Source organism: Bacillus halotolerans (assembly GCF_001517105.1).
GTDB classification, from domain to species: Bacteria; Bacillota; Bacilli; order Bacillales; family Bacillaceae; genus Bacillus; species Bacillus halotolerans.
Map to the genome: position 1 here is coordinate 288,358 of NZ_LPVF01000008.1, position 57,671 is coordinate 346,028.

The 57,671-nt window shown below is 45.8% G+C and carries 52 protein-coding genes, 1 tRNA gene, 3 pseudogenes and 1 other annotated feature (2 of these 57 only partly in view); of the genes and pseudogenes, 12 read left to right on the plus strand and 44 right to left on the minus strand.

Features of this window, described 5'->3' with window-relative positions; all coding sequences use genetic code 11:
• From opuCD to opuCA, 4 genes are all read right to left on the minus strand, one after another.
• A protein-coding gene (gene opuCD / locus AU387_RS04005; protein WP_044159134.1) for a glycine betaine/carnitine/choline/choline sulfate ABC transporter permease OpuCD crosses the window boundary here: on the minus strand, positions 1-560 show its 5' portion. The gene continues 112 nt to the left of window position 1, outside the view; only the first 560 of its 672 coding nucleotides appear in the window; its start codon is at positions 558-560; its stop codon lies beyond the left edge, outside the window.
• 17 nt (positions 561-577) lie between these two features.
• Entirely contained in the window at positions 578-1,444 is an 867-nt protein-coding gene (gene opuCC, locus AU387_RS04010; RefSeq protein WP_082687852.1) for an osmoprotectant ABC transporter substrate-binding lipoprotein OpuCC, read from the minus strand.
• Positions 1,445-1,508: 64 nt separating this feature from the next.
• Positions 1,509-2,162 carry a glycine betaine/carnitine/choline/choline sulfate ABC transporter permease OpuCB gene (opuCB, locus tag AU387_RS04015; RefSeq protein ID WP_059292536.1) on the minus strand — a complete coding sequence of 218 codons (654 nt, stop codon included), beginning with the start codon at positions 2,160-2,162 and terminating at the stop codon, positions 1,509-1,511.
• A 21-nt stretch (positions 2,163-2,183) separates the two neighbouring features.
• Positions 2,184-3,323 (minus strand): osmoprotectant ABC transporter ATP-binding protein OpuCA, encoded by a 1,140-nt coding sequence (gene opuCA, locus AU387_RS04020; protein ID WP_059334920.1) that lies wholly within the window; start codon positions 3,321-3,323, stop codon positions 2,184-2,186.
• Between the two features lie 263 nt (positions 3,324-3,586).
• Here opuCA and opcR point away from each other — a divergent pair, with 263 nt between their 5' ends.
• The 3 genes from opcR to AU387_RS04035 all read left to right on the plus strand — a co-directional run bounded on the left by opcR (position 3,587) and on the right by AU387_RS04035 (position 5,786).
• Positions 3,587-4,144, plus strand: coding sequence for an opuC operon transcriptional regulator OpcR (gene opcR, locus AU387_RS04025; protein ID WP_059334922.1), 558 nt, complete (start codon positions 3,587-3,589; stop codon positions 4,142-4,144).
• Between the two features lie 164 nt (positions 4,145-4,308).
• Positions 4,309-4,923, plus strand: coding sequence for a PH domain-containing protein (locus AU387_RS04030; protein ID WP_024122878.1), 615 nt, complete (start codon positions 4,309-4,311; stop codon positions 4,921-4,923).
• 161 nt (positions 4,924-5,084) lie between these two features.
• Complete coding sequence (locus AU387_RS04035) at positions 5,085-5,786, plus strand: zinc ribbon domain-containing protein (RefSeq protein ID WP_059334923.1); 702 nt, start codon at positions 5,085-5,087, stop codon at positions 5,784-5,786.
• Positions 5,787-5,825: 39 nt separating this feature from the next.
• Here the strand turns inward: AU387_RS04035 and AU387_RS04040 are convergent, their stop codons facing one another.
• Positions 5,826-7,643 (minus strand): zinc ribbon domain-containing protein, encoded by a 1,818-nt coding sequence (locus tag AU387_RS04040; RefSeq protein ID WP_059334925.1) that lies wholly within the window; start codon positions 7,641-7,643, stop codon positions 5,826-5,828.
• Positions 7,644-7,769: 126 nt separating this feature from the next.
• Here AU387_RS04040 and AU387_RS04045 point away from each other — a divergent pair, with 126 nt between their 5' ends.
• Complete coding sequence (locus tag AU387_RS04045; RefSeq protein ID WP_082687831.1) at positions 7,770-8,237, plus strand: GNAT family N-acetyltransferase; 468 nt, start codon at positions 7,770-7,772, stop codon at positions 8,235-8,237.
• 43 nt (positions 8,238-8,280) lie between these two features.
• Here the strand turns inward: AU387_RS04045 and eno are convergent, their stop codons facing one another.
• The 4 genes from eno to AU387_RS04065 are packed head-to-tail and all read right to left on the minus strand — an operon-like array spanning position 8,281 to position 13,105.
• Positions 8,281-9,573, minus strand: a complete 1,293-nt coding sequence (gene eno, locus AU387_RS21465) for a phosphopyruvate hydratase (protein ID WP_003151625.1) — start codon at positions 9,571-9,573, stop codon at positions 8,281-8,283.
• A gap of 27 nt (positions 9,574-9,600) precedes the next feature.
• Positions 9,601-11,136, minus strand: a complete 1,536-nt coding sequence (gpmI, locus tag AU387_RS21470; RefSeq protein WP_059334929.1) for a 2,3-bisphosphoglycerate-independent phosphoglycerate mutase — start codon at positions 11,134-11,136, stop codon at positions 9,601-9,603.
• Positions 11,129-11,890, minus strand: a complete 762-nt coding sequence (gene tpiA, locus AU387_RS04060; RefSeq protein WP_010331914.1) for a triose-phosphate isomerase — start codon at positions 11,888-11,890, stop codon at positions 11,129-11,131. Before tpiA ends, gpmI begins: the two co-directional genes overlap by 8 nt.
• A gap of 30 nt (positions 11,891-11,920) precedes the next feature.
• The gene (locus tag AU387_RS04065; RefSeq protein ID WP_044159156.1) at positions 11,921-13,105 is read right to left on the minus strand and encodes a phosphoglycerate kinase; all 1,185 of its coding nucleotides are present in this window, start codon (positions 13,103-13,105) and stop codon (positions 11,921-11,923) included.
• Positions 13,106-13,153: 48 nt separating this feature from the next.
• Between AU387_RS04065 and AU387_RS21545 the strand changes: the two genes are divergently transcribed.
• The gene (locus tag AU387_RS21545) at positions 13,154-13,306 is read left to right on the plus strand and encodes a hypothetical protein (RefSeq protein WP_157722679.1); all 153 of its coding nucleotides are present in this window, start codon (positions 13,154-13,156) and stop codon (positions 13,304-13,306) included.
• Positions 13,307-13,418: 112 nt separating this feature from the next.
• Here AU387_RS21545 and gap read toward each other — a convergent pair whose 3' ends face one another.
• The 3 genes from gap to araE all read right to left on the minus strand — a co-directional run bounded on the left by gap (position 13,419) and on the right by araE (position 17,188).
• A complete protein-coding gene (gene gap, locus AU387_RS04070) occupies positions 13,419-14,426 on the minus strand; it encodes a type I glyceraldehyde-3-phosphate dehydrogenase (RefSeq protein WP_010331916.1) in 1,008 nt (335 codons plus the stop codon).
• Positions 14,427-14,472: 46 nt separating this feature from the next.
• Complete coding sequence (gene cggR, locus AU387_RS04075; RefSeq protein ID WP_059334930.1) at positions 14,473-15,495, minus strand: gapA transcriptional regulator CggR; 1,023 nt, start codon at positions 15,493-15,495, stop codon at positions 14,473-14,475.
• Positions 15,496-15,793: 298 nt separating this feature from the next.
• Positions 15,794-17,188: an arabinose-proton symporter AraE gene (araE, locus tag AU387_RS04080; RefSeq protein WP_059334932.1), complete on the minus strand. Its 1,395-nt coding sequence runs from the start codon at positions 17,186-17,188 to the stop codon at positions 15,794-15,796.
• Between the two features lie 203 nt (positions 17,189-17,391).
• Here araE and araR point away from each other — a divergent pair, with 203 nt between their 5' ends.
• Positions 17,392-18,480 (plus strand): arabinose utilization transcriptional regulator AraR, encoded by a 1,089-nt coding sequence (gene araR / locus AU387_RS04085; RefSeq protein ID WP_044159159.1) that lies wholly within the window; start codon positions 17,392-17,394, stop codon positions 18,478-18,480.
• 48 nt (positions 18,481-18,528) lie between these two features.
• Here the strand turns inward: araR and AU387_RS04090 are convergent, their stop codons facing one another.
• Together AU387_RS04090 and AU387_RS04095 are read right to left on the minus strand one after the other, a co-directional pair.
• Positions 18,529-19,539: an LLM class flavin-dependent oxidoreductase gene (locus tag AU387_RS04090; RefSeq protein ID WP_059292524.1), complete on the minus strand. Its 1,011-nt coding sequence runs from the start codon at positions 19,537-19,539 to the stop codon at positions 18,529-18,531.
• Positions 19,540-19,700: 161 nt separating this feature from the next.
• Positions 19,701-20,573 (minus strand): LysR family transcriptional regulator, encoded by an 873-nt coding sequence (locus tag AU387_RS04095; protein WP_059292523.1) that lies wholly within the window; start codon positions 20,571-20,573, stop codon positions 19,701-19,703.
• Between the two features lie 98 nt (positions 20,574-20,671).
• On the opposite strand from AU387_RS04095, the gene AU387_RS04100 reads away from it, so the two are divergent.
• Entirely contained in the window at positions 20,672-21,589 is a 918-nt protein-coding gene (locus AU387_RS04100; protein ID WP_059334934.1) for a DMT family transporter, read from the plus strand.
• 34 nt (positions 21,590-21,623) lie between these two features.
• On the opposite strand, the gene AU387_RS04105 is transcribed toward AU387_RS04100, so the two are convergent.
• The 9 genes from AU387_RS04105 to AU387_RS04150 all read right to left on the minus strand — a co-directional run bounded on the left by AU387_RS04105 (position 21,624) and on the right by AU387_RS04150 (position 31,201).
• A complete protein-coding gene (locus tag AU387_RS04105) occupies positions 21,624-22,967 on the minus strand; it encodes an amino acid permease (RefSeq protein ID WP_059334936.1) in 1,344 nt (447 codons plus the stop codon).
• 69 nt (positions 22,968-23,036) lie between these two features.
• Positions 23,037-23,275, minus strand: a binding site (T-box leader).
• A gap of 97 nt (positions 23,276-23,372) precedes the next feature.
• Positions 23,373-24,407 carry a glycosyl hydrolase family 18 protein gene (locus AU387_RS04110; RefSeq protein ID WP_059334938.1) on the minus strand — a complete coding sequence of 345 codons (1,035 nt, stop codon included), beginning with the start codon at positions 24,405-24,407 and terminating at the stop codon, positions 23,373-23,375.
• Between the two features lie 105 nt (positions 24,408-24,512).
• Positions 24,513-25,235 (minus strand): lactate utilization protein LutC, encoded by a 723-nt coding sequence (gene lutC, locus AU387_RS04115; RefSeq protein ID WP_059334939.1) that lies wholly within the window; start codon positions 25,233-25,235, stop codon positions 24,513-24,515.
• Positions 25,235-26,674, minus strand: a complete 1,440-nt coding sequence (gene lutB, locus AU387_RS04120) for a lactate utilization iron-sulfur protein LutB (RefSeq protein WP_044159168.1) — start codon at positions 26,672-26,674, stop codon at positions 25,235-25,237. The genes lutC and lutB overlap by 1 nt, the downstream gene beginning before the upstream one ends.
• A 27-nt stretch (positions 26,675-26,701) precedes the next feature.
• A complete protein-coding gene (lutA, locus tag AU387_RS04125) occupies positions 26,702-27,418 on the minus strand; it encodes a lactate utilization iron-sulfur protein LutA (protein WP_024122905.1) in 717 nt (238 codons plus the stop codon).
• A 403-nt stretch (positions 27,419-27,821) separates the two neighbouring features.
• Positions 27,822-28,424 (minus strand): two-component system response regulator YvfU, encoded by a 603-nt coding sequence (gene yvfU / locus AU387_RS04135; RefSeq protein WP_059334943.1) that lies wholly within the window; start codon positions 28,422-28,424, stop codon positions 27,822-27,824.
• The gene (locus tag AU387_RS04140; protein WP_059334944.1) at positions 28,425-29,555 is read right to left on the minus strand and encodes a sensor histidine kinase; all 1,131 of its coding nucleotides are present in this window, start codon (positions 29,553-29,555) and stop codon (positions 28,425-28,427) included. It lies immediately after the preceding gene.
• 3 nt (positions 29,556-29,558) lie between these two features.
• Positions 29,559-30,296 (minus strand): ABC transporter permease, encoded by a 738-nt coding sequence (locus AU387_RS04145; RefSeq protein WP_059334946.1) that lies wholly within the window; start codon positions 30,294-30,296, stop codon positions 29,559-29,561.
• Positions 30,293-31,201, minus strand: a complete 909-nt coding sequence (locus AU387_RS04150; protein WP_059334948.1) for an ABC transporter ATP-binding protein — start codon at positions 31,199-31,201, stop codon at positions 30,293-30,295. Before AU387_RS04150 ends, AU387_RS04145 begins: the two co-directional genes overlap by 4 nt.
• Before the next feature lie 307 nt (positions 31,202-31,508).
• Here AU387_RS04150 and AU387_RS04155 point away from each other — a divergent pair, with 307 nt between their 5' ends.
• Entirely contained in the window at positions 31,509-32,321 is an 813-nt protein-coding gene (locus AU387_RS04155) for an alpha/beta fold hydrolase (RefSeq protein ID WP_059334950.1), read from the plus strand.
• A 29-nt stretch (positions 32,322-32,350) separates the two neighbouring features.
• Positions 32,351-33,550, plus strand: a complete 1,200-nt coding sequence (gene rsbP / locus AU387_RS04160) for a phosphoserine phosphatase RsbP (protein WP_059334952.1) — start codon at positions 32,351-32,353, stop codon at positions 33,548-33,550.
• A gap of 49 nt (positions 33,551-33,599) precedes the next feature.
• On the opposite strand, the gene ganB is transcribed toward rsbP, so the two are convergent.
• From ganB to lutR, 7 genes are all read right to left on the minus strand, one after another.
• Positions 33,600-34,886, minus strand: a complete 1,287-nt coding sequence (ganB, locus tag AU387_RS04165; RefSeq protein ID WP_059334953.1) for an arabinogalactan endo-beta-1,4-galactanase — start codon at positions 34,884-34,886, stop codon at positions 33,600-33,602.
• A gap of 64 nt (positions 34,887-34,950) precedes the next feature.
• Positions 34,951-37,014, minus strand: a complete 2,064-nt coding sequence (ganA, locus tag AU387_RS04170) for a beta-galactosidase GanA (RefSeq protein ID WP_082687832.1) — start codon at positions 37,012-37,014, stop codon at positions 34,951-34,953.
• A gap of 18 nt (positions 37,015-37,032) precedes the next feature.
• Positions 37,033-37,884 carry a galactooligosaccharide ABC transporter permease GanQ gene (gene ganQ / locus AU387_RS04175; protein ID WP_044159177.1) on the minus strand — a complete coding sequence of 284 codons (852 nt, stop codon included), beginning with the start codon at positions 37,882-37,884 and terminating at the stop codon, positions 37,033-37,035.
• 3 nt (positions 37,885-37,887) lie between these two features.
• On the minus strand, positions 37,888-39,144 hold the full coding sequence (gene ganP, locus AU387_RS04180) for a galactooligosaccharide ABC transporter permease GanP (RefSeq protein WP_044159180.1): 1,257 nt from the start codon (positions 39,142-39,144) through the stop codon (positions 37,888-37,890).
• 39 nt (positions 39,145-39,183) lie between these two features.
• Positions 39,184-40,449 (minus strand): arabinogalactan oligomer ABC transporter substrate-binding protein GanS, encoded by a 1,266-nt coding sequence (gene ganS / locus AU387_RS04185; RefSeq protein ID WP_059334957.1) that lies wholly within the window; start codon positions 40,447-40,449, stop codon positions 39,184-39,186.
• Positions 40,450-40,599: 150 nt separating this feature from the next.
• Positions 40,600-41,592, minus strand: a complete 993-nt coding sequence (gene ganR, locus AU387_RS04190; RefSeq protein WP_024122918.1) for a galactan degradation operon transcriptional regulator GanR — start codon at positions 41,590-41,592, stop codon at positions 40,600-40,602.
• Positions 41,593-41,764: 172 nt separating this feature from the next.
• Positions 41,765-42,487: an L-lactate utilization/bacilysin biosynthesis transcriptional regulator LutR gene (lutR, locus tag AU387_RS04195; RefSeq protein ID WP_059334958.1), complete on the minus strand. Its 723-nt coding sequence runs from the start codon at positions 42,485-42,487 to the stop codon at positions 41,765-41,767.
• A 224-nt stretch (positions 42,488-42,711) separates the two neighbouring features.
• On the opposite strand from lutR, the gene lutP reads away from it, so the two are divergent.
• Positions 42,712-44,403, plus strand: coding sequence for an L-lactate permease LutP (lutP, locus tag AU387_RS04200; RefSeq protein ID WP_044159190.1), 1,692 nt, complete (start codon positions 42,712-42,714; stop codon positions 44,401-44,403).
• A gap of 26 nt (positions 44,404-44,429) precedes the next feature.
• On the opposite strand, the gene rpoN is transcribed toward lutP, so the two are convergent.
• On the minus strand, positions 44,430-45,740 hold the full coding sequence (gene rpoN, locus AU387_RS04205) for an RNA polymerase factor sigma-54 (RefSeq protein WP_044159192.1): 1,311 nt from the start codon (positions 45,738-45,740) through the stop codon (positions 44,430-44,432).
• Between the two features lie 78 nt (positions 45,741-45,818).
• Between rpoN and yvfG the strand changes: the two genes are divergently transcribed.
• A complete protein-coding gene (gene yvfG, locus AU387_RS04210; protein ID WP_024122922.1) occupies positions 45,819-46,037 on the plus strand; it encodes a protein YvfG in 219 nt (72 codons plus the stop codon).
• Positions 46,038-46,046: 9 nt separating this feature from the next.
• Here yvfG and AU387_RS04215 read toward each other — a convergent pair whose 3' ends face one another.
• The 11 genes and pseudogenes from AU387_RS04215 to AU387_RS04260 form a co-directional block, all read right to left on the minus strand.
• Complete coding sequence (locus tag AU387_RS04215) at positions 46,047-47,015, minus strand: polysaccharide pyruvyl transferase family protein (protein ID WP_059334960.1); 969 nt, start codon at positions 47,013-47,015, stop codon at positions 46,047-46,049.
• Complete coding sequence (locus AU387_RS04220) at positions 46,994-48,160, minus strand: DegT/DnrJ/EryC1/StrS family aminotransferase (RefSeq protein WP_059334962.1); 1,167 nt, start codon at positions 48,158-48,160, stop codon at positions 46,994-46,996. The genes AU387_RS04215 and AU387_RS04220 overlap by 22 nt, the downstream gene beginning before the upstream one ends.
• A gap of 16 nt (positions 48,161-48,176) precedes the next feature.
• Positions 48,177-48,815, minus strand: a complete 639-nt coding sequence (locus tag AU387_RS04225; protein ID WP_059334963.1) for an acetyltransferase — start codon at positions 48,813-48,815, stop codon at positions 48,177-48,179.
• Positions 48,812-49,420 (minus strand): sugar transferase, encoded by a 609-nt coding sequence (locus AU387_RS04230; protein ID WP_059334965.1) that lies wholly within the window; start codon positions 49,418-49,420, stop codon positions 48,812-48,814. The genes AU387_RS04225 and AU387_RS04230 overlap by 4 nt, the downstream gene beginning before the upstream one ends.
• A pseudogene (locus AU387_RS04235) lies at positions 49,417-50,935 on the minus strand (MATE family efflux transporter). Before AU387_RS04235 ends, AU387_RS04230 begins: the two are co-directional and overlap by 4 nt.
• On the minus strand, positions 50,932-51,966 hold the full coding sequence (locus AU387_RS04240) for a glycosyltransferase (protein WP_059334967.1): 1,035 nt from the start codon (positions 51,964-51,966) through the stop codon (positions 50,932-50,934). Before AU387_RS04240 ends, AU387_RS04235 begins: the two are co-directional and overlap by 4 nt.
• On the minus strand, positions 51,963-53,039 hold the full coding sequence (locus AU387_RS04245) for a polysaccharide pyruvyl transferase family protein (RefSeq protein WP_059334968.1): 1,077 nt from the start codon (positions 53,037-53,039) through the stop codon (positions 51,963-51,965). Before AU387_RS04245 ends, AU387_RS04240 begins: the two co-directional genes overlap by 4 nt.
• Before the next feature lie 4 nt (positions 53,040-53,043).
• Positions 53,044-54,078 carry a glycosyltransferase family 2 protein gene (locus tag AU387_RS04250; protein WP_059334970.1) on the minus strand — a complete coding sequence of 345 codons (1,035 nt, stop codon included), beginning with the start codon at positions 54,076-54,078 and terminating at the stop codon, positions 53,044-53,046.
• A 24-nt stretch (positions 54,079-54,102) separates the two neighbouring features.
• Positions 54,103-54,372 (minus strand): annotated as a pseudogene (locus tag AU387_RS20995) (EpsG family protein); the annotation flags it as partial.
• Positions 54,359-54,673: pseudogene (locus AU387_RS04255) on the minus strand (DUF3231 family protein); the annotation flags it as partial. The pseudogenes AU387_RS20995 and AU387_RS04255, both read right to left, overlap by 14 nt.
• Before the next feature lie 149 nt (positions 54,674-54,822).
• Positions 54,823-54,898, minus strand: a tRNA-Arg gene (locus AU387_RS04260).
• A gap of 280 nt (positions 54,899-55,178) precedes the next feature.
• Here AU387_RS04260 and clpP point away from each other — a divergent pair.
• Complete coding sequence (clpP, locus tag AU387_RS04265) at positions 55,179-55,775, plus strand: ATP-dependent Clp endopeptidase proteolytic subunit ClpP (RefSeq protein WP_044159265.1); 597 nt, start codon at positions 55,179-55,181, stop codon at positions 55,773-55,775.
• Between the two features lie 117 nt (positions 55,776-55,892).
• Here clpP and pgmB read toward each other — a convergent pair whose 3' ends face one another.
• Both pgmB and AU387_RS04275 read right to left on the minus strand, forming a co-directional pair.
• Complete coding sequence (gene pgmB / locus AU387_RS04270; RefSeq protein WP_059292489.1) at positions 55,893-56,573, minus strand: beta-phosphoglucomutase; 681 nt, start codon at positions 56,571-56,573, stop codon at positions 55,893-55,895.
• Positions 56,570-57,671, minus strand: the 3' portion of a protein-coding gene (locus AU387_RS04275) for a glycoside hydrolase family 13 protein (RefSeq protein WP_059334972.1). The gene runs 584 nt beyond the window's last position; 1,102 of the gene's 1,686 nt are visible here — the last part of the coding sequence; its start codon lies off the right edge, out of view; its stop codon occupies positions 56,570-56,572. Before AU387_RS04275 ends, pgmB begins: the two co-directional genes overlap by 4 nt.

Here is a 57,671-nt window from a genome sequence, read left to right on the forward strand (position 1 = left end):
CCAGCTAATATAATCGCGGTCCCGTTTGTTGCGTTTGACCCCCTGACGATGATGTCTCCAAGGCCTCCGGCGCCGACAAATGTCCCGATGGCAGTAATGCCGATGGCAATGACGAGCGCGGTGCGGAGGCCGGCCATAATGACAGAAAGCGCCAGCGGAAGCTCGACCATCCGCAGCACTTGAAACTTTGTCATACCCATCGCTTTTCCGGATTCAAGATAGGCATGTTCAATGCTGACAATGCCTGTGTACGTATTTCTGATGATCGGCAGCAGTGAATAAAGAAATAACGATAGAATGACCGTATTCGCGCCAAGCCCCATCACTAGCATCAGCACGGCCAGCATGGCGAGCGCCGGCACCGTCTGGATCACGTTCGTGACGGCGAAAACCCAGCCGCTTAATGTTCTGTACCTGGCAATCAGGATGCCAAGCGGAATGCCGACGATGGCCGCAAACAAAACGCCGTACACCGACATCAGAAAATGGCGGGAAAACTCTTGCAGCACATAACTGCCGTTTTGCGAATAGTAAGAGCCAAGCTGCTGTAATACTTCCATTTGGTCTGCCTCTTTTCTTAGTCAAAATAATGATGTTTCTCTAAAAATTCCTTTGCCACAACAGACGGCTCCTTCAGTTTGCCGTCCACTTCGTAGTTGAGCTCCTGCATGGTTTCCGTGTCAATCTTCCCGATCAGTTTATCAATAATGCCTTCAAGCTCCGGATGTTCCTTAAGCACCTTTTCCGGAATCACCGGCGAACAGTCATACGGCGGGAAAAACTGTTTATCGTCTTCTAGGATTTTGAGATCATACGCCTTAATCCGGCCGTCTGTGGAATAAGCAAGAACGGCGTCCATTTTCTCGTTTTTGACTGCGTCATAAACAAGTCCGATCTGCATCGGATAGGTTGTTCCGAACTCGAATCCATACGTGCTGACAAAACCTTTATATCCGTCGCCCTTCCGTTTCAGCCAGGCATTGTCGACCCCCAGCTTATATTCAGAAGTGTTTTTCTTCAGATCAGACACGGTGTTTACATGCTCCTTTTCCGCAAACTTTTTTGTTACGGTAAAGGCATATGTGTTATCAAACCCGTAAGAATCAAACCGTTTATATTTAAAACGTTTGTCAAACTCTTTCTGCACGATATTCAGCGCTTTTTCCGGATCCTTCTCCGCCTCCATTCCGAGGGTGCTCGTTAAATCCGTGCCAGAATAGCGTGTGGCGGATATGTCAATGTCACCGCCGAGCATCGCCTGGTGCTGAACATAGTTTGATCCGAGATTTTTGACTAAAGCCGTATTTAAATCCGTATCGTGTTCAATGAGCTGCGCAATCATATTCGCTAAAATTTCTGATTCTGTTATGCTTTGCGCCCCGACCTTGATCGTATCTTGTGAGGCGCCGCCAAGTCCCGGCAGAGAACAGCCGCTCAGCAGCATGACAAAGGCGAAAGCGAGCGCGCCAATCCATCTGATTTTTTTCGTTTTCAATACAGCCAACTCCTTAAGAAACTTCCTTCATCCCTTGCAATCCCTTCGGTGTCACTTTTCGTTCCGTCACGGCTAGCAAATAATCAATGATAATGGCTAAGATTGTAACCGGCACAGCACCGCCAATGATGTATTCAGGCTGATACAGGTTCAGCCCGATAAAAATGTAATCACCGAGTCCGCCGCCGCCAATAAATGAGGCAAGGGTCGCCCAGCCGATTAAATAGATCGTGGATGTGCGGATGCCTGCCATAATAATCGGAATCGCCAGCGGAATCTCGACGAGCCGGATCTGCTCCCAGCCGGTCATTCCAATCCCTTTTCCTGACTCAAGCAGATTTTTGTTTACACCTTTAATGCCTGTATACGTATTGCGCAGAATCGGAAGCACCGAATAGAAAAATAAAGCGACGATCGCAGGCACTTTTCCCACACCGAGAAGCGGGATAAAAAATGCCAGAATCGCCAGACTCGGCAAGGTTTGCACAATGTTGACGGCACCTATAACCGCGCCTGCGCCTTTTTTCATTCTGGTCAGCAGAACGCCGAGCGGCACCGCAACGATAATGCCCAATACAACAGCAATGAGAGAAATGTATAAATGTTCACCTGTTTTATACAGCAGCTCTCCGCCGTTCGTCTGTAAAAAAGTCATTATTTGATTCATGTGTAAGAGCTCCTCCCCTGATCAGATCGTCATTAGCTGGTTTTCCTCGCCCCATATGGAATCGTATACGATGTCCACAAGGCTCGCTCTTGTCACAATCCCTGCTAAATGGTGCTCTTCATCGACGACAGGAACATACTTGATCCCTTGCTTCAAAATTTTTCGGACTGTATCGCGAAGAAGCGCTCCTTTTTGCACGGTATACATATCCGAGCGGTACACATCACCAACAACGCTCGCTTTTTTGCGATTTTGATCAATGATTTCAACATCTACATATCCCTTCAGCACATTTTGCTCATCTACAACAAGCAGCGAGTCGACGCGTTTTTCTCTCATCAGCTGAATGGCCTGGGAAAGCGTTTTGTCCGCTGACACCGTCACTGGCGTTCTGTTCATCATCTGCTCAACCCGCTCAATTTCAGGCCTTGTCTGGATCAGGCGCTCTTTCCCGATAAATTCTTCTACAAATTCATTTGCCGGATTTCTGAGAATCTCATCAGGTGTGCCGACCTGAACGATTTCACCCGCTTTTAAAATCACAATCCGGTCAGCTAGCTTAATGGCTTCGTCCATGTCATGTGTCACAAACACGATGGTTTTGTTTAACGTTCTCTGCAGTTTTTTAAATTCTTCCTGAAGGGAATCCCGCGTGATCGGGTCAAGCGCTCCGAACGGTTCATCCATTAAAATGAGAGGGGGTTCCGCAGCCAGTGCGCGCAGCACGCCGATTCTTTGCTGCTGTCCGCCGCTGAGCTCGTGGGGATAACGGTCTAAATATTCAGGGCCCATATCAACAAGCTTTAACAGCTCTCTCGCCCGTTCTTTCCGTTTTTCTTCAGGCCATTTCAGCAGTTTCGGAACGAGTGAAATGTTCTGCTGAATGGTCATGTGGGGAAACAAACCGATCTGCTGAATCACATAGCCGATTTTTCTCCGCAGTTCAACCGGGTCCTGTTCCATTATGTTATCTCCGTCGATATAGATCTTTCCTGACGACGGTTCAATCAGTCGATTAATCATCTTCATCGTCGTCGTTTTTCCGCAGCCGCTCGGGCCGATAAAACAGATAAATTCGCCCTTGGCAATATCTAAATCAATGCTGTTCACAGCTTTTTTGCCGCCTTTATATACTTTTGACACTTGTTCTAATTTCAGCAATCCGTGCACCTCCGCAGGTTTCCGTTAATTTTTCTGAAAAGTATAATCTTTATTATAATTTGAACTTTGTAAAATAAAAAGTTTACAATGTGTTGAAATTATATGTTATTTACAGATTATTTATTGTTATGACTCAGGCAGAGAGGGTGTTCTTACAATTACGCCGGATACCTCTCGCTTCCTCCGCATACAGCTGTTTTCAACAACTGGCAGAAATATGATATATTGACACCATCAATTGCCATTTGAAGGGATGATCAGCTGTGGAAAAAACTGCTCTCGACATCATTGAACATGCTGAAGAGCATCTCATCGAGAAGATTGCCGAAAACATGCATACGTTTGGAATGCCTTCTACTGTCGGGCGTGTGCTCGGGATTATTTATATGAATCGAAAACCGATGACGTTAAGCGAGCTGTCAGAAGCAACAGGCATGAGCAAAACACGGATGAGCCAGGTCGTCCGTGAAATGATTGATGCCAACATTGCCGAAAAGGTGTTTGAAAAAGGCTTAAGAAAAGATCTTTACGACGTAGAGCAGGATTATTATCAAACCTTCATATCTTTATTTGCGGCGAACTGGACAAAGGTCGTGAGCAAAAACAAAGTGCTGTACAAAAAATTAAACCGAGAACTGACGGATCTTTTACAAAGGGACGAGCTTCCCCGAGAAGCCGAAGAGAAAGTCAATCAGCTGCTGAATGAATTAAGAGAATGGCTTCATTACTATGATTGGCTGAGCCGCTTAATTGAGTTTTTTGAGAGTGAAGAAGTATTTGAATACGTGCCGAAAACAGATCAAAGCAGCTCCCTGAAGTAAGGGAACTGCTTTTCTGCATGATGAGATGAATATTGGCAACAGTATACTTCCTCCATGTGACATTGGCCTTACCAAGAGGCTGATTCTTCGCAAACGTTTATAGCCGTTCGGAAACGCCGCATGCTACAATGAAGTGACTATGTAAATAGGAAGGATGTATCTATATGTTTAAGAAAATTGCAGCAGATGCACTCGGATTATCAGATATCGGAAAAATTATCGAACCTCAGGATTATGACAAAACAGATGCTGATGACTATGTCATGCATGAAGACAACGAAAAAATTTATTTCCTGATTAAAACAAAAGCCGATGAATATTGCTTCACGAATCTGGCGCTGATCCATGTTGACGGCGAACGTGCCACTTCCTCTAAACGAACGCTGAAACGCTATCCTTATTCCCAATATAAAATCTCTGATGTTTTTCTGGAAACCGCCGGGAAGGTCGATTTGGATGTTGAAATCAAGTTCAAGCTGGGCTCTGAACAATTTGACATCGATGTGCATAAAGAGCAAATTGAAAAGCTGAAAGATTTGTATAAAGCCCTTCTCCGTATCTCTGAAACGATCTATGAAAATGACATTTTGATCAATCAGGCTGAACAAAGTCTGGAACGAGCAGTCACCATCCTTCAGCATACCCGCCCTGAGCACGTCAATATTGAAACACAATACAAAGAGCTGACCGAATTCGGGTTTACATGGGTCACTTCCGTCCGCTCGCAGTACCATATTAAAGATTTTGGTGACGTATTTGAAAAATATATGAATAACTAGAAACAAGACACGAGTTCGCATCTGGCAGCTCGTGTCTTGTTTCTGATCCATAATCTTGGAGAAAATTTTTTGGCTGGATATTGGTTACTTTTCTACTTTTTTCTTTTATAATGACATTATTAGTCTATTTTTCCTATATTACATGTAAAAGGAGTCATCATATGTTTTGTCCTCAATGCGGCCATCAAGCAGATGGCGGAAAGTTTTGTGAGAAATGCGGATCGCCTCTTCCACGCCAAGCCGGCGAAAATCAAGGAGCACAAGCGGGAGCTGAAGCTGCAAAACAAGCAGCAAAGCAGTTTGGTTCATTTGTTCTGGCTGTTCTGAAACGCCCTTATCAGGAGTGCAAAACAACAGGCGGCGAACAGCTGATCAGCGGAATCATTACAATGGTGCTTTTCAGTTTACTAACTCCGCTGATGTTTTATATTCTTTTTTCAGATGGTCCCGGCAGTGCGAGCTTTACAGAAATCTTTTTAAAGCCAACCATTTACTTTGCCCTTTTTATTTTCGGGTTGCATGCATTGATCTTTTTTTCCTTAAAAATCGCGGGAAACCAAGTCTCATTTAAAGATTCACTCTCCAGATTTGGTGCGTTTCTTATTCCATTTACAGCTATTTTGATTCTTGCACTTCTATTGTTTTTATTACATACAGATCTTTGTTTCACCGTGTTAGCGATTGGTTTAATCGGCGCATTCTTCGCTATTCCCCCTGCGATGCTGAGCAGTTACCAGCATTCGTATAAAGGAAAGGCTGATATCATTTACTCAACCATTGTGATTTATCTCATCACGTGCGTTGCGTTTCGGTTCATCATCGAACATTATATTAAAGAAATTTTCCGTTATATCTTTTTTTAAAAAACACCCCCATCGCCTGCTGGTGATGGGGGTTTGTTTTTATTGAATAGATGTTAAATAGATTCTTCCGTCTTTCACTACGCCGGTGTAGGTCCAGTTGTATGTTCTGCGCTTTGTACTGCCGCCTGATTTTGTAATATCAAATTCTTCATATGTTTTAATTGTGATAGTCGAGCCGCTTTGATTAAAGCTTTTTACCTCTACATCAATAAATACTTCAGTCGTTCCCTCGCTGTACAGCTTCTTAACCAATTTCTGCTGATCATTATATAATGAACTTCCTTTTTCCAGATTGCCTTCCATGACCGCAAACTCATTTAAATTCACTGCGGTTGATTGATTTGTCAGATAACTAACCATAAATGATGTCACTTGTTCATCCGTGACATCGCCGGTCGATGGGCTTACGCTTGCTTTCTTGCCTTTTGCGTCCGCCCAGGCTGACGTGTACGTCTCTGCATGATCATTTTTTATTTTCTTTATGTTTGTTCCGGCAGAATCAAAAGTTGATTCCGCATCTTCGAACATCCACTTTTTCTGTTTTTTATCATATGAAAGCAGATATTCATAGCTCGGGCTTTCATCCGACATTTCAGGTTTCGTATAGTCATTATAATTAGCCGACTGGTGAAGTTCTTTTCCTTTTACCGTCGCCTGCCATGTACCGTCATTCTTCTGGGATAGAGCAAATGTATCCAAATCAAAGTCTGTTTCCAGATATTTATCTTTTAAGTAAGAATCCGTGTTTTTCATCGAGTCCACGTTCTCTTTTACTTCGGCTTTCCAACTGGCACTTGCCTCTGTCATCTGAGCTGTATTTCCATCAGAAAGCGCTTTGGAATATTGCTTCGTCGTTTTGACAATCGTGTTCATGATTGTTTCTTGTGTGTCTTGGTCAGGAATTAACGTTAACTCCATTTCTTTGCTATCAATCGGCACACCCGCTGTTTTTGTCTTTCCCCACGGAAACTCCGCTTCGACCGCAGCTGTCATTGATCCGTCTGTCAGAAGCGGGCCGTATGTGACAGATTTGAACGGATCCTTATGGATGGATTTACCGTTAATCAGCAATTCTCCCTTTCCATCCTTCATGTCGTCCGCTAAGCTGAATGTTACATTATCTGCTTCCAATGAAAGATCAACACGAAAGCTGTTGTCACCAACCGCCTGAATGTCTTCCTTTTTCACAAGATCGACTACATCGTTTTTCAGTTTGGCTGAGACTGTATATTCGCCTGGAATGTACGGTCCGAGGGTTTGTGCTTGATCTGCTTTCTTTACAGATCCGGCTTCCTCTTTATTCACATAGAGATCGGTATTTTTATAATTGCTGGTTACTTCAAAATAAACAGGTGCTATCTTTAAATCATAATGGTCAAATACTAGCAAGCTTTTCCCGTCTTTCTCCGCGTATACAATATCCTTTTGGACTGTTTCAGCACGCAGCGATGAAAAAAGCTCATCTTTTTTGTCAGGATGATCCTTTAAATATGTAAGAAACGGCTTTACGTTTTGTTTAGTAAGCTTGAGCCTGTCATTTGCCGGCGTTAGCAGCGTAGCGATTTGGTCTTTATCCTCATCATTTACAGCCTGCTCAAATTTGTCGACTAACCTGTCCTTAGAAGTAAGGTACGCTCCGGTTTTATATGCGGCGAATAATATGACGCACGCTGCGGCAATGCTGCTCCATAACATGATGGTTTTCTTAGGGATTGGTTTTCGCGGAGCCTGCCTCGTTTCAGCAGTGCTTGCTGTTTCTTGATTTGCCTGTCTGCTGCTCCCTCCGATCGGGGTGCCGCATTCTTTACAAAACTTGGCTCCTTCATTATTTTTTTGACCGCATTCCTTACAAAACATGTGACTTTCCTCCTATTTTTTATCCACTATTTTGTACAGATTTCCTATGTTACATATTTTATAATAGAATGGTATGAAATTGGAGGAAATCATGAAAATATCTCTATAAACATATGAAAAGGTGGAATGAACGTGCAACAACTCACCATCCAAAAAGCAATAAACTATGATCAAGCGCTGTATGACCTTCTGCTGCTCGCCGATCCGTCAAAAGAAATCGTTGATGAATACATTGCCAGAGGAGAATGCTACACAGCTTATATATCGGGCGAATTAGCCGGTGTATACGTGATCATTACAACTAGACCGCAAACTGTAGAAATCGTTAACATCGCAGTAAAAGAAACAATGCAAAAACAGGGCATTGGTAAGCTTCTTATCCGCGACGCCATCGAAAAAGCAAAACATATGGGAGCAAAGGTGATTGAGATTGGCACTGGAAATTCCAGCATCCATCAGCTGTCTCTTTACCAAAAATGCGGGTTCCGTATACAGGCGATCGACCATGATTTTTTTATCAGACACTACGATGAGGAGATCTTTGAAAACGGCATTCAATGCCGGGATATGGTAAGGCTTTATTTGGATCTCTAAAAGCACAAAAAAGCCGCCGAGACATATCTCGGCGGTCCTTTTATTACTTATTCAAGTTGTAGAAAGAGTTAATACCGTGGTATTGAGCAGTTTCAGCCAACTGATCTTCGATGCGAAGAAGCTGGTTGTATTTCGCAACACGGTCCGTACGTGACGGAGCACCTGTTTTGATTTGTCCTGCGTTTGTTGCCACAGCGATGTCAGCGATTGTGCTGTCTTCAGTTTCACCAGAACGGTGAGAGATAACAGCAGTGTAGCCTGCGCGTTTCGCCATTTCGATCGCATCGAATGTTTCAGTCAATGTACCGATTTGGTTTACTTTGATCAGGATAGAGTTGCCTACGCCGTTTTTGATACCTTCAGCAAGTTTTTTCGTGTTTGTAACGAAGAGGTCATCACCAACAAGCTGAACTTTTTTGCCAAGACGCTCAGTAAGAAGCTTGTGGCCTTCCCAGTCGTTTTCGTCAAGTCCGTCTTCGATAGAGATGATTGGGTATTTAGAAACCATTTCTTCGTACCAGTCAACCATTTCAGCAGATGTTTTCACAACGCCTTCGCCAGACAGATGGTATTTGCCGTCTTCTTTGTTGTAGAACTCAGAAGATGCAGCGTCCATTGCAAGTTTTACTTCTTCGCCAGGTTTGAAGCCGGCTTTTTCGATTGCTTCAACGATTGTTTGAAGCGCTTCTTCGTTAGAACCAAGGTTTGGAGCGAATCCGCCTTCATCACCTACAGCTGTGTTCATTCCTTTAGCAGAAAGAACTGATTTCAGGCTGTGGAAGATTTGAGCGCCCATGCGAAGTGCTTCACGGAAGTTAGGAGCACCTACTGGCATGATCATGAATTCTTGAATATCTACGTTGTTGTCAGCATGCTCTCCGCCGTTGACGATGTTCATCATCGGTACAGGAAGCGTTTTTGAGTTGAATCCTCCAAGGTATTGGTAAAGAGGAATCTGTAAGAAATCAGCAGCTGCGCGCGCACAAGCCATAGATACGCCAAGGATTGCGTTCGCACCGAGTTTGCCTTTGTTTTCAGTACCGTCAAGCTCGATTAAAAGCTGATCGATTGCGTTTTGTTCAGTTACATCAAAGCCAAGAAGCTCTGGAGCAATGATTTCGTTTACGTTGTTAACAGCTGTTAACACGCCTTTTCCAAGGTAACGGTCTTTGTCGCCGTCACGAAGCTCAACTGCTTCGTATTCACCTGTAGAAGCTCCGCTTGGCACTAATGCGCGGCCGAAAGCTCCTGTTTCTGTATATACTTCAACTTCAACTGTTGGGTTGCCGCGTGAGTCTAATACTTCGCGTGCATAAACATCAACAATGTATGGCATGAGTTTGTCTCTCCTTTGATTTTCAGCTTATTTTTGAATTAAAGATGTTCCAGTCATTTCTTTCGGTTTTTCAACACCGAGAAGGTCTAATAACGTTGGTGCAAGGTCGCCTAGGATTCCGCCTTCACGCAGCGTGATGCCTTCTTTCGTAACAATGACAGGGACTGGATTTGTCGTATGTGCAGTGTGCGGTTCGCCTGATTCTGTGATCAGAATATCAGCATTACCGTGATCAGCGGTAATGATAGCGTGTCCGCCTTTAGCGAGAATCGCGTCAACGACTTCGCCTAAGCATTCGTCCACTGCTTCAATCGCTTTAATTGTAGGTTCAACCATTCCGGAGTGGCCGACCATGTCTGGGTTTGCGAAGTTAAGGATAATCGCGTCATGCTTGTCAGCTTCGATTTCTTTGACAAGCGCGTCCTTCACTTCATACGCACTCATTTCAGGCTTCAAGTCGTATGTTGCGACTTTCGGCGAGTTGATAAGAATACGCTCTTCACCAGGGAATTCAGCTTCACGGCCTCCGCTCATAAAGAACGTGACGTGCGGATACTTTTCAGTTTCTGCAATTCGAAGCTGTTTTAATCCTTGCTGAGATAATACTTCTCCGACTGTGTTATCAAGATTTATCGGTTTAAACGCCACATAGCCGTCAACTGTTTCACTGAAGTGAGTCAGGCAGACGAAATGCAGGTTTTTCGGATAATTCTCGCCGCGGTCGAAATCGCGGAAGTCTTTGTTCGTGAACGTGTTGGAAATCTGAATGGCGCGGTCCGGTCTGAAATTATAGAAAATCACAGAATCGCCGTCTTGGATTTTCGCAACAGGCTCACCGTTTTCTTTTGTGATGACAGATGGAATAACGAATTCATCGTGGATTCCATTCGCATATGAATCATCAACAACATCCAGTGCGCTGCGGTATGTCGGGCCTTCGCCGTATGCCATTGCACGGTACGCTTTTTCTACACGGTCCCAGCGTTTGTCGCGGTCCATTGAGTAGTAGCGTCCGGAAATGCTGGCGATTTCTCCGACACCGATTTCCTCGATTTGTTCGTTCAGCTGGTTGATGTACGTTTTCGCTGTTTGCGGACCTACATCACGGCCGTCAAGGAAGCCATGGATATATACCTTTGTCAGCCCTTCTTTTTTCGCAAGCTTTAACAGTGCGAATAAATGGTTGATATGGCTGTGCACGCCGCCGTCCGATAATAGACCGAACAGATGCAGGGCTTTGTCGTTTTCTTTCGCGTTGCTGATCGCGTCAAGGAATGTTTGATTGCGTTCGAACTCTCCCTCGCGAATGGCAACATTTACGCGTGTTAAGCTTTGGTACACAATACGGCCCGCACCGATATTTAAGTGGCCTACTTCGGAGTTCCCCATCTGTCCGTCAGGAAGACCTACAGCCTCGCCTGAAGCAGTCAGTGTCTGATGAGGATACTGATTCCAATAGCGGTCAAAATTCGGTTTTTTCGCCAAAGCGACTGCGTTCCCTACTGTTTCATTTCGTAATCCGAACCCATCAAGAATGATGAGTGCAGCTGGTTTTTTACTCATATTGACCTTCCTCCAATAATTGAACGAATGACTGTGGCTCAAGGCTCGCGCCGCCGACCAAAGCACCGTCAATATCGGACTCTGCCATATATTCTTTAATGTTTGCAGGCTTTACGCTTCCGCCATATTGAATGCGAAGCTTGTCTGCCGCTTCTTGGCCGAAGCTTTCAGCGACGGTTTTACGGATATGCGCACACACGTCGTTCGCATCTTTAGATGTAGAAGATTTGCCTGTTCCGATTGCCCAGATTGGCTCATAAGCAATAACAGAAGCTGCAACTTGTTCTTCAGAAAGACCAGCAAGGCCTTTTTTCACTTGGTCAGCCACAAGATCATTTGTTTTGCCGGCTTCGCGCTCTTCAAGCGTTTCACCCACACAGATGATCGGCACAATGCCGTGTTTGAAAGCAGCATGTGCTTTTTTGTTAACTGTTTCATCAGTTTCAGCGAACATTTCACGGCGCTCAGAGTGGCCGATGACGCAGTAGTCAACGCCAAGGTCTTTCAGAGCAACCGGGCTGATTTCGCCTGTGAACGCGCCGCTTTCTTCGAAGTGCATGTTTTGTGCGCCGACTTTAAGGTCAGTGCCTTTAACAGCAGAAGTCAGCTTTTCTAGGAAAAGCGCTGGCGCGCAAACAACAGCTTCCGCTTTGTCTGCTGCTGGAATGGAAGATTTCACTTCTTCAACGAAGCTGACAGCCTCGCCGAGTGTTTTGTTCATTTTCCAGTTACCGGCTATAATTGGTTTTCTCATCTGTTCCACTTCCTTATAGCAGTTTTAAAATTATTTATCGTTCAGTGCAGCTACCCCTGGAAGCTCTTTGCCTTCCATGAACTCAAGGGATGCGCCGCCTCCTGTTGAGATGTGGCTCATTTTGTCAGCTAGGCCGAATTTTTCAACCGCTGCTGCAGAGTCTCCTCCGCCGATGACAGAGTATGTATCTTTTGCCTCTGCCAATGCTTCCGCAACCGCTTTTGTTCCTTGAGCGAACAAGTCGATTTCGAATACGCCCATCGGTCCGTTCCACACGACAAGTTTGCTGTTTTTGATGACATCAGCATACGTTTCGCGTGTTTTCGTACCAATGTCGATTGCTTCTAAATCACTAGGGATTTCAGAGATCGGCACCATTTTTACGTTTGCATCGTTAGAGAAATCATCTGCAACGAGTACATCTTCAGGCATGTAGAAGTTAACGCCTTTTTCTTTCGCGCGGTCCATAAATGATTTCGCAAGCTCGATTTTATCCTCTTCAAGAAGAGATTTACCGACTTCATGGCCAAGCGCTTTTACGAATGTATAAGCAAGACCTCCGCCGATGATCAGGTTGTCTACTTTATCAAGAAGACTTTCGATGACACCGATTTTGTCTTTTACTTTCGCTCCGCCGATGATCGCCGTGAATGGGCGATCAGGGTTAGAAACCGCTTTTCCGAGTACATCAAGCTCTTTTTCCATTAAGAAACCTGCAACCGCTGGCAGATGCTTGGCAATTCCAGCTGTAGATGCGTGAGCGCGGTGGGCAGCACCGAATGCGTCATTTACATATACATCTGCAAGCTCAGCAAATGCTTTTGCAAGCTCAGGATCATTTTTCTCTTCACCAGGGTAGAAACGTACGTTTTCCAATACAAGAACGTCTCCGTCCTTCATGTCGGAAATTTGTGATTTTACAGCATCGCCGTAAGCTTCATCCGCTTTTTTCACTTCTTTGCCAAGCAGTTCGCCGAGGCGTGCAGCGACAGGAGTTAAACGAAGCTCCTCAACGACTTCGCCTTTCGGGCGGCCTAAGTGGCTCGCGAGAAGGACTTTCGCGCCTTGGTCTGCAAGGTGTTTGATTGTCGGAAGTGCAGCACGGATACGTGTATCGTCTGTTACTTCCCCGTCTTTCATTGGAACGTTAAAGTCAACGCGGCAGAATACAACTTTGCCTTTTACGTCGATGTCTTTGAGAGTTTTCTTATTCATGCTTTAGGAGATCCTCCTTCAAAATGGTTTGCATGCAGCACGAAAAACGTGAAACCGTCTGATCAAGCGATTACTCCGCGAGGGCAGATCGCATACTTTTCGGCACAGGGCAGATCGTCTGAAGCCAGGGCAGTGGCCGCAGGCGAAGGCGCCGGAAAGCTGCAAAACGCAGATGCTACTCTTTCACAGAACGTTTTCTGAAAGCCGGTCTTCATGGAAAAAGGGAAAGGGAGTCCGTCCCCTTCCCTTGTCCGCTTTCATTATAGCGCTTCTATTCAAAAGAACCAAGTAAGGTCCTTTTTTCAGCTATGAATTAAAGACCTTTTTTAGCGATGTAAGCTGCAAGGTCAACAACGCGGTTAGAGTAGCCGCTTTCGTTATCGTACCAAGAGATTACTTTTACCATGCTGCCTTCCATAACCATTGTAGAAAGAGCATCGATTGTAGAAGAATTTTTGTTTCCGTTGTAGTCGCCAGAAACTAATGGCTCTTCGCTGTAGCCAAGGATTCCTTTAAGATCTCCTTCAGCTGCTTCTTTAAGAGCTGCATTTACATCTTCAGCTGTTACTTCTTGGTTCAGTTCAGCAACCAAGTCAACTAAAGAAACGTTTGGAGTTGGAACACGCATTGCTCCGCCGTTCAGTTTGCCTTTTAGTTCAGGAAGAACTAGAGAAACTGCTTTAGCGGCACCAGTTGAAGTTGGGATGATGTTTTCAGCTGCTGCACGCGCACGACGGTAGTCTTTGTGCGGAAGATCAAGAATTTGCTGATCGTTTGTGTAAGAGTGAACTGTTGTCATCATACCGCGTTTGATGCCGAATTTGTCGTTAAGTACTTTTGCAAACGGCGCAAGGCAGTTTGTTGTGCAAGATGCGTTTGAGATAACGTCGTGGTTAGCCGCATCGTATTTATCTTCGTTAACACCCATAACGATTGTGATATCTTCTTCGTTAGCAGGAGCAGAGATGATTACTTTTTTCGCGCCAGCTTCTAAGTGTTTCGCAGCGTCTGCGCGTTTTGTGAAGAAACCAGTAGATTCAACTACGATTTCAACGCCTTGTTTACCCCAGCTAAGTTTAGCAGGATCGCGTTCTGCAGAAACTTCAATTGTTTTACCGTTAACAACAAGGTTGTTACCGTCAACTGAAACCTCAGCGTCTAATTTTCCGTGTACAGAATCATATTGTAAAAGGTGAGCGAGCATGTTAGCATCTGTTAAATCGTTAACCGCTACTACCTCAACTTCAGGATTGTTTAATGCTGCGCGGAATACGTTACGTCCAATACGACCAAAACCGTTAATACCGACTTTTACTGCCATGATTGTTTCCTCCTTTAAATAAGTGAGAGATATTTATATTGAGGGATTATTCATCCCTTAATAACTTCTTTGCGGCTCCTTCGTCAGTGATGAGAACCGTGTTGCGCGGCTTTTTAAAGTAAGCCTCGATCGCCTCGGCTTTTGATGATCCGCCCGCTACCGCTATAATATCGGGAATGGCGTCTATGTCATCCAGCTGCATTCCGACAGAATGCACTTTGTGGACCACTTCGCCGTCCGCGTTAAAATAGTAGCCGAACGCTTCTGTCACCGCGTTGTTATCATCTATTTTCTTTAAGTCTTCTAAAGGTGTGTTTCTCCGCTCAGCCATAGTTTTAGCTTCGCCGATTCCGTGAACCAGCATACTCGCTGATTTAATCGTGTTCAGCACCTCTTTAACAGAAGGTTCTTCAATAATAGATGAATAGGCGCCTTGTGACAGCTGACCCGGAACAAACAAAAGCCTATAAGTGCCTGAAGCCTTTTCCGCCATATGCGCGCATATGGTGTTCGCCTGGTTTTTTACGTCTTCGCCTAACCCGCCTCTTGCAGGCACAAACAAAAGCTCGCGGTTTTTAGAATCCGGCGTCATCATCTCGGCGACAGCTTCAATTGTCGTACCGCCGGTCACAGCGACGATATTTTTGCCTGAAAATCTTTTTTTCATACATGCGACAGCCGCTCTTCCCATTTCTTTTTTGACCCATGGGGATTGATCGCTGTCTCCGGATACAATAATGACGTCATTTAGATTTAAACGTTCTTTTAATGTCTTTTCCAAAAGCGTCAAACCTAAAACATCTTTCATCGTATCTTCTAAAACGGAAAGCAGTTCATAACCTTCTTCTGTCAGCGTCATGCCGTTTGTTTTAATATCGACCAGATTCTGTTCCTTCAAAAACTGAACCTCGCCTCTCAGCACACGCTCGCTGATTCCGAGACTGGCAGACAGGCTTCTGCGGCCGATGGGTTCTGTCAGCCTGATATACTGCAAGATTTCGAACCTCTTTTGCATAACGAGCAGAAGATCAGGCAATAATTTTTTTTGAGCTAGTATTAACTGGTTCATGACTCAAACGTTCCTTCCTTTTTTTGCTGGACATCAAACGTCCCGCTATGACAAAAAACGTCCCATCATAGCCAAAAAAAATTATTTCTGCTTTCTTTAATTATTTTAACAGGGTGGAAATGTTTATTCAACTGTTAAGAGCCAATTCATCGACAATATTCGCGCAGTTTTCATGCAGCTGCGTTTCTTATTCATTATTTTTCCCTTTATATCTCTATCTTATACAGCAAACCGTTAATGGTGCGCACAAAATAAAAGAGCCCTCTCAATCGAAAGGGCTACATATTTTAAAGCGTTTTCATTTTATCCAGAGCTTTTCAATCTCTTCGAGCGATTTATTCTTCGTTTCCGGACAGATTGTGATGACAAACAGGAAGCAGAGAATGTTAATGACGGCAAAGATCCAGAACGTATAGGCCAGTCCGAACGAGCTGATCATCATCGGCACAAACTGCCCGATCGCCCAGTTTGCTCCCCATAAAAAGATGGTGGCGATCCCTGCGGCTCTCGCCCGCAGATGGTTCGGGAAAATTTCAGAAATCATAATCCATGTGATCGGCCCGACCGATACACAGAACGCGGCGACAAACCCTAATATAAAGAAGATCAGCATAAATCCGCTTGTTAACTGAAAATAAAACGACGTCCCGATTAAGATCATAAAAATAGCCATGAAAGCAGAACCGATGGACATCAGTTTTTTGCGTCCGACTTTATCAATCAATAAAACTGCGATGACGGTAAAAATGACTTCCACAACACCGACAATACAGGTTGTCACGAATCCGGCATTTTGTCCGAATCCCATCATTTTAAAGATTTCTGGTCCGTAATAGGTGATGGCGTTCATGCCGATCACTTGATTAAAGAGCGCCAGCAGGATTCCAATGATAAGCGCTTTTCTGAGACCTGGTTTGAAGAGCTGTGATAGTGACCCCATTTGTTCTATTTTTAATGAGTTTTCAATGTTCTTCAATTCTTCTTTTGCGACAGTTTCTCCATTAATGCGTGTCAGAATCGATAACGCTTCTTTTGTTCTGCCTGCTTTCGCCAGCCATCTTGGACTTTCCGGCACGACCAGCAGGACTAGGAAAAAGATAACGGATGGCACCATTCCGTAAGCGAGCATCCATCTCCAGCCGGTTTGCACGCCCCATTCATATGTTCCGGAACGCTGGACAGCGAGATTAATAAAGTACGTTGCGGAAATACCCAGTATCGTAAAAAGCTGATATAAGGAAGATAAACTTCCGCGTATGGCGGGCGGCGCCGCTTCCGTAATATAAGTCACGGATAATGACGAACCCATTCCGATCCCTAAACCTCCGATAATCCTCGCAATGATTAAGGTCGACACGTCTTGTGAAACAGCAGAAACAACTGCCGATACCGCAAATAACAGGGCCGCTGTCATTAAGATTTTTCTGCGCCCGAACCAGTCGCTTAAAAACCCGGATACCCCGACTCCCGCAACTCCTCCAATCATAATGCTTGAAATTACAAGCCCCTCCATGAACGGACTCAGGCTGTATAAATCCTTTAGAAAACCAATAGCACCGGAAATAACTGCAGTGTCATAGCCGTACAATAAACCGCCAAGCCCCGCCGCGCATGATATCAAAATCACAAATCCCATTGAATGGCTTCTTGTTACAGGAGCATTTGGTTCTAATTGAGTTGGAGTATTCTTCATTTCTCTGCCCTCCCGAAAGTTGAGTAAAGCGTTTACAATTTTCTTTCTAATTGTACGTACTTATTTAAAAATTTAACGAAAATTATTGTTTATTAGTACGTACAAATATAGAATAATCCCGTTTGCATTTTCTGTCAATGTTTTCTTGTATAGATCACTGTGATATACTGAAATTTGTCCGTATACATTTTGGAGGAATGGATATGTTACCAAAATATGCTCAAGTAAAAGAAGAAATCAGTTCATGGATTAATCAAGGCAAAATCCTGCCCGATCAAAAGATCCCTACCGAAAACGAGTTAATGCAGCAATTTGGCGTCAGCCGGCATACCATTCGTAAAGCCATTGGAGACCTCGTATCGCAAGGCCTGCTTTACAGCGTGCAAGGCGGGGGCACCTTTGTCGCTTCACGCTCTGCTAAATCAGCGCTGCATTCCAATAAAACGATCGGCGTTCTGACGACCTACATATCAGACTATATTTTTCCGAGCATCATTAGGGGAATCGAGTCTTATTTAAGCGAGCAGGGATATTCTATGCTTTTGACAAGCACAAACAACAATCCCGACAATGAACGCAGAGGATTAGAAAACCTGCTGTCACAGCATATTGACGGATTGATTGTAGAACCGACAAAAAGCGCTCTGCAAACGCCGAATATTGGCTACTATCTTAATTTAGAAAAAAACGGCATTCCTTTTGCGATGATTAATGCGTCATACGCCGAGCTTGCTGCACCAAGTTTTACTCTGGATGATGTGAAAGGCGGCGTGATGGCGGCCGAGCACCTGCTCTCTCTCGGCCATACGCACATGATGGGTATTTTTAAAGCTGATGACACGCAGGGTGTCAAACGGATGAACGGGTTCATACAGGCGCATCGTGAGCGTGAGTTATTTCCTTCTCCGGATATGATTGTGACGTTTACGACGGAAGAAAAGGAATCAAGGCTGCTGGAGAAAGTAAAAGAGACACTGGAGAAAAACAGCAAAAACATGCCGACTGCTATTCTTTGCTATAATGATGAAATTGCACTGAAGGTGATTGATATGCTTCGGGAGATGGATATCAAGGTGCCTGAGGATATGTCCATCGTTGGGTATGATGATTCTCATTTCGCGCAAATCTCGGAGGTGAAATTAACCTCTGTGAAGCACCCGAAGTCTGTGCTGGGAAAAGCGGCTGCAAAATATGTTATTGACTGTTTGGAGCATAAAAAGCCTAAGCAGGAAGATGTCATTTTTGAGCCTGAGCTGATCATCCGCCAGTCCGCAAGAAAGCTGAATGAATAAAAAAGCAATGTATGGGTTTCCCCTTTACATTGCTTTTTTTTATGGCCTTTATCTGTTTTTCCAAATGTCAGCCACGATTTCAAATGAACGCATTCTGTCAGCGTGTTCAAAGGTTTCTGAGTTGACCATAATTTCATCGGCCTGAGTCGTTTTGACAAAGTCTTCAAGCTTTTCTTTCACTTCTTCAGGACCGCCAACAATGGTTGAACTGAGCTGCTCATGAACCATTGCTTTTTCATATGGGCTCCAGATTTGATCCATGTCTTCTACTGGCGGCTTCAGCTGGTTCGGCGTGCCGCGGACAAGATCAAGGAATCGCTGGTAATGCGATGTAGCCAGATGCTGCGCTTTCTCGTTTGTATCTGCGGCGATAATCGTTACGCCGACCATCGCATACGGTTCATCGAGCACTTCTGACGGTGTAAAGGAATTGCGGTACAGCTCCAAAGCGGGAACGGTATTCGCCGGTGAGAAATGGGCAGCGAATGCAAACGGAAGACCCAGCTCACCTGCCAGACGGGCGCTGAAGCCGCTTGAGCCCAGCAGCCAAATCGGCACATCTATGCCCTCTCCCGGAATGGCGCGGACTTGATTGCGCACGTTTCCTGATGGTTTAAAGTAATTGCGCAGTTCCTCTAATTGTTCAGGGAAATCTTCACCGCTGCTGATGTTTCTGCGGAGCGCCCTTGCAGTCAATTGGTCTGTTCCCGGTGCACGCCCGAGCCCCAGATCAATCCGTCCGGGATACAGTGTTTCCAGTGTGCCGAATTGTTCAGCGATGACAAGTGACGAGTGATTCGGAAGCATAATGCCGCCGGAACCGACGCGGATTTTCTTTGTGCCGCCGGCTATATGGCCGATCAGAACCGCGGTGGCAGAGCTTGCGACACCTTCGATATTATGATGCTCTGCAAGCCAATAACGGTGATAGCCCCACTCCTCTGCACGGCGCGCCAAGTCCATGCTGTTTCGGAATGACTCTGCTATCGTTCCCCCTTGAACAACAGGAGATAAATTCAAGACAGAAAGCAAGGTATCTTTGCGTTGGTTGTTAGACATATTGTTCTCCTTTGCAGTTGTGATATAAGTAAACAGCCTCATGCTGCTATGTCTTTATCGAAAGGACTTCTATCACACCTTATCACAACTGCGTTTAGGATGAAAAGAATTTGATTCGATGAAATTCGAACAATAAAAAAGACGTTTCTTCATTTTGATTTTTACGCAAACAGCTCTTGTGCCATCTCAATGAAAAGCTTAGCCGCCAAAGAAGCCTCATGTAATGAAGGAACGGCAAGCTGCACATCCCGATACACCTGCGGATCGAGATCCCGCGTGACCACATGCTCCGGCAGCGGCATTCCCGACATGGACATTTCTGATAAAATCGCCAGCCCCAAGCCTTCTTTGATCATGCTGATCGAGGTGTTCATGTTATAGACAGTGAAAGCAGTGTGCAGCGTTGAACCAGCTTGCTTGAACTTATCGATAAAAGGTGATTCATAGCCGCCGTCGCAGACAACCATCGGCTCACAATCGAGATCTTTCAGCGTGATGGCCGGGCGATTGCACAGCGGGTGGTCATCACGCAGCACGACGACCATTTTGTCTTTTTTCAGCCGAATGTACTCCATCTCGTTTGCCGGATACAGAAGAATGCCGGCATCGATCATCCGTGTGTGAAGCCACTCCTTGACTTCATCTACGGTTCCTTCATGCAAAACAAGCTCCAATTTCGGATACCTTTGTTTAAACTCGCTGATCAGCTTTGGCATAAAATAAGCGGAAGCGGTTGGAAATGTGCCGATATGAATCGTTCCCAGCTCAAGCCCTTTTTCTGCCGCTGCGACCTGCTCAACTTTTTCGATTCCTTTTAACACTTCTCTGATATGGACTAAGATCTTTTTTCCCGTGTCCGTCAGCATCAGGCCGTTTCGGCGGTCACGGATGATCAGTTTCACATCAAGCTCGGCTTCAATTGCGGAAATGGCATGGCTGACAGCCGGCTGTGTCATGTTTAGCGCCTGTCCCGCTTTTGTAAAACTCCCCGTTTCAGCTACTTTGACGAAAACTCTTAATTGTGTAATGGTCATAACAATTTACTTATGCTCCTCATAAAAAAGATTCATTTTATTTATCTTATGTTCTACCGTATCATATGATGGAAATGTTCTACAAGGAGTGATCAAAAGTGAAGCAGCTATCAAAAACGCGGACAGCGCTCCTTCTCGCCTTTCTCGTTATCATGTGGGGGGTCAATTGGCCGCTGTCGAAAGCCGCGCTCGCCTATTCACCGCCTTTATTGTTTGCGGGCATCCGGACGCTGATCGGCGGGCTTTTATTAGTGATTGTCGCATTGCCGCGTATTCATAAACTGCGTTTTAAAGAGACGTGGCCGATTTATCTTGTTTCTGCTCTTTTAAATATTACGTTATTCTACGGTCTGCAAACGATTGGGCTGAATTATCTTCCTGCTGGTCTCTTTTCAGCTATCGTATTCTTTCAGCCGGTGCTGATGGGTGTCTTTTCTTGGATGTGGCTCGGCGAATCCATGTTTACGTTGAAAGTGATCGGGCTTGTGCTCGGTTTTGCCGGGGTTGCTGTCATCAGTGCCGCGGGCTTTGGCGGTCATATTTCTGTCATAGGGGTTCTGCTGGCTCTGGGTTCCGCGCTCAGCTGGGCACTCGGAACAGTATTTATGAAAAGAACAGGCAGCCGCGTCGATTCCATCTGGATGGTCGCCTTGCAGCTGACAATCGGCAGCGTATTTTTGCTCGTATCCGGCTCCTGGACAGAGAGCTTTTCCGCGATCCAATGGACAGTCTCGTTTGTCGTCAGTCTGCTGTTCATCTCAGTGTTTGTCATCGCGCTTGGATGGCTTGTCTTTTTTACCCTTGTCGGTTCTGGAGAAGCAAGCAAGGTCGCTTCCTACACCTTTTTGATTCCGCTCATTTCCATCGTGGCCAGCTCGATTTTCCTGCATGAGCCGTTAACCGTCAGCCTCTTGGCAGGCCTTGTTCTGATTGTCACAAGCATTTGCCTCGTCAATACAAAATCAAAGGCTCAGAAAGCGGCTGCGCTCGGTGTAAATGAGAAGGCTGCCCATTAAAAAAACTCTTGTCTAATGACAAGAGTTTTCTTATTTACTGGTGCTTGCGTCCTTTGACCAAATACGCAATCGTAATCAAAAGGTAGATCGCCGCAGTAATGATGGTAATGACAATTGACGTTGTCATGATGACCCCGATCAAAATGGCGAGTAATGCCAGAATCGCAAACCATGTGGTGTACGGGAACCACTTTACATAATAAGCTGGTGTTTCTGTTTGATGTTTTCTTGATTTCAAATGGGCCAATCCAATGATCAGCCAAATAAATAAGACTGTATATCCAAGTGACCCCATTAAGTAATTAAATGTCTGGCTTCCGGCGAACAGAGAAATCAATACACCAATATATAAAGAAGAAGTGCACATCAGTATCGCAAACATCGGGACGTTTTTCGATGAAAGCTTAGAAAAGATACGCGGCAGTCTTCCGTCAGTTGCCTGTGTATACAAAATGCGGGACGATCCGTATAAACCTGAATTCATAGAGGAAATGATGGCAAGCAGGATGACTGCATTCATGATATGGTCTGCCCCCGGAATGCCTACCATTTTAAAGACCATCACAAAAGGACTTTCAGGAACTGAATTCACTTGATTCCACGGGATCAGACTGACAATGATGAAAAACGGCAGCAGGTAAAACGCGACAATGCGTGTTAATGTGCTGCGGACTGCTTTCGGGACAACCTGTTCCGGATTTTTTGTCTCAGCCAACGTCACACCGATAATTTCTGTACCGCCATAGGAATAGATGACGACAAGCATGGCTGTGATCAGCCCGGTGCCTCCGTGCGGGAAAAATCCGCCGTGCTCTGTCAGATTCGAAAACCCGGCCGCTGTGTGATCACCGAATGATACAAATAAGAGCAGCAATCCTAATAAAATAAAGATAACAATAACGGTAATCTTGATCATAGCCAGCCAATACTCAGTTTCGGCGAAGATTTTTACAGAAAGCAAGTTCACAATCGTAACAACTAGAGAAATTGCTAATGCCAGCACCCAGATCGGACAGCCCGGCAGCCAATATTGAATAAAGATCGCAGCTACAACAGCCTCAGCCGCAATGTTAAGCACCCACATTTTCCAGTAGATCCAGTCCAAGAAATATGCAGCGTAATTTCCTAACACCTGCTGCACAAGATCACGGAAGGTTCTCGCGTTTCGGTTGCGCACAGCCATTTCTGCGAGCCCCTGCATTATAAACAGCAAAATAATGCCGCCGAGCAGGTATGCGATAATGACCGATGGTCCTGCCATATCGATTGCCGAGCTGCTTCCTTTAAATAAACCTGCTCCGATTGCTCCGCCCAGCGCCATCATCATAATATGGCGGGACGTCATCGTGCGTTTTAACGTCTGATTGTCCTTTTTCATCCTCTTTTTCCTCTCCTTCTCGTCTTCAAAAACAAAAAAAGCCCGCCGTCTCTTATCTATACGAATAGATAAAGAGACGACGAGCCTTCGGCTGACCGCGGTACCACTCTTGTTGATCCTTCCTAGAAGAATCCAGCTTTTTGACCCTGTAACGAAGGTTAGCCGTTAAAACATGGGGAATATTCAATCTATTCCGTTTCGTCCTACCACTCCCGGGCGAGTTCAAAGAAGAATCAGGCTGCGTCGCACCATCCCGCAGCTCTCTGTTCTGATACCTTTCTTTTACTGCTCCCAATCTATGTGTTTTAGTTTTCTGAAAAACTTAAATTTTATGATCTGAATATATTAACATAATATACGTGCTTCTGTTTTCTCTGTCAATAACTTGCGAGAAAAAAGAAATTGTTATTTTGTCCCTTTCTGAATGGCCTTCCAGAAGGATTCCGATTCGTGTCCTAAAGCATAGACAGAGACACCGGCTATTTTATATTGTTTCGCCAGACGGCTTTTTGTTTCGATTGTTTTTTCATTTTCATACCAAACGACATGTTTATGTTTCTTTTTGTCAGTGTAAGAAAACGTCATAGAACCTGTTTTTTTATTGAATGCCGACTTTGCTTTCTGCTTCTTAATGAGGGACTTGATGTCATTCCATTCCTTCGCTGAGCTGCTGATTCCCTCTTTCAGATCCCAATCATAGCCGTACGCAGGGACCCCCATGATCACTTTGTTTGCTTTGATTTTTTTGACAGAAAACTGCAGCGAGCGCTTGATCCAGCTTGTGGTTGCCACTGAGCCCGGTTCGCCCCAAATGCCGTGTTCGTCGTAAGTCATGACTTGCACATAGTCGGCATATTTCCCGATTTTCGCATAATCATACGGCCAGCTCCAGTCATCGTTTTTATCATCGGCGCTTTTGGCCGGAACGGAGACCATTGTTTTGATATGTTTCTTTTTCAAAGCTTGTGAGACATATTGAATGAAGCTTGAGTATGCAGAACGGTCTTTCGGATTAACTGCCTCAAAGTCAATATTGACTCCGTAATAGTGGTGCTTTTTTGCCAAAGAAATGAGCTGGTCTGTGAATCGTTTTCTCGCTGTTTTGTCAGTCATGACCCGATTCGCTAAGTTTCCGTCAAAATCATAAATAGCGTCATTATAATTGGAAATGACGGCCCACGTTTTGATTTTATTTTTTTTCGCGTATGTAAGCTGCTTGCTCGGGACATCGCCAATCACACGTCCGTTTTTATCAAACGCAAACGTATCAGTGGCAATGGAGCTGATATATTTATGATACTTCGTAAGAGAATTGTATGATGCCGTATCCCCGGTTGTATAGCCTAATGTCATACTGGCCGCCTTTGCTTCTGTTTTTGTATACATAAACAGAACGATCGCAATCGCTAGTGAAACAGCTATGATCAGCCATTTTTTCATTTCGTTCCCTCCTCTTTCACGTCATATTCTTCTCATCGGCCAAATTTTTGGAAAATGAAGTTTTTTCAAGCAGAAAGCCCGGCATAAGTTGCCGGGCTTTTCAGATCAGCGGTCAGATACGAGAATATAAGCCGCTTTAACCGGACCGTGAACACCGACCACCAAATCCATTTCGATGTCGGCGGAGTTGCTAGGTCCTGTAATGTAGTTAATGCATGAGGGAACCGTGATCCCGTCAGCCATATTTTTCCGAATGATATCACTGGCTTGTGTCATTCTCGGCACTATGCTTGATTTCGGCACAATGGCAATATAAGTTGTCGGCAGAAGACTGACAGAGCGGCCGATGTCTTTTGAAGAATAAAGGACAACCGTACCCGACTCGGCCAGTGTGATTTCACTGAATGTAATCCCCACATTGGCTTGCTCCGCTTTTTTGATATTTTCTTCACCTTGGTCAGCATCCCATTCCCAGACTTGCGTTCCTTCACCAGGCCAGTCTTTGGTGAGCAGGCTATGTAAACCGTAAGCCTCAAACCGGGGGTCCTTCGGAATGATGACAGGCCCTCCGGAAAACCGGCTGACTTGTTCGCGCAAGGCATCGTACAAACCGGTTGAATCCGTCTCAATCAGCTCAGTATGGATTTTGACACAATGGTTTTTGAGCACCGTGACTAAGTCATCGGCCGAATACCCTTCAAATGTTTTATATTGCGGCTGATGCGCCCACTCAGGGACGGCCACGCCACCCGTTCTTCTGTCTCGGCCAAGGCGTGACGCGATCCGGTTTAAAAAGCTCTCTTGATTCTGAATGGTTCCCTTCGTCATCACTGCTCCTCCTTCGTGCGTTCACTTGTTTCTCTGTCTGTAAACCAGTCTCTGAATCTTGATTTATGCGGTGCCGGGAAGTCGCGGATTTGCGTCCAGCCTTTTAGCGGGCCGGGCCCTTTCGAAATTTTGTCGTCCTCTGTAAAAGGCGTCATGGCGGCCGGCGCCCATTTTGAGCCCATTTTATAAAGCGACAAAGAGGAAGACCCAAGACCGAACGCTTTCATCGCAAGCTTTTCACTGATCGGCGCTCTGCCTTCTTTTTCGACGATGTTCTGACGATGCTTGAGAAGCAGCTCATGAAGCGGGATTTTGACCGGGCAGGCTTCAGAACAAGCCGCGCACAGTGTTGACGCGTACGGCAGCTCCTTATAATCGTCATAACCGCCGAGCAGCGGCGATAAAACGGCCCCGATCGGCCCCGAGTAAATCGAGCCGTATGAGTGTCCGCCGACATGGCGGTACACAGGGCAGACATTGATACAGGCAGCACAGCGGATACATTGCAGCACAGACTGAAATTCGGTGCCGAGAATGTTGGACCGGCCATTGTCAACAATGACAAGATGGAATTCCTCCGGGCCGTCGATTTCGTCTTCCAGTTTTGGTCCGGTTAAGGCCGTAATATAACTCGTCAGCCGCTGTCCGACAGCACTTCTTGTCAGCATGCCGACAAGCACTTCAAATTCGGAAAATGACGGGACAATGCGCTCCATTCCCATGACAGTGATTTGTGTTTTCGGCAATGTCGTGACAAGCCGACCGTTTCCTTCATTGGTTACAAGGCTGACTGAACCCGTGTCGGCAATGGCAAAGTTGCAGCCGGTAATGCCGATATCGGCTTCCAGAAATTTTTTCCGGAGGATGCCGCGCGCATGCATGACGAGCTCTTCCGGTTTTTCTGTCTGTTTATAATCCAGTCTTTCCTTAAATACATCGCGAATCTGCTCTTTATTTTTATGAAGAGCCGGCGCCACAATATGTGACGGCGGGTCGTGATCATCAATCTGCAAAATATATTCGCCGAGATCGGTTTCGACGACTTCGCAGCCTTCCTTCTCCAGCACTTCATTCAGATTGATTTCTTCTGTCACCATAGATTTAGACTTTACGATTTTTTTTCCATTTTTCTTTTGAATCACGCTGCGGATATAAGAGGATGCTTCTTCAGCTGTCTCAGCAAAATAAACGTGCCCTCCTCTGCTTGATACATTGGATGCAAGCTGCTCCAAATAAAAATCAAGATTTTCAAGGACATGCTGTCTGATCTCCTCAGACAACGAACGCCATTCTTCCCAGTTTCCCAGCTCTTCGGCTGCTTCCAGCCGTCTCGTCCGCAGACGCTCCTGCGCACCCGAAACAGCGCCTCTCATAAATTCATTATCGATCCCCTGTGATACCCGCTCTTTAAAAGCGTCAGTACCGATTTTCATCGCCATGATCCTTTTCCCCCTCTGTATCCAGTGTTATCTGCTGTTGAGCACTTCGGCGATGTGCATCACTTTGACATTCTTGTCTTTCCGGCCGAGCCGTCCCCCGATATTCATCAAACAGCCGCAGTCAGCGCCGATGAGCACCTCTGCTCCCGTTTCCTCCACACATGCGACTTTCTCATCAACCATCTGCTCAGAAATCTGCGCCATTTTAACAGAGAACGTTCCTCCGAATCCGCAGCAGTTGTGTTTCCCCGGAAGTGACGTGAATTCAAGCCCCTTCACATGGCTCAGCAGTTTCATCGGCTCCTCCGATACGCCGAGCAGCCTCGTCATATGGCATGACGTATGTAAGGTCGCTTTTTTATGAAGGGTCGCGCCGACATCCTCTACCCCAAGGACGTTGACGATAAAATCTGTTAATTCATACGTTTTATCCGCCAGTTTCTGCGCTTTATCCGCCCATTTCGGATCATCTTTAAACAGATGCGGATACTCCCTGAACATTGTGGTGCAAGAACCGGATGGACTGACGACATAATCTGACTCCTGAAACGTTTCAATCATTCGTTTCATTGCTTTTTTGGCGTCATTTACGTAACCGCTGTTGTAAGCCGGCTGGCCGCAGCAGATCTGCCCCTCCGGAAAATCAACCTCACATCCGAGCCGCTCAAGCAGCTCTACCGTTGCTTTTCCTACGTTTGTTTGAAACATATCAACAAGACAAGTGACAAAAAGTGAGACTTTCATGATGAACCCCTCTCTCATCCCCAATATATGATCTGGTCATCTGATGACCTGAAGTTAAAGCTTTTATCAATATCGTACACTATTTGGACACAAAATTGAAAGCATTTTCTAATGATTTCAGCAATAAAAAAACGCCTGTACATAGGACAGAGCGTTCAAAAGGGCTGATATTGCTTTTTAATGTTCCTGCGTATTTCTTATATGTTTTCACAAAGAGATAGAGGAATGAAAGAGCCCTGAGAAGGACGATCCAACCCGCGCCTCCCGTCATCAGTGCAAAAGGCGTTTCAAACAAAAAAGCACCGATGAAGGCTGAACCTGACATACCCCATAACCCTGGTAACCGAAAATAACCATGTGAATAAAAAGGAACCTGGTTATGTATGATTAACCAGGTTCCTCATTAAATCCATCCTTTCTCCTCAGCAATACTAGCGGCTTCTGTCCGGTTTTTCGCATTCAGTTTTTGGATGATTTCTGAGATATAGTTTCGGACTGTGCCTTGAGATAAATAGAGTTCAAGTGTGATGTCTTTTGTTGTCTTGCCTAAAGCAGCCAGCCGCAGTATTTCTTGTTCTCTTACAGTCAGCGGATTTTCATCACGAATCATGTTGAAGGTTAATTCCGGGCTGAACATCCGTTTTCCCTTTACACACTTTCGTATGGCATCCGCCAGATCGTCAATTTCCCCATCCTTCAAAAGATATCCGTGTACGCCGGCTTTGACCGCGCGTTCAAAATATCCTGGGCGGGCAAAGGTTGTCAGAATAATGACCTTGCTTTTACAGCCTTTTTTCATTAGCTCCTCTGCAACCTCCAGCCCGCTGTAAACCGGCATTTCAATGTCCATGATGCAGACATCCGGCTCCAGCCTGAGAATGGCTTTCAGCGCCTCTTCTCCATTTAACGCTTGTCCGATGACCTTCATATCCTCTTCCAGGTCAAGCAAGGATCCAAGAGCGCCTAAAAGCATTCGCTGATCCTCAGCAATAAACAGACGAATCATCTATTTCGTCCTCCTATCATCTGCTTTTCTAATGAGCGGAATCGTCAGTGTCAACACGGTTCCGTTATGGTCTGAAAGAGTCATCTCTCCGTCAATAAACATCAGCCGCTCTTCCATTCCCCGCAATCCATTCCCAAACATCTTCTCCTTCACCGCTCCTGTTCCGTCATCCCGTATGAGAACGGTCATTTTGTCGGCATACTGAGAAATGGTGACTGCACAATGGGTCGCTTTGCTGTGCTTGATGATATTCGTCACTGCCTCTCGCATACACATACTGACAATATTTTGAGTGACGGGAGAGATGTCTGTAAAATCTTCGGCCCCTTCGTATTGAAAGGTAATATTACCCGCTCTTAAAATGTGCCGAATGTTGGCTAGCTCCTCCGTCATGGTGACCGTTCTCATATCCGCTACAAGCTCACGAACTTGTTTGAGTGCCGCACGCGAGCTTGTTTCCATTTCTTTCGCTTCAAGCTTGGTCCGTTCTGCATCGGCTGCCGCCAGCCGCTGAATCAGCTGGCTTTTTAACGTGAGGAGCGAGAGGGTATGACCGAGTGTATCATGAAGATCGCGGGCTATCCGAACACGTTCCTCCCTTTTGGTGAGTTCCTTTATATGTTCGTTGGCTTGGTCAAGCTTTTTTTCAAGCTCTATTCTTCGAAACATGGAACGAATTCCGAAGGGAGAAATCAGCATAATGACCAGAAACGGAAGAACAGAAAACAGTTCCCTGATCGAGGCCGAATCCGCCAGAAAATGATACACGCAAGGAAATAGCAGCATGAAGACAAGACCAAAGAAAGCACGGTTGAACTTCGTTTTCTCACGGTAATAGCCCACAAAGTTTGCCGGGAAAAAGCCTAAATAAATATAGCTGATATGATAAAACAAACTATAAATAAAAATAATGGCTATTTGCGCGCATAACCAATACGTAAATGAAGGTCTGTCCGCACTGACGAACAATTGACGATATGTCACAACAAATAGGAGCAGCATGCCATATCCCAGCACTTGTTTGCTGCCTGATTCTCTCAATAAAGAAAGAAACGGCATAATGGTATACACCAAAAAGATATAAGGGAAAAAACCGAAATGCTTGGGAAATATGGATTTTATGAGTTTCATGTATTACACCGCTTCTTGTTTTCTTCTTATATACTTAAATAGTAGCATGAAGATCACTAAATAAGCGAGTAACATCAGAATATTTTTCCAGGTTGGAAGCTCGCCTTGAACAAGAGCCCACGCTCCGCTCCCAAAATGATAAGACGGGAGCCATTGACCTATGTTTTTCAATATGTCAGGCATGACCTCGATCGGCATCCACATGCCCCCGCTTATCGCCAGCAGCATGTAAAGCACATTACTGACCCCGGCTGCCGTTTCTACTTTTCTCATGAGACCGATTAATGTCCCTAACGCTAAAAACGGAAATGCCCCAATTAAAATCCAAAGCCCGCTCATAACCCATTCAAACGGTGACAAGTCAATGCCGTTTATAATGGCGCCGGCAAGAAAAATGACAGTAATAGATAAAAGATGAATGACGCTTTGCCCGATCATCTGAGCCGCCAAATAAATATGATCCGGCAGAGGCGTGATGCGGATAAAAACTGACCAGCCTTGTGCCCGTTCTTGCACCAAACGGATTCCAAGCGTCATCATAGACGAACCCATTACGCTGAAGGTGGTCATTGACATTAAATAATGGGCATTCCAGGCGCCCTTGTCAGGAACATTGGTATTCACTACGTTTGTAAAGAGATAGTAAAAGGCAATCGGCATAACAAGCGACCAAAACACAAAATATTTATTCCTGAGCACCCTTTTCATTTCAGCTATGCACTGTTTCTGCAGCATGTTCATCTCAAAATCGCCTCCCTGTTCCCGTCAGCAAGCTGTCGAAATGCCTCATCGAGCGTTCCTTGTTCGATTCGAATATCATGTGCATTGATGTTTTCTTGAAAGATGAGCGCCAATACTTTATCAGTATTTGACGTTTGAATGCTGACTCGCTGATGCTTTTGAGTCACTCGTTCTACTTCCGGATGCCGATAAAGCTTATCCAATGATTCATCCGATGAAACCTTAAAGGAAACAGACTGCTTCTGAATCCTTGCTCTGATTTGCTTCGGCGTTTCGTCTGCGGCAAGCCGTCCTTCAGCAAAAAACAAAATGCGCTGCGCGGCATCATCTGCTTCCTGTAAATAATGGGTTGAAAAAATAATGGTCTTGCCTTGATCCGCCAAGCTGTTCACTGTCTTCCAAAACTGGTGTCTTGATGTCGTGTCCATTCCGACAGTCGGTTCATCAAATACAAGTAATTCCGGATTGCCGGCAAGTGCCAAAGCAAAGCTCAGACGGCGTTTTTGTCCGCCGGATAATTTCTCTGCCGGTGTTTTCAAATCTTCTTTTGTGAGTGCTGTCAGCGAGACAAGCTCTTTCATGGATAATGGATGGGGATAATAACTGCGGATAAGCTCGAGGGTTTCGCAGACCTTTAATCCCGGCATGACACTCACTTCCTGCAGCATGGTGCCGATTTTTTCACGCACCTGTTTTTCATCAGGCTGACGGTTAAATAATTTGATTTCACCCTCACTTGGCTTCAGCAATCCCAGCATCATAGAGATCGCTGTTGTCTTCCCTGCGCCATTCGGGCCAAGGATGGCCACGATCTCTCCTTTTCCTATGCTGAAATGAATGTTCTTCACTGCTGTTTTTTGCTGAAAATGTTTTGTGACATTTCTTACTGACACAACCTCATTCATTTTATGAGCACCTCCTGATTGCTTACATTGATTGTAAAATACCGGATCAGATGATTTTAGTAAGGGGTGTCATGATTTGAGATGACAAATGTCATTTGTATCATTCAGATGATATTACCGCTTTATATTATATCCGGCACCTAGGCAATCCTTCCGCTACATCTTCCAATCAATCCAGCTCTCTATGCCGCATGTCCTCTTTCTGCAAGACGCCTATTTACTTTCATAGAAAGCCCGCAATTCACGCCTTGAAGTGGTATGATATACATAGTAATCTTCATGTCGTTTTGGCTGAAAGGAGCCGACTATGGATCAAGCTATTTTAACTAGGAATCATGTGAAAGTGAGGGGGAACGGCACAACACCAATTGTATTTGCCCCTGGCTTCGGGTGTGATCAGAGCGTGTGGAATGCCGTGGCTCCTGCCTTTGAAGACGAATACCAGCTGATTCTATTTGATTACGTAGGTGCGGGAAATTCTGATTTGTACGCATATGATATGGATCGTTACCGCACACTTGACGGCTATGCCCAGGATGTTCTGGATGTTTGTGAAGCTTTAGGTCTGTCAAAAGCCGTGTTTGTGGGGCATTCTGTCGGGGCTGTGATTGGCATGCTTGCATCATTACGACGTCCCGAGCTTTTTTCACAACTGATTATGGTGGGGCCTTCTCCTTGCTATTTAAATGATCCGCCTGAGTATTACGGGGGTTTTGAGGAAGAGCAGCTCCTTGGGTTAATAGAGATGATGGAGAAAAACTACATAGGCTGGGCAACCGTTTTTGCGGCAACCGTAGTGAATCAGCCAGATCGTCCAGAAATTAAGGAAGAGCTGGAAAGCCGTTTTTGTTCTACTGATCCTATCATTGCACGGCAATTCGCGAATGCGGCGTTTTTTTCAGATCATCGAAGGGATCTTTCAAAGGTGACCGTGCCTTCACTTATTCTGCAATGTTCGAATGATGTCATTGCACCGTCGGCAGTAGGTGAGTATATGCACAGGCATATCCCTTACAGCACACTGAAACAGATGAAGGCTCAAGGGCACTGCCCGCATATGAGCCATCCCGAAGAGACGATACAGCTGATCAGCGATTATTTGAAAGCATACGTGATTTAGGAACGAAAGGGATAGAGGTGACCCTCTGAATGGATCAACAATTGAATCATGCACCATGCGGTTTCCTTACTTTATCAGAAGAGGGTACAATTTTAGCTGTCAATCACACCTTGCTTAAGATTCTTGATTATGAATCGGAACAGGTGATCGGTCAGCATATCAATGCTCTTTTAACCGTTCCTGCAAAGCTTTTTTATCAGCTTTATTTTGTTCCGCTTTTGCAGCTGGAACAACACATTGAGGAAATGTACATCTCCCTGGAAACAAACAATGGGGAAGAAATCCCCGTTCTTATAAACGCTGTACGGAGAGCGGATCAGGAAGCCGCTGTAACAGAATGCGTTGTCATTCCGATGCGGAAGCGAAACGAATATGAAAATGAGCTGCTGATTGCCAGAAACGCGGCCGAGGAAGCATTGCTCGCCAAACAGAAAGCAAATGCGGAGTTGGAAATTGCTTTGCAGACGCTGAAGGTGAAGCAAGAAGAGCTTCTTGCGATCAATAAGCAAAATCAGCAATTCAGATCGAATACAAAAAGAGAGCTTGAACTCGCCAGAAAGATTCAAGAAAATTCATTGACCGAGCCGATCTTGAATGATCAAATTCAGATTGATTCGTATTATAAAGCATCCAGTGACTTATCAGGCGACTTATATGGATTTTATCAAATCGATCAGCACCGCTACGGCTTGATCCTCCTTGATGTGATGGGACACGGCATTTCTTCTGCATTAGTTACGATGTCCCTCCATCCTTTATTCCAGCGATTAATGACACAAGGGATCAGTCCCGAAAAAGTCATGAAGGAACTAGACTACCATCTTCACAGTTTGTTTCAAAACGACGAGGAAGCAAGGCATTACTGTACCGCTATTTGCCTCATCATTGATACAGACCGGCAAAGAATTGATTATGTCAACGCGGGCCACCCTCCCGCATTATGGCAGGATGCCGAGGGAACCCAATCAACGCTGGACGCAACCGCACCGCCGATTGGGATGTTTGAAGAAGCGGTGTTTCAATCAAGCAGCCTTCACTATACTCGCGGCGGAAGGCTGCTTCTGTATACAGACGGTGTGATGGACCCGACGGCATCATGTTATTTACACCGTTTAATAAAGAATCATCCTGAGTTGCCTATAGCTGAGCTGAAAAACAAAATCCTCTCATCTCTCCAAGCTGAGCCCAAAAACGATGATGAGTGTTTTATTTTAGTAGATGTAAAATAAAAGAATCCATGAGAGATAACAATGCGTTGTTACACCTCATGGATTTTCATTATTTTTTCGGGATATGGCCTGTTTCCGCGTATTTGAATACCTGTAAGGATGGCAGCGGATGTCCGTTCAAATCAAACAAAGCTTGATTATCCACTGCACTTCCTCCATACCACTTACCTGCATCTTCAGGATCGTATTCGGCTGCATAGCTGGAGGCCCATCCGGAACCGTATGTTTCCCATATCGTTTTATTTTTCTCCAATTGCGTCTTCGGGCCGACCGGAATCCACGCAGGCTCCCAATAAAAAACGCCCAAGCCGGCTGTTCCTGTCTTTGCCACTGCGTCCATCACATCTCTTACGGCATTTGCCTGGCCTTGCACTGAAATCGGGTATGGCAGCGTCTGACCGCTTTTAGGCGCTGTGTTTTCATGTCCGTCTCCGTCTTCAGCCGTATAGGTGTATGACGTTTCCGCCACCATGACTTTTTTGCCGTACGTATCCGCAACAGCTTTCAGCACGGAGGACAAATTGTGTAACGTACCGTGCCAGAATGGATAATAAGAGCTGGCAAATACATCATAATCGACTTTGTTTTTGTTGAGGGTTTCAGCAATATATGAATATCGTCCTGACGTTTCTGGGTTGGTGAAATGCAGCGCGACCAATATGTCACGATTTGTTTCCCTGACTGCCCGGCTTCCTTCATTGAATAATTGACTCATCTTCTTCCAATCCGTTTCCCCGGCAAATGCTCCTGTTGTTTCGTTTCCGACCTGTACCATACCGATATCAATGCCTTCCTTCACCATGGCTTGCAGACTTTGTTTTGTAAATTCATAGAGCTTCGCTTTCTTAGCTTCGAAGCTTAAGTTCGCCCAAGCCTTTGGCACCTTCTGTTTTGCAGGATCTGCCCAGAAATCGGAATAATGAAAGTCTGCCAGCAGCTTCATCCCGTTCGCGGTTGCCCTTTTTCCGATTTGGATGGCTTTTTGAACATCATTATTGCCTCCCCCATAACCATTGCCATAAGCGTTATACGGGTCATTCCAAATGCGGACGCGGACATAGTTGACGCCTGCTTGCTTTAAGGTTGTAAAGATGTCCTGACGTTTCCCGCTTGCAGTGTAAAAGGTTACACCGCTGTTTTCTAAAGCAATAATGCTCGACACGTCAACTCCTTTGATAAAGTCATTGTTCATGCCCGCTACCTTTTTAACAAAAAGGTCATTTGCCTGAAGCTCTGACACATATTTCTCCCCCTCTGCGGCGGCATATCCCGGCGAACTTCCGATCCCGCTCCAGACGATGACAGCGGCTAAAAGCATGATGATTCTGCCTTTCATATTTCCACCCTCTCACGTAAGCGATTTCAAAAAACACCCCGCCCATATAGAGCGGAGGCACACCTTAATGTGAGTTCACGACAATTCTCACTTCATATTTTTCCAAGATCAGATCTCCTGAAAGCATTTCACCAGTAACGATATCCTTCACACGCTTATCAAACGAAACCAGCTGCTGTTGTTCCGTAAAATTCATGATGAATATATAGTCATTGTGCTGATCCTGTCTCGCCTGAACGGAGACGCCTTTTCCATGCTTAACCGGAAAAACCGGAGATAAAGACAGTTCTTTTATCAAACCTTGATAAAAATCCCGGTGAAATTGATTCTCTAAACGCGCTCCGATAAAATACGCTTTTCCTTGTTCATATTGATGGCTTGTAACCGCAGGGGTATGCGCATAAAAGTCATCCTGATACACACCCTCTGCCGTTGCGGCTTTCAATTCGATCACCGTTGCATAATCTTTCATTTCATACGTTTGGTTTCGGTAGCTGACGGCATTTCGGTCTTTCGGATACAGCGTATCTGTTTCGAGCGGCTCAATTCCAAATATCGTTTGCAAGTCTGGGTGCCAGCCGCCTGTGTACGTTAAGTCATGCTCGTTGACGATTCCGCTGATATACGTCATCACTAAGGTTCCGCCGTTAGCCGTAAACTTCTTTAATCGCGAAATGGTTTCTTCACTGATTACATACAGCATGGGGACGATCAGCAGCTTATACGCTGAAAAATCTTGTTCTTTTGTAATGACGTCGACCGGGATATCCTGTTCCCAGAATGTGCGGTAATGCTGCTGCAGTGTTTGAGGATAACGCTTTGTCGCTTTTGCAAATCCCTGAGCGTCCTCAAGCGCCCAGTTATTTTCCCAATCATACAAAATAGCAGCTTCAGACGGTCTCTTCGTTCCAACGACTTCAGACAGCTGTTCCAATGTCTCCCCGACTTTTGCCACTTCTTGAAAGACGCGGTTCTTTGTGCTGTTGTCGTGATCCACAATCGCCCCATGCAGTTTTTCCGATGATCCTCGTGATTTTCGAAATTGGAAATAGAGGACGCTGTCTGATCCGTGGGCAATCATTTGCATAGATGAAAGCAGGTTCATGCCCGGGCGTTTCGCTTTGTTTACGTTATGCCAATTGACCGCGCTAGGCGTACACTCCATTAATAAAAAGGGCTGCTGCTTCAGGCTTCTGTACAGATCATTGATAAAGCCGACCTTCATCGCCAAATCTGCTGTGCTTTCCCAATCATTGTGCCACACAGGATAAGCGTCCCAACTGATAACATCCACATGCTTTGCAAATTTGCTGTAGTCGAGACCCTGATAAGGAATCAAATCTGGTGTATCACCCATAAAATTCGTTGTTATCGGAATGTCCGGCGTCAGCTCTTTCAGCGGTATGATTTCATTTTCATAAAACGAAATGGTTTGATCCGTGACGAACCGGCGCCAGTCTAAGTTCAGGCCGTGCAAGCCATTTTCTCCAATCGGGGAAGGGCTTTCAATTTGTGACCAGTCATTAAATGTATGGCTCCAAAACGGCGTCCACCAGGCGTTATTCAATACCTTGAGACTATTGTCATATTTGATTCTCAGCCACTCTCTGAAGGCGTTCTGGCATAGGTCACAGTGGCATTCTCCTCCATATTCATTCGAAATATGCCACATCAAAAGCGCCGGATGACCGCCGTATCTTTCTGCTAATAAACGGTTGATGTGCCGCGTTTTTTCGCGATAGACCTTGGACGTCAGGCAGTGGTTATGCCGTCCGCCGTGCAGCTGTTTCACTCTGGAGGCATTGACCCGCAGCACTTCAGGATAGGTTTGCGACAGCCAGGCAGGACGCGCTCCGCTCGGCGTTGCTAAAATGACACGGCCGCCGATGCTGTGGATACGGTCAAAAACATCATCAAGCCATTCAAATTGATATACACCTTCCTCCGGCTCAAGCGCACTCCATGCAAAAATGCCGACAGAAAACGTATTGGTATGGGAAAGCTTCATCAGCTTTATATCGTCGGCCAAAATATCCGGCCGATCCAGCCACTGATCAGGATTGTAGTCTCCTCCATGGAGCATAAACTTCGCTTTTGTAACGTGCTTTTTTTCAAGCTTTGACATGATTTTCTCCCCCTTGTTCTCTTATCCTTTCGTTCCGCCTGCGGTTAATCCGGACACAAAATTCTTTTGCAGCATGATAAAGATGACGGCAACCGGTATGCTGATGAGCAAGGCACCCGCCGCAAATGTCGTATAGCTTGCTCCCATGACATCATTGACTAAATTGAATAAGCCTACGGGCAATGTATATGATTCCGGTGTTCTCAATATCGTTGATGACAAAACAAAATCTCCGAGCGGGCCGGTAAATCCATTCATCGCAACCACTGCCGCCATCGGTTTTGATAGAGGCAGGATGATCTGCAAAAAGATCCTCGTGCTGCTTGCCCCGTCAATCTTTGCGCTTTCGTCTAAATCAATCGGAATGGAATCCATATATCCTTTCATCAAGTACGTATTCATCGGGATCAGGCCGCCGATATAAAGCAGGATCAGCAGCCAATGGCTATTGACCATTCCTAATATTTGAGCCAGCACAAACAGGGCGATCAAAGCAGAAAACTGAGGGATCATTTGCAGCAATAAAAAGAGCGTTAATGCGTATTTCCTTCCTTTAAACCGAAAGCGGGAAAACGCATAAGCCGTAAAGGTCACACAGATCAGTGAGCCAGCCATCGTAAACAGGCTGATTTTTATCGAATTGATATACCACTGCACATATTGAAGGCTTTCTTTGCCCGCAAATAATTCTTTGTAGTGGTCGAACGTCGGATTCTTCGGAATGAGGGATGTACTGATTAAACTGTTGCCGGGATTAAAGCTGGCGCCTGCCGTCCAAAGGAGAGGATACACAATGATGACCGCCATGCAGGCTAGTAACAAGTAAGAGAAAAGGAGCCGCATACATTTTCTAACCTTCATATCTGCCAGCATGTCTCAGCCCTCCTCTTTAAAAGACTTCGTCTGTCTGAATTGCCACAATGCAATGGCAATCACAAACACAGACAATAAAATGGTTAAAGCAGCCGCAAGGGAATATTGGCTGGACTGCATCGTCAATTTATAAATCCACGATACGAGGATATCTGTTCCGCCGGCAGTTGATCCCGCAACAGCCGGACCGCCTCCGTTGAAAAGATAAATAATATTGAAGTTATTAAAATTAAATGTGAACTGCGTAATGATAATCGGAGCCATCGCAATGAACACCATCGGGAGCGTGATGTATCTCAGCTTTGAGAAGATGGAAGCACCATCAATTGTCGCCGCTTCATAAAGATCCTCAGGAATCGATTGCAAAACACCCGTTGAAACAAGGAAGATATACGGAAAACCAAGCCAGCCCTGCATGAGGATCAGCGCCAGTCTCGACCAATTCGCATCTGTCATCCACGGAAGCGGATCAATGCCAAAGAAAGCCAAAATGTCATGATTCATTGCGCCGAAGCTATCGTTAAACAAACCGGCAAAAATTAAAATCGTGACAAATCCGGGAACAGCCCATGGCAAAATCAAAATAGTCCGGAAAAACCGTTTAAACCGGATGTCTTTCTGATTCACAATGATCGCCAGCCATATCCCCAGACTGACTTGCAGAGTAGAAGCACAAAGCGTCCACACCACCGTCCAAGCCAGCACATCAAAAAAGGTCGAGCGCCAAATATCGACAGTAAAAATATCAGTGAAGGTTTGAAAACCAACCCAATCGACTAATTTAGCAGGAGGAGAATGATATAAATCATAGTTTGTAAAAGCTAAGGCAAAGCTGAATAAGATGGGAAAGATCACCGCGAAAATTAAAATAAACAGAGATGGTCCGCTGACGACATATGGATAGCCCTGAGCGATGATATTTTGATATTGTTCCTTGAGGGAGCTCAAGGGCCTCTTTTCATCACGGCGTTTTCCGCTTTGATAAGCGTCTCGCAAATTCACATAATATACCGCAAGTCCAAAGCATGTCACAATGATAGCGATAATGCCTTCCGCCAGCAGAAACACCGAGTTATCCCGCGGCACCTCTGTTCCCAGCGTGAAGATTCCCCAAAGCCCCATATTCAGCAAATCTCCAAATACCGCAAAAAACGATGCGCCCAAAAGGAGAAACAGGAGGCCTTTGATCCATTGTTTGTTGTAGAATTGACCAAGGCCCGGAATGATTGACAATAACAAAGCGACTTTACGATGCTGCACCGTTTTCACCTCTCTTACAATACAAATCTACTTTTCTCTTTATGTTCCGCTATGCTTTGCCTTCATCTGCCCTTTGGCCGTTTCGGCAGCCTGATCTAAAGCTCTTTTCGGGTCCGCTTTTCCTGTTGCAATCGTTTGTAATGCCGAATCAGCCGGGGTCCATATTTCATTCATTTCCGGTATATTCGGCGTCTGCTCTGAGAAACGGGATTGTTCGGTAACCGCCCGTGCTGCTTCGCTTTTCATAATAGCCGTGTCACTTGCTAATGATTGAACGGCAGGAACTTCTTTCGTTTGTTCATATCGTTTTTTGGAATTCTTCTCATTTGTCAGAAAAACGGCTAACTCTTGCGCCAGCTCTGCATGTTTTGAAAATGCGCTGACATTGTAGCTTTTGACGCCGATAAAGGAGCTCATGTTTTTGCCGTTTTCCAGCTTCGGAAGCTTGGTGATGCCATAATCAATTCCCGCTTTCGAAAAGGCTTCTACATTCCACGGGCCTGAGATAATCGCAGCAGCCTTTCCTTCGGTAAACAGAGATTCGAGTACATTGATTCCCTGCTCTCCGACAATGCCAGCCGGGAATAAGCCGTCTTGATAAAACTTCTGAATCAGCTCAGCACCTTTGACAGCGCCTTCATTATTGATTCCAAGATCGGACGGATCATCGTTTCCGTCCTTACCCTTTCCAAAGATATATCCGCCGTACCCGCCCATGACACTTTGCGCGTAGTAAATTTGATCAAATAAGGCTAAAAATCCAAATTTGCTGCCATCAGCCGTTTTTTTAGAGTAGTCGTACCACTCTTCCAGCGTTTGCGGCAATTCGTCCTCTGAGATGAGATCTTTGTTATAAAAAAGCACTGTTGTTTCGACGGCTTTAGGCAGGCCATAAAGCTTCTGATCCACCATTTGAGACTGAATGGATGCGTCTGTGTAGAGCGATTGAACATCCTTTTCGACGTTTAATTCTTTGATTAATCCCTCTGTGACAGCCGTTCCGATCTGGTCACCGGGCATGGTCAACACGTCAGGCCCTGTGCCGGCCGGGCCGTCCATACGCAAATCTTCAATCTGCTGGGCATAAGGTTTTTCAACAACTTTGACCTTTATATCATGCTCTTTTTCAAATTCGGCAACAGCGTCTTTAATGCCGATGCTTTTTTCTTTATCCTCCCACACGACAAGCTCTGAGCCCTTTGAACTTGTTTTTTCACTGCTGCTTTCCTGCGGTCCGCAGGCTGCTAAAGATAAACTGACAGCCGCGCAGAGCATGACACCGGCGTACTTTTTTACCATTTTCATCAATTGTCACCCTTCCGTATTAGATGAAAGCGCTTTAAAAATAATATAGCATGACTGAGAAAATGTGTAAACAAATCATTTACTCTTATAAGTAAATTTTTTTACCAAACAAAAAATGACTTAGAATACTAAGCCATTTTGAAATACGATTTAATTCATGCTCTTTCTGACGATTAATTCAGCTCCCATATATAACGTTTTAACCGTTTTCCGCTTTTCCAGCACTTGCTCAAGCAATAATTCCACAGCGTTTTTACATAGTTCCTTGATATCAATATGAAAGGTCGTCAGCGGCGGAGAGACGTACTTGGCAAAGCTGATATTATTGATGCTCACGACGCTCACTCTGTTTGGTATCGCGATTCCTTTTTCATTCAGGGCTTGCAGACAGCCGACCGCAATCGGGTCTGCCGCGATAAAAAAGGCGGTCGGAAGCTGATCGCCCAATGCCTCAATCGCTTTAGTCATCAGGCGGTAGCCATTTTCGACGGAGAAGCCGCGGTGGCATAATATATAGCGCTCGTCCAGCATCCCTTTTTCCTGCATATAGGATCGGAACGTTTTTTCACGAATATCCATTTCATCTTGATTCGTGTTCGGATTTTTGTACGTGCCGCCAATAAATCCGATATTCTTATGCCCTTTTTCAACTAGGATGTTTACCGTTCTCTTCGTCATTTGCGCTAAGTCCGGCCTTACCGAATCAAAATGGTCGGGATCAGGGGAAGAATCAATAAAAACGCCGTTCTCCGTCAGATTTCTGAGAAACGCTAATTCTTTATCAGAAAAGGTGCCCACGGCAATAAAACCTTCTGTATGAGCTGGAATGCATTCAATACCGTCCGTTATTTTATAGGTCGTCATGTCGACATTGAAGGTTTTCGCCAATTTCTCTACTTCTAATCTCATTGTTTTGAAATAGACATCTTCCAGCTCCTCTTGATCTGTCAGCCAATATAAAAAAGCAATGTGTTTCACCAGCGGCCTTACAGTTTTCTTGCGATAATTAAGTTTCTCCGCGGCTTCATATATCTTTTCACGCGTCTCGTCCGGTACAGAAAGGCTCTCATCGTTATTTAAAACACGGGAAACGGTTGAAATCGAAAATCCCGCGGCTTGTGCGATATCTTTAATTGTCGCCATTATATCTGCCTCCATTTTCAAACATGCCAGTGGTCGTTTTAGTAAAATATTTTACTTTCTTTTTCGTAAATGTCAAGCTGTGTCAGCCGCACAATGTAAATAAGACTGAACCATTACAGCTCAGTCTTGGTTGTTTGTATGCACCAGCAGAATTGCCCGGGAAATGAGTCGGTTATTGCACGTTTTCCTCAAAATATCCCGAAAGGACATCTTCCACATTCGTCAAGTGTGCCAGCATCGCTTCTTCCGCCTTTGCTCCGTCTTGCGCAGCCACGGCATTATAAATCCGTTCATGCTCCTCATAAAGCCGCTGTACCGAGGTCTTCTTGGAAAACAGCCAGATTTTCCGCGTTTCTCTCATCGTTTCCAGCAGCAATGATGATACGTGATTCATCAGATGTTTGAGCAGATCGTTTTGTGAAGCGTCAGCGAGTGCCAAATGAAAGGCGAAGTCTGCTTTTTCGCCTAGCTCCCCGTCTGCTTCAATCTCCCCCATTTCCTTTAACGCCGCATGAATGCTTTGGAGATTCTCTTCTGTCCGTTTTTCGGTAGCTAATGAAGCCACGCCGATTTCAAGCAGCTTTCTGACCTCGAGCAGCTGTTTGACATCTTCTTTTTTCATTAAAAGTGCGGCTGACAGAGGCTGAGAAATTTGATCAGGTTCAAACTCCTTCAAGTAGGTGCCTTCTCCCTGTTTCATTTCGACAAGCCCCATCGCTTTTAATGCGGAAAGCGCTTCGCGCACCGCTGAACGGCTGACTTGAAAGCTTTCGGAAAGCGCCTGAACGGAGTCAAGTTTATCCCCCGGCTTCAGTTGGCCGGTTTTGATCATATCTAATAATGCATCTGCTACTTCTTCATATATCTTCTTTGTTTTAATCTGTTTATATTTCAATGCAATTCACCCCGCAACTTGTAGGTCTGGCTGTTTACGATCTATTATACTCCCTTTTGGGCGCCGCCAAAAGATTTAGACAATTTCGTCAAAAAGTCTTGTACTTTGATTTTTTTCAAAATATAATGCTAGGTAACTGGTCTTATTATCTAGTCATCAGATGATCATATCATCTTTAGAAACCGCTTACACATAGCCAGTTATGTTTGAAGGAGGGGTTTGGGATGCAATGGACACAGGCATATACGCCTATAGGGGGAAATTTGCTTTTATCTGCGCTTGCCGCACTTGTACCGATTATTTTCTTTTTCTGGGCACTCGCCATTAAACGAATGAAGGGATATACGGCGGGATTGTCCACCTTGGGAATTGCGCTGCTGATTGCTGTATTGATTTACGGGATGCCGGCGGAAAAAGCGCTGATGTCCGCTACACAAGGAGCCGTATACGGCATACTGCCAATCGGCTGGATCATTGTGACGTCTGTTTTTTTGTATAAAATCACTGTAAAAACGGGACAGTTTGATATTATTCGCAGCTCTGTTCTCTCCATTACCGATGACCGCCGGCTTCAGGCGCTGCTGATCGCTTTCTCATTCGGGGCTTTTTTAGAAGGAGCGGCGGGCTTTGGGGCGCCGGTCGCGATTTCGGCCGCATTGCTTGTCGGCCTCGGTTTTAACCCTCTTTATGCGGCGGGGATCTGTTTGATTGCCAATACGGCGCCAGTAGCCTTCGGGGCGATTGGGATTCCGATTACAGCTGTAGAAGGGCCGACAGGGATTCCGGCGATGGAGATTTCTCAGATGGTCGGGCGGCAGCTGCCGTTTTTATCTGTATTTATTCCTCTTTATTTAATTATCATTATGAGCGGATTCAGGAAAGCCTTTGAGGTATGGCCGGCGATTCTTGTTTCCGGTGTTTCCTTTGCCGCTGTTCAGTATCTCAGTTCCAACTTTCTGGGGCCGGAGCTGCCGGATGTTTTGTCGGCGCTAGTGTCGATGGCTGCGCTAGCTGTTTTTTTGAAATGGTGGAAGCCGAAGAAGACATTCCGGTTTGCGGGGGAGCAGGAATCGGCCGCCGCAATTGAAACGGCAAAACTGCACCCTGATGCACCGGCTTACACCGGCGGGCAGATTTTTAAGGCCTGGTCGCCGTTTCTGCTGCTGACGGTGATGATTTCTGTTTGGGGCATTCCTTCGGTCAAATCCGCGCTGACAGGGCATTACGAAGGCACAGCCGTTGTCTTAAAATGGCTGAATGTGATTGGAGAACAGCTGACTTTTGCGCCTGGGGTGCCTTTTTTGAACAATCAGATCGTCAATGCTGACGGCACTCCGATTGAAGCGGTTTATAAGCTTGAGGTGCTCGGTTCGGCAGGCACCGCGATTTTAATTGCCGCAGTGCTGTCAAAATTCATCACGTCCATTTCGTGGAAAGAATGGGGAGCTGTTTTTAGCGAAACACTGCAGGAATTGAAGTTTCCGATTTTAACGATCGCCTCGGTCGTTGGTTTTGCATATGTCACCAACTCCTCGGGAATGAGCACGACGCTCGGCATGACGCTGGCGCTGACAGGCTCGATGTTTACCTTCTTTTCGCCGGTTCTCGGCTGGCTCGGCGTCTTTATTACCGGCTCGGATACGTCGGCTAACCTGCTGTTTGGAAACCTGCAGAAAGTAACGGCCTTATCGGTCGGAATGGACCCTGTCCTATCGGTCGCGGCCAATTCATCAGGCGGCGTCACCGGCAAAATGATTTCCCCGCAGTCGATCGCGGTCGCGTGTGCGGCAGTCGGACTCGCCGGGAAGGAGTCGGATCTTTTCCGCTTTACGATCAAGCACAGCTTGTTTTTGCTGCTGCTCGTCTGTATCATCACCTTTTTGCAGCACCAGTTTTTCAGCTGGATGATTCCGTAAAAAAATCCTCCCTTACAGGGAGGATTTTATTTGTACCGTTTTCTGGCTGCCGATGACGGAATGTTCAATTGATCGCGGTATTTCGCCACTGTGCGTCTGGAGATTTGGATGCGGTGCTGTTCATATAACAGGTCGGCAAGCTTTTGATCTGAGAGGGGTTTTGTTTTATCCTCTTGCTGAATCAATGCTTGAAGATGCGTTTTGACCGCATAGTTGGATGTATCGCCATCCCCAGAGGCCTCTGCTTTTCCTGAGAAGAACATCTTCATCTCAACCAATCCGTAAGGGGTTTGTATCGTTTTCCCTTTAATGGCCCGGCTGATGGTTGATTCATGCAGGTCCAGACAGTCCGCCACCTCTCTCAGTGTCAGCGGCTTCATGGCACTCCGCCCTTTCAGGAAAAAATCTTTTTGACGTGCGGTCAGCTCATTTACAATTCTGGTGATCGTCTGCTTCCGTTGCCTCAGCGCGCGGCTCAGCCAGCGCCACTCCTGATATTTCGTAGATAAATAGGAAACCGTATCCTGACAGGCGCCCGACGATAGAAGCGGCCTGTACTGCGGATGCAGCTCAATCTCCGGGAACGAGCGGCTGTTCAGTTCCGCTGTGATCTGGCCGTTTTTAACGATGATGAAAATGTCAGGTTCAATATACATATCCTGCTCCGGACTGGCAAACAGAAGGCCGGGTCTTGGGTGAAGCGCAGCAATTTTATCAGAAATGTCCTGAATCGCGTGCAGCGGGATTCCAGTTTCTTTTGAAAGCGCTTTCCAGTTTTTTTGTGCAAATACATCAAAGTGTTCTGAAACAAGCAGTTCTGCCTGTTCATTTCTGTTCGGGAGACGCTGTAATTGCAGCAGAATACACTCTTGAAGAGATCTTGCGCCGATTCCCGCTGGTTCAAGCGACTGTAGTTTTCTCAGAACCGCTTCCGCTTCCTCTGCCGAAACGGACAGGCGCCGGGCTGCCTCCTCCACATCTTCCTCCAGATATCCGTTTGAATCAAGCGAATGTATCAGATAATTAAAAATCTTTTTTTCAGTGTTTGACAGATTCATATCCAGCGACTGCTGTTTGAGGACATCCTGCAGTGTTTTTTGCGGATTGCTTAATTGAAGGCCCGCCTCCTGCCTGCTGATCCTGTTTTTGCTTGTTTTATGGTAAGATAGTGGCGGTGTGTCTGTTTCCTTTCGTTCAATAAGAGGGTTTTCCAGTGAGAGCTCATCAATGTATTCGGCCAGTTCCGCCGAATGATAGCCAAGCAGCGTGATGGCCTGCCTGAGCTCCTGTGTCAGTTGAGGCTTTAGTACTTGTACTTGCTGAAGTTTCATATCCATCTTGCTCACTCCCCTTTCTTCATTGTACATGATTGGGATGACACCGTATACATTTATGAAAAAGGAGCTGCCAAAGAAATGTCTGAACTTTTTTCTGTACCGTATTTTATTGAAAACTTAAAGCAGCATATTGAAATGAACCCGTCTGAGGATAAGATCCACGCAATGAACAGCTACTACCGTTCTGTGGTTTCAACACTTGTGCAGGATCAGCTGACAAAAAACTCAGTTGTCCTGAAGCGGATTCAGCATTTAGATGAAGCCTACAACAAAGTAAAACGCGGAGAATCAAAATAAACCTTCCGCTCACATGTGAGCAGGAAGGTTTTCCTTCTTTGAGGCGTCCCGAATGATTTGAGTGTTTGGCACTCCCTCCATCCAAGTATGATAGTAATTGGCGTTTTTTCCGTAGGAATTATCAATGACCGTGTTTTCTTTTTGAAGAAGAGAGGACAAAATATGGCCGTGCAGCCTTGACGTTTCCACCGATTGGTAACGGCTGAAAAAGCGAATGGCTTTGGTGACGATGTAATCCGAGTATTTTCTCCATATCAATGCGATGGGCAGAGGATTGCCCGCTTTTTTGTTCAGGACGTTCAGCGTTTGGAGAAAAGCGATTGTCCGGCGGTCTGAAGCTGACAGCACTGTACGCCAGTCATAGCTTTCCGCTTGCGCATGTCTTTGAAGCTCATCATTTGCTTCATGATCTGTTCTGATAAATCTCAGCTTTTGGCCGGTCGGCTGCTGTGTCGGAATGATGGGAAACAGCTGGTGGGCCATATCAGGCAATAGCTTGATATGATTGTTTAGAAAGTACGCCTGTGCCGTTGCATAGGAGGCTTTTTCCCTTGTGATGATATGCAGATTTGAATGGGCAGAGAAAATGTCAGCCGTCCGTTTTAAGTTGTCTTCATTTTGAAAATAGATGGATTGCGGCAGAATGACGATTTTGTGGTTTGGATAGGCTTGAACGATTTTCTCTCTAAATCCTTGATAGTACGGATACAAATCCCCGAAGTTGCCCCCTCCCTGACAGACGATGATCAGATTCGTATCAAACTTACGCCCGATTGGGAAATTGTCTGGATTCCAGCGGTTTCTGACCCGAATATCATTTTCTTCAAAAAAGGCTTCCGTTCCTTTCATAATAAAAAGATCCCCTACATTTCCGTATAGAGGATAGTCGGCGTAAATGATTTCGGATTGCTTCGGAATCATTTCGAGCAGCCCGGCCAGTTTTTTCTTCAGGCTGATCATTGAATGCTTGCTGTCCATCTCTTCACCTCTGTTGTTTGGAATAAGTGTGACAACACATCGATTACTCGGTCTTGATCTTCTTCGGTCATATTTGTTCCGGATGGGAGGCAGATCCCCCGCCTGAATAAGTTTTCGCACACACTTTCAGAATCTGTATGGGAATAAAATGCAGATGATGTAAACAGAGGCTGGGTATGCAGCGGCTTCCAAAGCGGTCTCGCTTCGATCTGTTCTTCAGCTAGATGCTGAACCAAGTCATAAGGAGTCAGCCCGTTATCGAGCGTAAGAGCAGTAAGCCAGCGGTTGGACACGCCTTCTGAGTATTCCGGCATAAAGCAAACGCCATCTAGGCTGCCAAGCGCTTTTTCATACCTCGCAAAAATCTCCCGTCTTTTCTCCACCCGCTCATCCAGCACCTCAAGCTGGGCAATGCCGACTCCGGCAAGGATATTGCTCAATCTGTAGTTGTGCCCGATTTCACTGTGCTGATAATGAATAGCAGGATCGCGGGCCTGTGAAGCGAGAAATCTTGCTTTTTCAATGGCAGCTTCATCGTCTGACACAAGCATCCCGCCTCCTGAAGTGGTAATGATTTTGTTTCCATTAAATGAATAAACGCCGAAACGGCCGAATGTCCCGCTCTGCTTCCCTTTATAGACCGAACCGAGGGATTCAGCCGCATCCTCAATAACCGGCACTCCGTATAAGCCGCACAGGCTTACAATCTCATCCATTTTCGCGCTTTGTCCGTACAGGTTGACGGCAATGACCGCTTTTGGCGGATTTCCATTTCGTTTTGCTTCCTCCAGTGCTCTTTCAAGTGCTTTCGGAGACATATTCCACGTATCCGGCTCAGAATCTATAAAAACAGGCACCGCTTTTTCATATAAAATCGGGTTTGCCGTTGCCACAAATGTAAAGGACGGACAAAACACGGTGTCTCCCGCTTTTACATCCAGCAAACGCAGCGCCAAATGAATCGCGGCGGTGCCTGAGCTGACCGCAGCCGCCCCTTTGGTCCCGACTCGTTCAGCCAATTTTTCTTCAAATGTATTCACAAGCGGCCCAAGCGGCGCAATCCAGTTTGAGCGAAAGGCTTCTGAAATATAGTGCTGCTCCCTGCCGCTCATATGAGGGGCGGATAAGTAGATTTTTTTATGCATGTAACCATCCTTTGCTTTAGGTTTGAATAGAAGAAATCACGCGCGCCGGGGTGCCGGCTGCCGTTACCCCGGCAGGGATGGAGCGGATCACCGCGGAGCCTGCGCCGACAATGCTCCAAGAGCCAATAGTAACCTGCGGAATGACAGAGGCCCCGGTGCCCACATGAGCCCCTTCTTGAACCGCAATACCACCAGAAAGCGTGGCGCGCGGAGAAAGATGTACGAAATCGCCGATCTGATTATCGTGCTCTGCAATCGCGCCCGTATTGATGATACAATGGGCGCCGATCTGAACATCCGCCTGAATAATCGCACCGGCCATAATAACCGTTCCTTCCCCGATGACAGCCGATTTGCTGATGATGGCTGACGGGTGGATTAATGTGATGAAATCTTCTTTGTATAACCCCAGCCGCTCCGCCAGCTGTTTTCTGACGCTGTTGTTTCCAATTGCAATCACAAACATGACGTCAGGGATCAGCCTGCGCAATTCAGGAATTGCTTCCGGGGGGCCTGTGTACAGCTCTTTCCCGGCATCAAATGTGCTGAATTTATCGTCCAGCACTGCAGCTAAGCGCGTGTCTGAACGGGCGCTTATGAGTTCTCTGATCACCTTTCCGTGACCGCCGTCTCCCACAATGGCCACGTTTCTCATGAGGACACATCTCCGCTTCCTGTAAAGCGTTCTGCGGTCACATGATTGGTTTGCTGAATCCCTTCTGACACAAGAACTTTGCGTACCGTCAGACATAAAATTTTCAAATCGAGCAAGAATGAACGGTTGTCAACGTACCAAACATCCATTTCAAATTTCTTTTCCCAGGAAATCGCGTTTCTGCCGTTGACCTGCGCCCAGCCTGTAATCCCGGGTTTCACCTCATGGCGCCGTGCCTGTTGTTTCGTATAAAGCGGCAGATAGTCCATCAGCAGCGGCCGGGGACCGACGAGGCTGAGGTCTCCTTTCAAAACGTTCAGAAGCTGCGGCAGCTCATCAATGCTCAGCTTTCTAATCAGCCTGCCTGTTTTTGTAAGCCTGACTGCATCCGGCAGCAGGTTTCCCTCACTGTCCCGTTCGTCCGTCATCGTTCTGAATTTATAAAGGGTGAACGGCTTCCCATGCAGGCCGGGCCGTACTTGTTTAAAAAAGACAGGCGATCCTATTTTCAGCCTGACTACGGCGATGGTGAATAGAATAATGACACCCGTGCAGCACAATAAAAGAATAGCGGCCGTCAGATCAAAAAGACGTTTCAGGATCAAATATTTACAGCTCCTTTCGTTTTTCTAAACCGTTTCAGCACAAGCTGTCGTTCCTCTTTCGTACAAACAAACATAAAAGCGAAAACCGCGTAGCAGCAGCTGACGGCAGCACCTGCGGCAATCAGTGATATCCAGCTTTCAATGGTGATACATAACTGGATGGCCTCACAAACCGCCCAGGCAAATAAAGCGGCAAGGACCGGACCGAACATGCCTGTAAAGAACACATGTTTTTTGTAGCCGGTAATGCGTGATACATAAAGCGGCGTAAAGATGACATTTTTCAGCACAAGCGAAATCGCCCCGGCCAGCGTAATGCCATAAAGCCCCAGATGCGCCGGCCCGCTTAATGTGACCGCCAGCACAACATTCACTGCGCCTAACAGCAGGGTGACGAGCGCCGGTGTTTTTTGTTGATTAAAGGCGGTCCATATATAAAACAGCGGCATAAAGGCAAGACTGACCGCCAAATATCCGGCGTGAATATATAAAAGCGGCGCTACAGAGGAAAAGGACGGTCCAAGCCAGATCGTCAGAAAAGGCCCGGCCAAACCTCCCAATAATGCAGCCGGAAGCGCAAGCAAAAGCCCGTTCAGTCTCACTGCCTGATTGGCGTACTTGACCAAGCCGTCCATATCGCCTTTTGAATAATAAGAAGTAATGACAGGCGCAAATAGAGATGCGACTGTTCCTGCCAAACTGCGCAGCAGCAGCGGAAACTGGATAATCGCCGCGTATTTTCCCGCTTCAGATGCACCCAGCACCAAGTTGGCGGTTAATAGGTCGATCTGCAAAAAAAGCAGCACGCCGATCTGATTGACTGAGTTCCAGGTTCCTGCCTGAAACAGTTCCTTGCTTATGCGGAATGACAAGTCTTTCAGCTTAAATGAAAACCATGGAATCAGTTTTCTGAAAAAGCAGAAAGACAGAATAGACGCTATAACGGCACCGGCTAAAGCGGCAAGCTGAATCTGCCAGATTTTTGGCGTAAAGCAGGCAAACAGCGCCAGTACACACAGTACACGGATGAGCATTTGCACCGCCTGAATCGAACTGGTGATATACAGCCGGTTGGCATAAAATGGCGCCGCCCCAAACCCCGCCATCAAAAATGTTAAAAGAAACAGCAGACTCCCAATCAAAATCGACAGCCGAACATCAGCCAATAGATCCTGAGGGACGTTCATAACGCGGTCAATAAAAAAAGCCGCACTCACAAGAGGCAGCAGAAGCAGCAATGAAATCAAAACAGATGCAGCCAAATAATTGCTGATATACGCATTTGCTTTTTCCTGCTCTCCCCTGTGGGCTGCGACAGAAAAAAAAACGCACAACCACGGAGCTGAGCGCCACCGTGATAATGGAAAAATAATTAATCACATTTTGCGTTAAATTCACAAAGCCAAAAGCCTCGACACCGAGCGTTTTGACAATAAAAGGCGTCATCCAGACAGACAGGAATACGGACAGAAGAAAAGCTGTGAGATTGGCGCTGAAGTTAATGGTGAATTTCATGCCTGTTTTGCACTGCCTTTCATGGTTCCGCGTGTCTCAAAAAACAGCTTGATGAGAAAGATCAGCCGCCATTTGCACAGTCCTAAGACCAATCGCTCGCCTCTGCCTAATTTCTCATGCCGAAACGGTGTGTGTCTGACAGCCTGCCGAACCATGTCATAGGATAAAATCTGTCTGATCTGTTTTTTGATGTCTTTCGGCGGCTGCGATGAGGCACAGGCGTTTGCCAGAAGCATCGGAAGCTGGTGCTTGCAAATGTACACATCTAAATCTTCTTTGCATACAGCCGCTAAGCCGCACTGATTGTAGAATGCAAGTTTGGCTTGATATTGTTTTTGGATATTTTCATCCATCGCAGGCTTATAAGGGCGTTCCGTCAGGCTGTTCGGATTTTCACGGTATATGTACAAGCCTTCATCCAGCATTTTTACCCGCTCGGCTTCATAAAAAGCAGATAAATTAAAGGGTGAATCTTCAGCAAAACGGATGTCTTCATCAAACCGCAGGTTCGCCCTCTCCAAAAGCTCACGGCGATACACATATCGCCATACATACCAGATAAATCTCGTTTCGTGGGCACGCTGGAGCTGTTCAGCTATATCCGTTTTTGTCAGCATACGGCCTGTTTCGAGCTGCGGCGGTACGTATACCCGTCTGTCTTCAGACTGTTTATAAAATCCGCAGCCAGCGATATCGAGCCGGTGCTGCTCCGCTTCTTGTACAAGCCTTTGAAACATGGCGGGAGAGACATAATCGTCTCCGTCTACAAACCCGATATACGTCCCGCGCGCCGCTTTGATTCCCGCGTTTCGAGCCGAACTCAAGCCGCCATTTTTTTTATGAATGACTTGAACTCTTGCATCCCGTTTCGCGTATGCCGCTGCCATCTCACCAGATCGATCGGGTGTTCCATCATTAACAAGGATGATTTCTATATCAGAAAGCGTTTGGGCAAGCAGTGAATTGATGCATTCTTCAATGAATGGTTCAACGTTATACATTGGGACAATAATGCTGACGAGCGGTGTCATTGTGCTTCACCGCTGATTTTATCCCGCAGCCCTTTAAAATACATATCCCGCGGAAAGCCGGAACGGTTTGTTTCTTTTGTCAGCAGCTCTTTCACTGTGGCTGTCACAATTTCCGGCTCTGGCTGTTCAATCAGCTTCATGATTGGAATATCTTTCAGCCATTGGTAGCCTTCCATGACTTTGTGATCAAAAGACCGGATCACTACACACGGCGTTCCTGTCAGCGCACAAAAAATCATGCCGTGCAGCCTGTCAGTGACAACGGCTTCAGCACTTTGCAGCTTAGACCAAAGCGCTTCCAGCTCCTGTTCCCGTGTGCCGCGGCTGACCCGGCGCCCGATCGTTGTCGTAAAAGCTTTGATCTCGCCAAATTCATCAAAAAGAGCGGCCTTCATGCGGTTTCTCTGATCCTCCTGAAGCACGCTTTCCTGATCCTCGCGCAAACACATATACACCCCTTCGCGTTCCGCAGGGGTGCTGCTTCTATCTAAATACAGCACCATATCAGGCTGCTTCAGGATCTTTTTTTCTTTAAAATGCCGCTTCATAAATTGATACGTCGTTTCATCACGCGCCATCAGCAATAAACCGGGGTGCGCGTTATAAATTTTCTGCGCCCGTTTCAGCTCTTTTCGTCCCTTTTTCGTATCAGAAAAATGAACAGTTGCCGGTAGCTGGACGATTTGATAATCATGAAACGTTTTAATGATAAAGCGGCGCGTCCACTCTTCATACCGGTATAAATCCCCCATGTTTCCGCCGCCGATGATAAAGACCATATCCTCCGGGTGGCGGGAGCGGATCAGCGCTTTTGCTGATTTGTATATGTCCTTCATATCGACCTCAACGATTTCAAAATCGGAGTATTCCTGCTCAAGAAACGCTTTGCTGGCATAAGCAATGGCATGGTCCCCCAAATTGTCATGGGAAGGCAGCAGGGTCAGTATGATTTTCTTCTTATGTGCGGCAGCCTTTACCGGCTGATCGGCCGCACCCAGCCAAAATTGGGACGGGTACTTGACCTTTAGCAGCAGCCATTCTGCAAGATTGATTTTCAATGAATGTAACGACATGTCTTCACCCTCTGATTTTCATTTTGTACTCGATCACTCGCTGATACGCGGCGGACGCCATGGCAACGAGCGGAATCATTCTGTATTTCGCCATCAGCAGCAGGCATGACCGTTTTGCGTCAAAAGGCGCTGTCCCCGTTTTCGACAGGCTGCCTTGAAACACCGGATCAGCGCAAATCACGCCGACCGTTTTGAGCCTTTCCAAAAGGCGCCGGCTGGCGCTTGTTTTCCATTCGTTCAAAAGACAAATGGTCCCATGGAGAACGATAAAGAAATCAAGCTCCTTTCGGTACTCCTCCAGCTTGTTGTTCTCCTGTAAGAACCCTGCGTTCGCCTGATACAGCGCCAGTCCTGATTCAAACAGTTTTTTCTGATAACCCTGCACGATGGAGGAAAGGTGAATGCGATAATGGTAGAGAGGCGCTTTTACATAGGAAACCGAGCGGGCGAAAAAATGTGCCCTGAAGCTGAAAAACTGATCCTCGACATGCTCCAGCTCACCTCTGAGCGGGAACGAAAGCCGGTGCGCGTCAATCATGCTTCTTCGATACAGTTTATTCCACGAAAATCCCCTGACCTTCCCTTCGAATAACGCCTTGATATAGGACTCCTTGGGCTGATCCCGATAGGTTTCCGCAATGTCTGAGACAACGGTTTTTTCAGTGTCCTCAAACTCTGCGGCGTAGTTGCAAATCACCAGATCGGTTTCCTCTGATGCTGCCTGAACCATTTGCAAGCAATAATCAGGCTCGATCCAATCGTCTGAATCTATAAATGCCACAAATTCTCCGCGGGCCGCCTCGATCCCTTTGTTCCGGACCGCACCGAGCCCTTGGTTTTCCTGGTGAATGACTCTGAAGCGTTTATCCTTTTCTGCATATTCCTCCGCGATGTCCGGGCTGGCGTCTGCCGAACCGTCATTGACGATGATGATTTCAATATTGTCCAATGTCTGGTTCTTTAAAGATTCAAGGCAGTTTCTGATATAGGTTTCTGTATTATAAACAGCGACTAACAGACTAACCGCAGGTGTTTCCATAATGACCGGCTCCTCTTGCATAAATTACCGGGAAAAAATCGTTCTGTACGGCAGAACGGAAGAATCAACCGGCATAAGCAAATAACTATATAAAAAATAACAAACCACAATGGCGATATAGATCAACGCATTCGATTTCTCATCAAATATCCTGACAAAATAAGGGACTAGGATCATTTGATACAGTCCGAAGTAAATATTAAACCTGGCAAAGATCACGTCCTTTGTGGCCAAGAGCCCGAATAAAAATCCGAGAAGGCACAAATTAACGACAATATCAATTTGCGGCCACATCCGGATCGAGAAACCGCGCGCCCGGCGGAATGTCGTTAAGATCTGCATCCGGCGGCTCAGGAGAAGCGGGCGGAAGCCCCACGCCGTTTTCTTTCAGGATATTGCTGACCTGTTTGATTTCATCTTGGCATTTCTCGATGGACTCACGAAGCAGCTTCTTTAAATCGCCATCACCAACATGATGCAATAACATCTGGTAATTGCCGATCATTTTATTTCCCGCCATCACATAACTCCACAAACTGAATACCTCACCGTAATGCATCGGTTCTTCTTGCGGATTACCGCTTAAAATTCCCATTGTCTTCCTCCTTAACAAATTCAATACTGTTCATCACCTACGATGCCCAGCAGGAGGAAAAATTATGTACTCACGAGAAGTTTTCTGGAAACAAAAAAGACAAGAGCGGCAAAATGCCCAACCCTTGTCTTTCCTGTTGTTCTATTGGACGCGCTCGGAGGGATTCGAACCCCCGGCAGACGTGGTACCGGAAACCACCGCTCTATCCAACTGAGCTACGAGCGCATATTGACATATTTTCTCTGCGTGATGATAACGTCAGCATAACTTATTATACGGTATTTCAGCCGAAATAACAACCCTCTATTTTAAAGGGCTGTTTTTTTAAGAAGACACATCATCTTCTTTCAGAAGCTCACATACGATGGTTTGAACCGTTGTATTTTTGGGGAAAATGGGAAAAAGAGAAGAGTTTACATGTCAAGCCAGCTTTTTGTTTGACCTTTATTGACCAAAAATGTATCATGTAACTACATACTTACCTAAAAGGTGAAGGAGGAGCATTATGAATTTAATACCTACAGTCATTGAACAAACGAACCGCGGGGAAAGAGCGTATGACATTTATTCTCGTTTATTAAAGGATCGTATCATCATGCTTGGATCTGCGATTGATGACAACGTTGCGAACTCCATCGTGTCACAGCTTTTATTCTTAGAAGCGGAAGACCCTGAAAAAGATATTTCTATTTACATCAACAGCCCGGGCGGCTCTATCACAGCCGGTATGGCGATCTATGATACCATGCAGTTTATTAAGCCGAAGGTATCTACAATTTGTATCGGTATGGCTGCGTCAATGGGCGCGTTCTTGCTTGCTGCCGGAGAAAAAGGCAAACGCTATGCGCTTCCAAACAGTGAAGTCATGATTCACCAGCCTCTTGGCGGAGCTCAAGGTCAAGCGACAGAAATTGAAATTGCCGCGAAACGTATTCTCTTGCTTCGCGACAAATTAAACAAAGTGCTTGCTGAACGTACTGGCCAGCCTCTTGAAGTGATCGAACGCGACACAGACCGCGATAACTTCAAGTCTGCTGAAGAAGCGCTTGAATACGGCCTGATTGACAAAATTCTGACTCGCAACTCAGAAGATCAAAAGTAATACAGCAACCTGCAAGAGACATGTCTCTTGCAGGTTTTTTAATGCTGAAGGAACTCTCTCACTAACAAGAGAAACATACATACGAAACATCAGAAATGCAGTCCCTTTTCCCTCCGTTCATTTTTGAATACGATTTATTGTATACGACTTCCACTCTTCATTCAGCACCTCAAACGTCAAATCGCAAGTTTGCCTTACAATCAGATCGGCATCATGCATTGATTGTTCATAGCCGACTCCAACCGCAAACATTCCGGCAGATTTAATGGCGGCAATTCCCGCTTCAGCGTCTTCTACTGCCGCACAATCAGCCGGGGAGACGCCAAGCAGCGCCGCGGCCGTTAAAAATATTTCGGGATCAGGTTTCCCGTTCGCAAGAGCCGTCGGGTCAACAATGGCATGAAAATCATCAATAATCTCCAAACGTCTTAAAATCTCGGGGGCGTTGCGACTTGAAGACGCTAACCCGATTTTTATATTTTCGACTTTTAATTCACGAAGAAGCCTGCCGATTCCCGGCAAAAGATCTTCCGGCGTCAATTTGCTGATCAACGTCTGATAATATTTGTTTTTTTGGTGCAGAAGATCTTGTTTCTCCGCATTTGTATATGTTGCTTCCGCTCCGCCATAAATAAGTATGTTTTCAAGCGACTTTTCTCTGCTGATTCCTTTGAGGCTTTCATTCATACTTCGGTCAAAGGGAATATCGATTTGTTCTGCTATGTGCTTCCAAGCGAGAAAATGATATTCAGCAGTATCTGTGATCACCCCGTCTAAATCAAAAATGACCGCTTTCATATGCTGATACCCATCATAGCTTCATAGGGTTCAAGGCAAATATGCTTCATGTCAGCTCTCTCCTGCGAATAGTTGGAAATGAGCACTTTCCAACGCTCATGAATCAGTTCCTGAGGCAATTCGAACTGAGCCTTGTCTTCTGATAAATTCACAACGACGAGAAGCTTTTCCCCTTGATATTCACGGATGTAAGAGAAGATTTGCGGGTCATCCTCCAGCAGCAGCTGATAATCTCCATCTATTATGATCTGATATTGCTTTCGTAATTGAATAAGCTTCTGGTAGTAGTAGAAAATCGAATCTTGATCGTCCAAGGACTCTTGCACATTGATTTCATGATAGCGGGAATTTACCGCTATCCAAGGGTTTCCGGCTGTGAATCCCGCATGTTTTTCGGCATCCCATTGCATCGGTGTTCTCGCGTGATCTCTTCCTTTTTTCGTTACGGCTTTTAGAAAATCTTTTTCTGACATCGTTTTGTTTTCGATGACCAGTTCACGGTATGCATTTTTTATTTCAAGATCATCATACATTTCCAGCGGCATATCACTGTTGACCATGCCGATTTCTTCTCCCTGGTAAATAAACGGGGTTCCTTTCATACCGTGAAGAACCGTTGCAAATGCTTTTGCACACTGCTTTCGCAGCTCGCCATCATTGCCCCAGCGGGAAATGACCCTTGGCTGATCATGATTTTCAAAATACAGGGTATTCCAGCCGACATTCATTAACGCGTTCTGCCACCTTGTCATCGTCTTCTTTAAAGCGACCAGATCAAACGGCTTGAGCTGCCATTTTCCATTTGGCGAATGCGGTTCCGAATCAATATCCATATGTTCAAACGTAAAGATCATATTCAGCTCATGTCTGCTTTCATCCGTATACTTTTTCGCCTCTTCTGTATCGGAACCGTTTGCCTCTCCCACCGTCATGCAATCGTAATGAGAAAGAACTTCCCGGTTCATTTCTTGAATAAACTCATGCAGGCGGGGGCCGTTTGAATGATAGCAGCCGACGATATAGCGGCGGCTGTCATCTGTTTCGTAGTCCGGAAAATCGACGTATTTGGAAATGGAGCCGATCACATCCATCCGCCAG

Coding starts and splice junctions, on each gene's coding strand:
- opuCC (WP_082687852.1), bottom strand. CDS start 1,444: ATGCTGCTGAGCGGCTGTTCTCTGCCGGGACTTGGCGGCGCCTCACAA.
- opuCB (WP_059292536.1), bottom strand. CDS start 2,162: ATGAATCAAATAATGACTTTTTTACAGACGAACGGCGGAGAGCTGCTG.
- AU387_RS04030 (WP_024122878.1), top strand. CDS start 4,309: ATGTTTAAGAAAATTGCAGCAGATGCACTCGGATTATCAGATATCGGA.
- AU387_RS04035 (WP_059334923.1), top strand. CDS start 5,085: ATGTTTTGTCCTCAATGCGGCCATCAAGCAGATGGCGGAAAGTTTTGT.
- AU387_RS04040 (WP_059334925.1), bottom strand. CDS start 7,643: ATGTTTTGTAAGGAATGCGGTCAAAAAAATAATGAAGGAGCCAAGTTT.
- AU387_RS04045 (WP_082687831.1), top strand. CDS start 7,770: ATGAACGTGCAACAACTCACCATCCAAAAAGCAATAAACTATGATCAA.
- eno (WP_003151625.1), bottom strand. CDS start 9,573: ATGCCATACATTGTTGATGTTTATGCACGCGAAGTATTAGACTCACGC.
- gpmI (WP_059334929.1), bottom strand. CDS start 11,136: ATGAGTAAAAAACCAGCTGCACTCATCATTCTTGATGGGTTCGGATTA.
- tpiA (WP_010331914.1), bottom strand. CDS start 11,890: ATGAGAAAACCAATTATAGCCGGTAACTGGAAAATGAACAAAACACTC.
- AU387_RS04065 (WP_044159156.1), bottom strand. CDS start 13,105: ATGAATAAGAAAACTCTCAAAGACATCGACGTAAAAGGCAAAGTTGTA.
- gap (WP_010331916.1), bottom strand. CDS start 14,426: ATGGCAGTAAAAGTCGGTATTAACGGTTTTGGTCGTATTGGACGTAAC.
- cggR (WP_059334930.1), bottom strand. CDS start 15,495: ATGAACCAGTTAATACTAGCTCAAAAAAAATTATTGCCTGATCTTCTG.
- araE (WP_059334932.1), bottom strand. CDS start 17,188: ATGAAGAATACTCCAACTCAATTAGAACCAAATGCTCCTGTAACAAGA.
- araR (WP_044159159.1), top strand. CDS start 17,392: ATGTTACCAAAATATGCTCAAGTAAAAGAAGAAATCAGTTCATGGATT.
- AU387_RS04090 (WP_059292524.1), bottom strand. CDS start 19,539: ATGTCTAACAACCAACGCAAAGATACCTTGCTTTCTGTCTTGAATTTA.
- AU387_RS04095 (WP_059292523.1), bottom strand. CDS start 20,573: ATGACCATTACACAATTAAGAGTTTTCGTCAAAGTAGCTGAAACGGGG.
- AU387_RS04105 (WP_059334936.1), bottom strand. CDS start 22,967: ATGAAAAAGGACAATCAGACGTTAAAACGCACGATGACGTCCCGCCAT.
- AU387_RS04110 (WP_059334938.1), bottom strand. CDS start 24,407: ATGAAAAAATGGCTGATCATAGCTGTTTCACTAGCGATTGCGATCGTT.
- lutC (WP_059334939.1), bottom strand. CDS start 25,235: ATGACGAAGGGAACCATTCAGAATCAAGAGAGCTTTTTAAACCGGATC.
- lutB (WP_044159168.1), bottom strand. CDS start 26,674: ATGGCGATGAAAATCGGTACTGACGCTTTTAAAGAGCGGGTATCACAG.
- lutA (WP_024122905.1), bottom strand. CDS start 27,418: ATGAAAGTCTCACTTTTTGTCACTTGTCTTGTTGATATGTTTCAAACA.
- yvfU (WP_059334943.1), bottom strand. CDS start 28,424: ATGATTCGTCTGTTTATTGCTGAGGATCAGCGAATGCTTTTAGGCGCT.
- AU387_RS04140 (WP_059334944.1), bottom strand. CDS start 29,555: ATGAAACTCATAAAATCCATATTTCCCAAGCATTTCGGTTTTTTCCCT.
- AU387_RS04145 (WP_059334946.1), bottom strand. CDS start 30,296: ATGAACATGCTGCAGAAACAGTGCATAGCTGAAATGAAAAGGGTGCTC.
- AU387_RS04150 (WP_059334948.1), bottom strand. CDS start 31,201: ATGAATGAGGTTGTGTCAGTAAGAAATGTCACAAAACATTTTCAGCAA.
- AU387_RS04155 (WP_059334950.1), top strand. CDS start 31,509: ATGGATCAAGCTATTTTAACTAGGAATCATGTGAAAGTGAGGGGGAAC.
- rsbP (WP_059334952.1), top strand. CDS start 32,351: ATGGATCAACAATTGAATCATGCACCATGCGGTTTCCTTACTTTATCA.
- ganB (WP_059334953.1), bottom strand. CDS start 34,886: ATGAAAGGCAGAATCATCATGCTTTTAGCCGCTGTCATCGTCTGGAGC.
- ganQ (WP_044159177.1), bottom strand. CDS start 37,884: ATGCTGGCAGATATGAAGGTTAGAAAATGTATGCGGCTCCTTTTCTCT.
- ganS (WP_059334957.1), bottom strand. CDS start 40,449: ATGAAAATGGTAAAAAAGTACGCCGGTGTCATGCTCTGCGCGGCTGTC.
- ganR (WP_024122918.1), bottom strand. CDS start 41,592: ATGGCGACAATTAAAGATATCGCACAAGCCGCGGGATTTTCGATTTCA.
- lutP (WP_044159190.1), top strand. CDS start 42,712: ATGCAATGGACACAGGCATATACGCCTATAGGGGGAAATTTGCTTTTA.
- rpoN (WP_044159192.1), bottom strand. CDS start 45,740: ATGGATATGAAACTTCAGCAAGTACAAGTACTAAAGCCTCAACTGACA.
- yvfG (WP_024122922.1), top strand. CDS start 45,819: ATGTCTGAACTTTTTTCTGTACCGTATTTTATTGAAAACTTAAAGCAG.
- AU387_RS04215 (WP_059334960.1), bottom strand. CDS start 47,015: ATGGACAGCAAGCATTCAATGATCAGCCTGAAGAAAAAACTGGCCGGG.
- AU387_RS04220 (WP_059334962.1), bottom strand. CDS start 48,160: ATGCATAAAAAAATCTACTTATCCGCCCCTCATATGAGCGGCAGGGAG.
- AU387_RS04225 (WP_059334963.1), bottom strand. CDS start 48,815: ATGAGAAACGTGGCCATTGTGGGAGACGGCGGTCACGGAAAGGTGATC.
- AU387_RS04240 (WP_059334967.1), bottom strand. CDS start 51,966: ATGACACCGCTCGTCAGCATTATTGTCCCAATGTATAACGTTGAACCA.
- AU387_RS04245 (WP_059334968.1), bottom strand. CDS start 53,039: ATGTCGTTACATTCATTGAAAATCAATCTTGCAGAATGGCTGCTGCTA.
- AU387_RS04250 (WP_059334970.1), bottom strand. CDS start 54,078: ATGGAAACACCTGCGGTTAGTCTGTTAGTCGCTGTTTATAATACAGAA.
- clpP (WP_044159265.1), top strand. CDS start 55,179: ATGAATTTAATACCTACAGTCATTGAACAAACGAACCGCGGGGAAAGA.
- pgmB (WP_059292489.1), bottom strand. CDS start 56,573: ATGAAAGCGGTCATTTTTGATTTAGACGGGGTGATCACAGATACTGCT.